At 42.6% G+C, this 57,671-nt stretch carries 43 protein-coding genes and 1 pseudogene (1 of these 44 running past the window's edge); 31 read left to right on the forward strand and 13 right to left on the reverse strand.

The annotated features are described in order from the left end of the window. Window positions 1-139: 139 nt before the first annotated feature. On the reverse strand, window positions 140-559 hold the full coding sequence (locus ACFODW_RS04800) for a helix-turn-helix domain-containing protein (RefSeq protein ID WP_390303781.1): 420 nt from the start codon (window positions 557-559) through the stop codon (window positions 140-142). Between the two features lie 627 nt (window positions 560-1,186). Here ACFODW_RS04800 and ACFODW_RS04805 point away from each other — a divergent pair. From ACFODW_RS04805 to ACFODW_RS04850, 10 genes and pseudogenes are all read left to right on the forward strand, one after another. Further along, window positions 1,187-1,474: a restriction endonuclease gene (locus ACFODW_RS04805; protein WP_390303783.1), complete on the forward strand. Its 288-nt coding sequence runs from the start codon at window positions 1,187-1,189 to the stop codon at window positions 1,472-1,474. A gap of 504 nt (window positions 1,475-1,978) precedes the next feature. After that, window positions 1,979-3,532, forward strand: a complete 1,554-nt coding sequence (gene istA, locus ACFODW_RS04810; RefSeq protein WP_390303786.1) for an IS21 family transposase — start codon at window positions 1,979-1,981, stop codon at window positions 3,530-3,532. Window position 3,533: 1 nt separating this feature from the next. Beyond that, window positions 3,534-4,300, forward strand: a pseudogene (gene istB / locus ACFODW_RS04815) (IS21-like element helper ATPase IstB). A 1,132-nt stretch (window positions 4,301-5,432) separates the two neighbouring features. Continuing rightward, on the forward strand, window positions 5,433-5,606 hold the full coding sequence (locus ACFODW_RS04820) for a carbon storage regulator (RefSeq protein ID WP_390303789.1): 174 nt from the start codon (window positions 5,433-5,435) through the stop codon (window positions 5,604-5,606). A 69-nt stretch (window positions 5,607-5,675) separates the two neighbouring features. After that, entirely contained in the window at window positions 5,676-7,256 is a 1,581-nt protein-coding gene (locus ACFODW_RS04825) for a flagellin N-terminal helical domain-containing protein (protein ID WP_390303793.1), read from the forward strand. A gap of 86 nt (window positions 7,257-7,342) precedes the next feature. After that, the gene (locus tag ACFODW_RS04830; protein ID WP_390303796.1) at window positions 7,343-9,172 is read left to right on the forward strand and encodes a flagellinolysin; all 1,830 of its coding nucleotides are present in this window, start codon (window positions 7,343-7,345) and stop codon (window positions 9,170-9,172) included. A gap of 131 nt (window positions 9,173-9,303) precedes the next feature. Beyond that, complete coding sequence (locus ACFODW_RS04835; protein ID WP_390303799.1) at window positions 9,304-9,543, forward strand: hypothetical protein; 240 nt, start codon at window positions 9,304-9,306, stop codon at window positions 9,541-9,543. A gap of 19 nt (window positions 9,544-9,562) precedes the next feature. Further along, on the forward strand, window positions 9,563-9,763 hold the full coding sequence (locus ACFODW_RS04840; RefSeq protein WP_390303802.1) for a YjfB family protein: 201 nt from the start codon (window positions 9,563-9,565) through the stop codon (window positions 9,761-9,763). A 571-nt stretch (window positions 9,764-10,334) separates the two neighbouring features. Continuing rightward, window positions 10,335-13,262, forward strand: a complete 2,928-nt coding sequence (locus tag ACFODW_RS04845; protein ID WP_390303805.1) for an S-layer homology domain-containing protein — start codon at window positions 10,335-10,337, stop codon at window positions 13,260-13,262. 76 nt (window positions 13,263-13,338) lie between these two features. Next, the gene (locus ACFODW_RS04850; RefSeq protein WP_390303808.1) at window positions 13,339-14,055 is read left to right on the forward strand and encodes a hypothetical protein; all 717 of its coding nucleotides are present in this window, start codon (window positions 13,339-13,341) and stop codon (window positions 14,053-14,055) included. 233 nt (window positions 14,056-14,288) lie between these two features. Here the strand turns inward: ACFODW_RS04850 and ACFODW_RS04855 are convergent, their stop codons facing one another. The 3 genes from ACFODW_RS04855 to ACFODW_RS04865 are packed head-to-tail and all read right to left on the reverse strand — an operon-like array spanning window position 14,289 to window position 17,138. Then, a complete protein-coding gene (locus ACFODW_RS04855) occupies window positions 14,289-15,806 on the reverse strand; it encodes a glucosyltransferase domain-containing protein (RefSeq protein ID WP_390303810.1) in 1,518 nt (505 codons plus the stop codon). A 5-nt stretch (window positions 15,807-15,811) separates the two neighbouring features. Next, window positions 15,812-16,741 carry a glycosyltransferase family 2 protein gene (locus tag ACFODW_RS04860; RefSeq protein ID WP_390303813.1) on the reverse strand — a complete coding sequence of 310 codons (930 nt, stop codon included), beginning with the start codon at window positions 16,739-16,741 and terminating at the stop codon, window positions 15,812-15,814. Window positions 16,742-16,757: 16 nt separating this feature from the next. Further along, on the reverse strand, window positions 16,758-17,138 hold the full coding sequence (locus ACFODW_RS04865) for a GtrA family protein (protein ID WP_390303816.1): 381 nt from the start codon (window positions 17,136-17,138) through the stop codon (window positions 16,758-16,760). A 969-nt stretch (window positions 17,139-18,107) separates the two neighbouring features. Here ACFODW_RS04865 and ACFODW_RS04870 point away from each other — a divergent pair. The 5 genes from ACFODW_RS04870 (at window position 18,108) to ACFODW_RS04890 (ending at window position 21,423) form a co-directional block, all read left to right on the forward strand. Then, the gene (locus tag ACFODW_RS04870) at window positions 18,108-18,608 is read left to right on the forward strand and encodes a hypothetical protein (protein WP_390303819.1); all 501 of its coding nucleotides are present in this window, start codon (window positions 18,108-18,110) and stop codon (window positions 18,606-18,608) included. Window positions 18,609-18,828: 220 nt separating this feature from the next. Continuing rightward, a complete protein-coding gene (locus tag ACFODW_RS04875; RefSeq protein ID WP_390303822.1) occupies window positions 18,829-19,668 on the forward strand; it encodes a nuclease-related domain-containing protein in 840 nt (279 codons plus the stop codon). After that, entirely contained in the window at window positions 19,669-19,950 is a 282-nt protein-coding gene (locus ACFODW_RS04880) for a hypothetical protein (RefSeq protein ID WP_390303826.1), read from the forward strand. A 276-nt stretch (window positions 19,951-20,226) separates the two neighbouring features. Further along, complete coding sequence (locus ACFODW_RS04885) at window positions 20,227-20,856, forward strand: response regulator transcription factor (protein WP_390303829.1); 630 nt, start codon at window positions 20,227-20,229, stop codon at window positions 20,854-20,856. Between the two features lie 270 nt (window positions 20,857-21,126). Continuing rightward, window positions 21,127-21,423 carry a hypothetical protein gene (locus ACFODW_RS04890; protein WP_390303832.1) on the forward strand — a complete coding sequence of 99 codons (297 nt, stop codon included), beginning with the start codon at window positions 21,127-21,129 and terminating at the stop codon, window positions 21,421-21,423. Window positions 21,424-21,515: 92 nt separating this feature from the next. Here ACFODW_RS04890 and ACFODW_RS04895 read toward each other — a convergent pair whose 3' ends face one another. From ACFODW_RS04895 to ACFODW_RS04920, 6 genes are all read right to left on the reverse strand, one after another. Next, entirely contained in the window at window positions 21,516-21,722 is a 207-nt protein-coding gene (locus ACFODW_RS04895; RefSeq protein ID WP_390303835.1) for a hypothetical protein, read from the reverse strand. A 418-nt stretch (window positions 21,723-22,140) separates the two neighbouring features. Beyond that, window positions 22,141-22,914: a CheR family methyltransferase gene (locus ACFODW_RS04900; RefSeq protein WP_390303838.1), complete on the reverse strand. Its 774-nt coding sequence runs from the start codon at window positions 22,912-22,914 to the stop codon at window positions 22,141-22,143. Window positions 22,915-23,003: 89 nt separating this feature from the next. Beyond that, window positions 23,004-24,698 (reverse strand): methyl-accepting chemotaxis protein, encoded by a 1,695-nt coding sequence (locus tag ACFODW_RS04905; RefSeq protein WP_390303841.1) that lies wholly within the window; start codon window positions 24,696-24,698, stop codon window positions 23,004-23,006. Window positions 24,699-24,723: 25 nt separating this feature from the next. Next, a complete protein-coding gene (locus ACFODW_RS04910; protein WP_390303844.1) occupies window positions 24,724-25,080 on the reverse strand; it encodes a response regulator in 357 nt (118 codons plus the stop codon). Continuing rightward, entirely contained in the window at window positions 25,080-25,562 is a 483-nt protein-coding gene (locus tag ACFODW_RS04915; RefSeq protein WP_390303847.1) for a chemotaxis protein CheW, read from the reverse strand. The genes ACFODW_RS04910 and ACFODW_RS04915 overlap by 1 nt, the downstream gene beginning before the upstream one ends. A gap of 28 nt (window positions 25,563-25,590) precedes the next feature. Further along, window positions 25,591-27,693, reverse strand: coding sequence for a chemotaxis protein CheW (locus ACFODW_RS04920; RefSeq protein WP_390303850.1), 2,103 nt, complete (start codon window positions 27,691-27,693; stop codon window positions 25,591-25,593). A 778-nt stretch (window positions 27,694-28,471) separates the two neighbouring features. Between ACFODW_RS04920 and ACFODW_RS04925 the strand changes: the two genes are divergently transcribed. From ACFODW_RS04925 to ACFODW_RS04935, 3 genes are all read left to right on the forward strand, one after another. Continuing rightward, a complete protein-coding gene (locus tag ACFODW_RS04925; protein ID WP_390303853.1) occupies window positions 28,472-31,777 on the forward strand; it encodes a S8 family serine peptidase in 3,306 nt (1,101 codons plus the stop codon). A gap of 129 nt (window positions 31,778-31,906) precedes the next feature. Further along, window positions 31,907-33,571 carry a helix-hairpin-helix domain-containing protein gene (locus ACFODW_RS04930; protein WP_390303856.1) on the forward strand — a complete coding sequence of 555 codons (1,665 nt, stop codon included), beginning with the start codon at window positions 31,907-31,909 and terminating at the stop codon, window positions 33,569-33,571. An 11-nt stretch (window positions 33,572-33,582) separates the two neighbouring features. Then, window positions 33,583-33,810: a DUF3006 domain-containing protein gene (locus tag ACFODW_RS04935; RefSeq protein ID WP_390303859.1), complete on the forward strand. Its 228-nt coding sequence runs from the start codon at window positions 33,583-33,585 to the stop codon at window positions 33,808-33,810. 62 nt (window positions 33,811-33,872) lie between these two features. Here ACFODW_RS04935 and ACFODW_RS04940 read toward each other — a convergent pair whose 3' ends face one another. Next, window positions 33,873-34,901, reverse strand: coding sequence for an acyltransferase family protein (locus tag ACFODW_RS04940; RefSeq protein ID WP_390303862.1), 1,029 nt, complete (start codon window positions 34,899-34,901; stop codon window positions 33,873-33,875). A 158-nt stretch (window positions 34,902-35,059) separates the two neighbouring features. Beyond that, window positions 35,060-36,118, reverse strand: coding sequence for a CAP domain-containing protein (locus ACFODW_RS04945; protein ID WP_390303865.1), 1,059 nt, complete (start codon window positions 36,116-36,118; stop codon window positions 35,060-35,062). Between the two features lie 588 nt (window positions 36,119-36,706). On the opposite strand from ACFODW_RS04945, the gene ACFODW_RS04950 reads away from it, so the two are divergent. The 5 genes from ACFODW_RS04950 (at window position 36,707) to ACFODW_RS04970 (ending at window position 44,730) form a co-directional block, all read left to right on the forward strand. After that, the gene (locus ACFODW_RS04950) at window positions 36,707-38,095 is read left to right on the forward strand and encodes an S-layer homology domain-containing protein (RefSeq protein ID WP_390303868.1); all 1,389 of its coding nucleotides are present in this window, start codon (window positions 36,707-36,709) and stop codon (window positions 38,093-38,095) included. 26 nt (window positions 38,096-38,121) lie between these two features. Further along, entirely contained in the window at window positions 38,122-40,269 is a 2,148-nt protein-coding gene (locus tag ACFODW_RS04955) for a S8 family peptidase (RefSeq protein WP_390303871.1), read from the forward strand. 59 nt (window positions 40,270-40,328) lie between these two features. Then, on the forward strand, window positions 40,329-42,110 hold the full coding sequence (locus tag ACFODW_RS04960; protein WP_390303874.1) for an SH3 domain-containing protein: 1,782 nt from the start codon (window positions 40,329-40,331) through the stop codon (window positions 42,108-42,110). 95 nt (window positions 42,111-42,205) lie between these two features. Continuing rightward, window positions 42,206-43,282 (forward strand): acyltransferase, encoded by a 1,077-nt coding sequence (locus ACFODW_RS04965; RefSeq protein WP_390303877.1) that lies wholly within the window; start codon window positions 42,206-42,208, stop codon window positions 43,280-43,282. Between the two features lie 95 nt (window positions 43,283-43,377). Beyond that, the gene (locus ACFODW_RS04970) at window positions 43,378-44,730 is read left to right on the forward strand and encodes an oligosaccharide repeat unit polymerase (RefSeq protein ID WP_390303880.1); all 1,353 of its coding nucleotides are present in this window, start codon (window positions 43,378-43,380) and stop codon (window positions 44,728-44,730) included. 476 nt (window positions 44,731-45,206) lie between these two features. Here ACFODW_RS04970 and ACFODW_RS04975 read toward each other — a convergent pair whose 3' ends face one another. Beyond that, the gene (locus ACFODW_RS04975) at window positions 45,207-47,249 is read right to left on the reverse strand and encodes an S-layer homology domain-containing protein (RefSeq protein WP_390303882.1); all 2,043 of its coding nucleotides are present in this window, start codon (window positions 47,247-47,249) and stop codon (window positions 45,207-45,209) included. A gap of 947 nt (window positions 47,250-48,196) precedes the next feature. On the opposite strand from ACFODW_RS04975, the gene ACFODW_RS04980 reads away from it, so the two are divergent. The 8 genes from ACFODW_RS04980 to ACFODW_RS05015 form a co-directional block, all read left to right on the forward strand. Beyond that, window positions 48,197-48,961 carry a YveK family protein gene (locus ACFODW_RS04980; protein ID WP_390303884.1) on the forward strand — a complete coding sequence of 255 codons (765 nt, stop codon included), beginning with the start codon at window positions 48,197-48,199 and terminating at the stop codon, window positions 48,959-48,961. Continuing rightward, window positions 48,939-49,634 carry a CpsD/CapB family tyrosine-protein kinase gene (locus ACFODW_RS04985; protein ID WP_390303886.1) on the forward strand — a complete coding sequence of 232 codons (696 nt, stop codon included), beginning with the start codon at window positions 48,939-48,941 and terminating at the stop codon, window positions 49,632-49,634. The genes ACFODW_RS04980 and ACFODW_RS04985 overlap by 23 nt, the downstream gene beginning before the upstream one ends. 229 nt (window positions 49,635-49,863) lie before the next feature. Beyond that, window positions 49,864-50,628, forward strand: coding sequence for a tyrosine-protein phosphatase (locus ACFODW_RS04990; RefSeq protein WP_390303888.1), 765 nt, complete (start codon window positions 49,864-49,866; stop codon window positions 50,626-50,628). Between the two features lie 95 nt (window positions 50,629-50,723). After that, the gene (locus ACFODW_RS04995) at window positions 50,724-52,028 is read left to right on the forward strand and encodes a hypothetical protein (protein WP_390303890.1); all 1,305 of its coding nucleotides are present in this window, start codon (window positions 50,724-50,726) and stop codon (window positions 52,026-52,028) included. Window positions 52,029-52,835: 807 nt separating this feature from the next. Beyond that, window positions 52,836-54,662 (forward strand): polysaccharide biosynthesis protein, encoded by a 1,827-nt coding sequence (locus ACFODW_RS05000; protein ID WP_390303892.1) that lies wholly within the window; start codon window positions 52,836-52,838, stop codon window positions 54,660-54,662. A 56-nt stretch (window positions 54,663-54,718) separates the two neighbouring features. After that, window positions 54,719-55,756: a Gfo/Idh/MocA family protein gene (locus ACFODW_RS05005; RefSeq protein ID WP_390303894.1), complete on the forward strand. Its 1,038-nt coding sequence runs from the start codon at window positions 54,719-54,721 to the stop codon at window positions 55,754-55,756. Continuing rightward, entirely contained in the window at window positions 55,743-57,083 is a 1,341-nt protein-coding gene (locus tag ACFODW_RS05010; RefSeq protein ID WP_390303896.1) for a nucleotide sugar dehydrogenase, read from the forward strand. The genes ACFODW_RS05005 and ACFODW_RS05010 overlap by 14 nt, the downstream gene beginning before the upstream one ends. Before the next feature lie 31 nt (window positions 57,084-57,114). Further along, window positions 57,115-57,671, forward strand: partial view of a lipopolysaccharide biosynthesis protein gene (locus tag ACFODW_RS05015; protein WP_390303898.1) — the beginning only. 775 nt of this gene lie beyond the right edge of the window; 557 of the gene's 1,332 nt are visible here — the first part of the coding sequence; its start codon is at window positions 57,115-57,117; its stop codon lies beyond the right edge, outside the window.

A 57,671-nucleotide genomic window follows, 5' to 3' on the forward strand; every position in this document is an offset into this window, starting at 1 on the left:
TAACCATAGTTACCATCGTGTTCTTCAAAAATGGATTGGATTTCTTCTTCCAGAGTCTGATCCGGATTTTCTGCCTTCATTCTTTTCACGTGATAGTGATAGGAGGATTCAGGAACACCCACTACCTTTAGGACATCCTTCAATCGGAATCTTTCCTCGAGTTCGAATGATAGCGCTGCTTGTGCTTTCCGAGATAGCCTTCCGGGTCCATCCGAAAAGCTCTCAACTTTTTTAGGTATTCCACCTCCAGACGGAGAAGTTCGTTCTCACGTTCCAGCTTCTGTTCCCGAGTCATCTCACTATGTTTACTTGTTTTATGTTTACTGTTCTTCCCCTGATCAGACATGGATGGCCGTCCTTTCGTTCGGTTTAGGGCTTCGACACCACCCTCCAAGAATGTCTTCTTCCAAGAAATGATCATTGGTGGGTTGGTCAATCCAAATTGAAGTGCCGTTTCAGCTATCNCTCCATACTTGCTTGCTAATAACCTGTACCCGAGTGGCCCATCAAGATACTCCCGCACAACTTGAAGCTTAAATGTGGAACTATACTTAGCCATAATAAAACACCCCAAAAGTTATATTTTTGACTCTAACTTTTGGGGTGCACTTCAGAGAGGAAACTCTTGAACGAGGCTTTTTTTGTGTTTCGATTTCGGTTGTAGGCTGGATATGGATAGAATTCAGTCATTCAACGCAAAAATGACTATCTAAACTTGGTACAAAGACACCCCCTCTAACTTTAGAGAGGGTGTCGCCTTCAAAAAGTCCATCCGTGACTAAAACGAGCTAGTAATTTATTAAAATTCGCAAAAGGTTATTGCTAGAATAGGGAAGATAAGTGAAGATTTGCAGAAGAATTGTGCATAAGGTCCTTATTAATGGAGACAAAAACTAAAAAGTAGCATTACAAATAAGCCTTTTAAAAGGGCTTGGTCGTGGATATATCATATTTGGCTGTTCCGACTAATTTAAGCAACTCTATCATAATTATGGTAAAGCCCATTCAGAAACAAGTATACAAATGTTTATTAGCTGAGGTCTTTTTTCTAACTTTTATAACCAATATTTGGGTGAAAATCCTAAACAACAGCTTACCAGTTATGTGACTAATCCTCCTGCATCCAATGAAGCTCTAATATACTAAGGGAACAAAAACTGGAAAAATCAGGTATTTTAGTGGTAAAATGTCAGGCAGAAGGTTTAAAAAGTATCACCAAGCGTTATTAAAGGCTAGAGGGCATTACGTACAACTAACACCAGCAAGCGGGGACTATGGTGCAGACCTTATATTAGCGACAAAGGGGAAGAGGATTGCTGTCCAAGCAAAAGGATATAAGAAAAATGTTGGGGTTAAGGCCATACAAGAAATTGCCTCAGCCAAAAGCCATTATAAATCGGATGAATGTTGGGTTATAACAAACAGCTTTTTCACGGAACAAGCTAAAAAATTAGCCAGTTCCAATAAAATTTAGGTTAGTTGATCGAAAGCTGCTAATGAATTGGATGCTGAAGCAAAACAAAGGAGCATAAACAAATTTCTGTAACAAAGTATAGACTGGCTATTTTTATATAACCTTTACTGTGGAGTCTTTCTGTTTAAAAAGCATATATAGAGAGGTGATAGAGGGATAAAATTGGCCCTCTGTCACCTTTTTAATAATAATAAATGCTAACTATTAGATAGATTATGTTTTAGTATTGTTGTCAACAAACTTGAGTAATTCGCTGGCTGACTAGGTCTCTCTCGGCTTTATATCTTATTTGTCTAATTCGTTCAGGTGAGAGAATCATCTTTTCTCCAATCATGGTAAGAGAGAAGCTTTTTGTATCTTTATTTAGACCATACGTGTTGTAACTGCTAGACTAAACTTAACAGTTCTCGCTTGATAGAATTGAACACTTTTTCTCCACTAACCCCCCGATCCATGTAAAATTAACAGGTATGTTAATGACTGTATGGAGGGAGTAAGGAGTAGATGAAGAAGTTGGAGAAAATCGCTTTAGCACATCAATTAAAGAGGGAAGGTTTTAATGTATCGGCCATTGCACGTAAATGTGGGGTATCCAGAAATACTGTATATGCTTACCTGGAGAAAGATTTTGATACAGCTATGGAATGGGTGGATATACTTAAGACCAGAAGAAAGAAGCTGGATGTTTATCAAGATGTCATACTAGATTGGTTGCGGGAGCACCCAGACCTCTCGGCCTCCCAAATATCTGATTGGCTCGAGGAAAGGTGTGATTTCTGGGAGGTTGGGGAGAGTACCGTGAGAAGTTATGTAAAGGAGCTGAGGGTACAATATCATATCCCCAAAATTCTGCGTAAACGACACTTTGAAGCAATCCAAGAGTTGCCGAAAGGTAAACAGATACAAGTTGATTTCGGAGAGTTGAAAGTGAAGGTTACTGATGGAAGAACCATGAAGGTTTATGTGATTGCCTTTGTCCTATCGCACTCCCGATATAAATATGCGGAGTGGCAGGAGAAGCCTTTTACAACAAGAGATGTCCTCAGATGCCATGAAAATGCATTTGAGTACTTTGGAGGGATCACAGAAGAGATTGTCTATGACCAGGATAAATTAATGACTGTCAGCGAGAATGGAGGGGATCTCATATTCACGGAGGAATTTCAGGCTTATAAACAAAACCGGGATTTTCGCGTATATCTATGCAGGAAAGCAGACCCGGAATCCAAAGGAAAGATAGAGAATGTCGCAAAGTTTATAAAATACAACTTTGGAAAGAATCGTGTATTCCATCAGATTGAAACATGGAATGAACAATGTCTGGCCTGGTTGGAAAGGAAGGGGAATTATCAAGTTCACAACACCATAAAAAAGAGACCAGTCGAAGTGTTTGCCCTGGAAAAGCCACACTTACGAAAAGTCTCCTTACCACTCTCTTTCGAGAGTAACCTTAATTACAGTATAACAAGAATGGTTCATAAGGACAATGTCATCAAATATAAATCCAATCGGTATTCCGTCCCATTAGGTACCTATCAGTCAAATGAAGACAACACGGTTTACATACAAGAGGAAGGAGAGAAGCTCTTCATTAAATCCTCCCCTGATGGAGTCCTCTTGGCTACCCATAAAATCTCTACTGGTAAAGGGAAACTTATTAAGAACACCCACCATTCCAGAGACAGGTCAAAAGGAATCGCTGCTTACATGGATACCATAAGAAAGTCCTTTCAGGACGAAAAAAAAATCCAGGCTTTCCTCGACGAACTATATGAACGTTATCCACGATACATACGGGATCAACTGCAGGTTCTTCAGAAAGCCATTACTCAATATGAGACATTCACGCAGCAGGCCCTGGATATCTGTTTACGAGAGAAGTTATGGAGTGCAAATGACTTTCATGACGTGGTGAAACATCTTTCCACGATGAAGGGTGTTGAGGAACAGACCCCGGAGGATGAACTTTCCGCAACCAGTGTTCCGAAGGAACTGTTAAAGCAAAAGGCCGCATTGCGGGACATGGATAGCTATATCAAAATCTTGGGAGGCATATGAGATGGGAGGATCGCTAGAGAATTTACAGGCTCAATTTCATCAATTAAGAATGTCCGAGACATCGCGGGAACTGCCCTCTTTTTTAAGGAAGGCAGAAGCAAACTCATGGACATATCAAAATTTCTCCATGAACTCCTCACGTACGAAGAAAAACGACGGGAGGAGAAGATGATTGAAAAGCACTTAAAATGGGCGAAGTTCCCGCATGAAAAAAGCCTCGAAGAGTTCGAACTGGGAGAGCAACCGTCCCTGAGTAACCGGCAGCTGAAACAGCTGCGGGAACTCTCCTGGCTGGATCAGGCATATAATTTAATATTTCTTGGCCCACCAGGGGTCGGAAAAACGCATTTGGCGATAGGCCTAGGGTTAGAAGCTATCCAGCAGGGTCAACGTGTCGCCTTCATTTCCATGGGAGAGCTGGTGCCTCTTTTGAAGACCGAAGAGTATATACGGAAAGCACAACTACGCCTCAAGCGTATTAGAGATGCAGACTTAGTCATTATAGATGACCTCATGTATATGGCGATGGCTCAACACGAGGCAAACCTGTTTTTCCAGTTAGTGAATCATTTGTATGAACGAAGTTCCATTATACTGACTTCTAACAAGGGACCAGAGGAATGGGGCGAATTAATGGGTGATCAGGGAATCACCACAGCAATTCTAGATCGACTCCTTCATCGAGCAGAAGTAATCCATTTAGACGGATCCAGCTACCGGATCAAGAATAGGCAATCTGTGTTTCAATCGAAAAGTGTTCAAAATTAATGAGCAAAAAGTGTTCAAAACTACTTGACGGTTACAATCGTCCAGTAGGTTTTAGAATACTTTCCCACAATATCCGTTTTAAATACACCATCAAGTAGGTTTGAGAGGTTTACACGCATGAACAGCCAATTCATTAAAATTTTGTTTCGTAATATTATTAATTGACAATTCGATAATAATGATAATCCATCTTTTTCTTTAATTTTTCTTGCATCTTGTGGTCAATACAGTCCTGATAGAGCGTGTCGTGGTACCTATATTGTAAGGTATGCCAGACCTTTTTAAGTCGTTTCATACAAAATACCTGCCTCTAAGTCTTATTATCTACTCCTTAATTACTATTATCATATAATTGGAATAATTTTACAATGGATTTCTGATGTAATTGCTGAAAAAATCCTAATGCCATCAAATCAAGCCAGAAATGCATAAATAAAAATGATGACTATAAGCAAATAGTTGGGAGGAAAAAGTACAGAGGCAGATAGGAAAGTAGGCATGAAGAATAAGACCTTTATAGAAACGATTTTAAAAGGGCATGAGGTGTACATTTAAAAATAAATGGTGTTTAAGAGACTTTATTATAAGTGCCTTAGCCAAAAGCTATTACAAATCGGATTAATGTTGGGTAGTTTTTTAACGGAGCAAGCTAAAAAATTAGCAAGTTTGAATAAAGTTATGTTGGTTGATCTCAAGCTGTTGAATAAAGAATTAGTTAGTAAAATGATATGGAGTTCTCAAATAAGTAATAATTGTGGGTACAGTCTAGGAGATGTATAACAACCATGAGTAATATAGCGATAAAGAACGGTATAAGAACGGATATATAAAAGGATTACAGGATACTCTAAAACATTCTGTATATCAGTAAATGCTAAGAATATCGATGTTAAGGGGGGAAAGGAATAATTGGCTTTTTAAAGATATGTTCCGTATTAGTTGTGTGGGTATTCTTGAAGGAAGTTTAGTGAACAAATAGAACATCCTTTTTCTAGAGTTTTAATTAATACCTATGGTTAGGACTCTAGGTAATATAGTATAAAAAATAACCATAGGAAAAAATATTTAAAAATAATGTTAACTATTTGGCCAGGACGACGATATATAAAGTACATCAAGGAGGATGATAAAAATGGCGCTTGTGTTGGGAAGAAAACCTGGAGAAAAAATAATTGTAGAACATCTGGGTGAGAGAATGGAAATTGAAGTAATCAAAACAGAGGATGGAATGTTAAGGCTTAGTATTGAAGCTAACCGTAACTTCCAAATTCTAAGGGAAGAACTTGATTCTGGTAGTGACTCATAAAGAGTTATTATATATTCAGTGGAGCATATGGATGTGTTCTGCTAAAAACAAAACACGGAGGTAATTAGAATGAGAATTAATCATAATATTGCAGCACTTAATACGCATCGTCAGTTGGGACAGGCACAGAATGCACAACAGAATTCAATGGAGAAATTGGCATCAGGTCTTCGCATTAACAGTGCAAAGGATGATGCAGCAGGTCTAGCAATCTCTGAAAAAATGCGTGGACAGATCCGAGGTCTGGAACAAGCACAAACAAACGCTCAAGATGGTATTTCAATGATTCAAACTGCTGAGGGTGCGTTAAATGAAACTCACAGCATTCTTCAAAGGATGCGGGAACTAGCAACTCAAGCATCTAACGATACTAATACAGAATCTGACCGTGGTGAAATCCAAAAGGAGATTAATCAATTAACAACTGAAATTAACCGTATTGGTAATACTACTGAGTTTAATACTCAGAGTCTTTTGAAAGGTAATGTTACTGGAGAAGTTGGTAGCGTAACTAGCACGCCATCTATCACTTCGGGTGGAACTCAAGGTAATGTGGAATTTACAATCTCAACAGCATTAACAGCAGGAGATACCGTTGATGTTGGTGGAGAAACAATTACTGTTTATGCAGACCAAAATGCATTAGATACCGCGGGTGATGCTTATGGAATATTAGCTACAGATACTGCTGATGACCAAGCAGCAGCTATCAGATCAATGTCCTTTACCGGTCTTACAGCAACAGGAACAGGTGCAACAGTAAACTTAACTCAAGACGTTGCTGGAACTGGTGATGTATCTTCAGCATCTCTAACTGATGATGGAGATGGTAATGGGGCAATAACAGAAGTATCTAAAAACACCGGTGTGGCTGGGACCCCATCAACAGGTACATTACAATTTGATATTACAAACGAGTTCGCTGCTGGAGATACTATCACTTTAGATGGAGAAACAGTTACTTTTTATGAAACAGATGCAGATTTGACAGCATCAGGTGATGCCCTAGGGATTAGCTTAGAATCTGCTTCAACAACAGATGCTCAAGCTCAAGCAATAAGTGGTTTGACATTTACTAACTTAACTGTAAATGATTCAGGTTCCACGCTCACATTTACACAAAAAGTTGATGGAACTGGTGATGTATCTGAGCCTGTCTTAGGAAATGTTAATGGAAATGATTTTGGTGCTAGTTTCCAAGTTGGTGCAAATGAGGGGCAAAGCATGTCTATCCAAATTGGAGATATGAGAGCTAATGCTCTTGGTCTAACTGGAGATGCTGGCTCAGGTAACTTTACATCAGATAATACTGTTACTGATGGAACGAACAATACAAATGTTGAAGCTGCCCTTGATGTATCTACACATGAAAAAGCTTCAGCTGCCATTACAGTAATAAATGATGCAATTGAAAAAGTTTCATCTCAACGTTCTAATCTAGGTGCATACCAAAACCGTTTAGACCATACAATTAACAACTTAGGTACATCTTCTGAAAACTTAACTGCTGCGGAATCTCGTATCCGTGACGTAGACATGGCGAAAGAAATGATGAATCAAACGAAAAACTCTATTCTTGCTCAAGCATCACAAGCAATGTTAGCTCAAGCTAACCAACAACCACAAGGAGTTTTACAGCTTCTACAATAATTTCTGAATATGAGACAGGTTTCTATTTGAGACCTTAGATTCTATAAATCTAAGGTCTTTTTTAGATTATAAACGGGGGAATGGGTATGAGAATTAATCATAACATCGCGGCACTAAACACCTATCGCCAATTAGGGGCAGCCAATAATGCTCAGCAAAGTTCTATGGAAAAATTGTCCTCTGGTTTACGTATCAATAATGCTTCAGATGATGCGGCAGGTCTAGCAATCTCTGAAAAAATGAGAGGGCAAATCCGTGGTTTAGAACAAGCACAAATAAACGCCCAGGATGGTATTTCACTAATTCAAACGGCAGAGGGTGCTTTGAATGAGACCCATTCCATTTTGCAACGGATGCGTGAACTTGCAACACAAGCATCCAATGACACGAATACTACTGAAGATCGTAAAGAAATTCAAAAAGAGATTAATCAATTAACGTCTGAAGTGAATCGTATTGGGAACACTACTGAGTTTAATACGAAGAAATTATTAAAAGGATCCAGTGATTCTGAAGCTATTAATAATATTATGGACGGTATTAAAAATAAAGGATGGTTAACCCAGGCTGAAGATCGTATTTTTGCTCAGTTTGGACTACAAGGGAATGGTGAAAATCTTACAATTAAGTTTGAAAGTGATTCACCTGGCGGGACTGCTGCTTATGTCACAGGTTCAACTGGTACGACTGATCAGACATTAACCATTGATCTCAATGACTTTTCTCCAAGCGCTGGTGACAGTGGTGATAATGGGAGTGGTGGAGCCAACTATAGTGATCGTGTCCTAGCCCATGAAATGGTACATGCTGTAATGAATTCAGAGTTTGGTGTTCAAGATACGATTGAAATGGCTAGCTGGTTTAAAGAGGGATCTGCTGAACTAATCCATGGTGGAGACGAAAGGTTAGAAAATTATATCTCCGACGGTGCAGGTAGTTTAGATCCAGCTAAGGTTGATGACATGGTTGCACGTGCTACTGAATTGCTAAGTGGTGCGGAGTGGAACGGAGATAGTAAAGACTATGCTGCAGGATATTTGATTATGAAATATGTTGACAGTGAAGCTATTACAAGTACTAAGGATATTATGACAGACATCAAGTCATTAGTTGGTTCTAATACAGGTGATACTGCAGTTGAACAAGCCATTGTAAACAATACTTCCTTTGCAGACTTTAATTCATTTGTAACTACCTTTTCTGGGCTTGACGCTTCGGCAGTCGGTGGGTTTATTAATTTTACTGATGGAGCGGAAGCAGATACAGGTGCAATAGGTGGCTCTGACAATGGTGGATCAGCTCTTACAGCGGAAAGTGTATTTGATAATACGACAGGTGTTACAGCAGGTCAAATTTCAAAGTATTTTACAGCTACAATTCAAGACCCAAGTGAAATTACTTCAACTCTTGCCTTACAAATCGGTGCCAATACTGGTCAAAGCTTTAGTATTGATTTGAAGGATATGCGAGCTGGTGCACTGACAATAAGTGGTAATGCAGGACAAGAAGTAACAGCAGAAGACGGAAAAACAAAAGCATATTATACAGAAATAGAAAATTCGATTTCTTCTAATGGTGTAACGAATGGAACAAATAATGAAGTGGTAGAGTATGCATTAGATGTGTCAACACATGAAAAAGCTACTGCCGCGATTGAGATTTTTGATGATGCAATTGCTAAAGTATCCAGCTTCCGTTCTGAACTAGGTGCTTCTAAAAATCGTTTAGAACATACAATTAATAACTTAGGTACTTCAGCTGAAAACTTAACAGCTGCGGAATCTCGTATAAGAGACGTCGATATGGCGAAAGAAATGATGAACCAAACTAAATCATCAATTCTTGCTCAAGCATCTCAAGCAATGCTTGTACAAGCTAACCAAATGCCACAAGGAGTTTTACAGCTTCTTCGTTAATTTTAGATAATTTAAAAGGACTCTAGTTTTCTAGGGTCTCTTTTGTTTAAAATAACGTTATTGAGAACTATGCAAATAGAGGTTTTGAATCAGACCATTGATAATTAAGCTGATTGATAGGAGGAAACAAGATGGATAAAGATCAACAAGAATTAAAAAAATTTCTTGAAGACCAGCTTCAATGGTGTAAGGACCAAGATCATATCTTAGAAGAAATAGACTCCAAGCTCCATGAAATGAAAAGGTTGGCTGAGTATGCGCTCACACACGAGCTTAGCTTGGTAGAAGTGGAAGAGTTGAATGCCCAATTAAATAATTTGAAAAGCGAAGTTCATTCCCTAGAAAAGCAAATACAATCTGTAGTTCACTAGAAAAAAGGATGTGTTTCAGATGGATATAGCATTAATGTCAATGGTACTTAGTCAAGGGCAAATCCAACAGCAAGCTTCCATGTCAGTAATGAAAATGGCAATGGGTGATGCAAAACAACAAGGTGAAGCTGTACAGCAGCTGATGAGCACAGCAAATCCAATAGCGACCCAACACGTTGCCCAACCACATTTAGGCGGGAACGTTGATTTGAAGGGGTAGAGAAATGAGGTGGAGTAACCAAATTAAGGTTACTCTTTTTTTGGGGACAAATGGGGAGAGTTAATTGTACCAAGAAAGAATCCTGTGCTCTTCAAAAAGCATACCTGAATTGAAATAGGTAAAAACAAACCAAAATATCGTTAAATCTTTTGTCGGAATTAGATTAGGAAATTTACAAAAGGCCTTCATTAAACCAAAAAGGGGATTGAGAAAGAAAGCAACACACAATAAGGCTTTTAAAAGGCTAAGGTGAAATTATTTTTAAGGGTCTAGGCAACTCACATATCCATAATAAGTTAGAGGAAAAAAGGAACTTTAACGAAGATCAATACATGCCCGTTCTTCCAGTTAGAATTTCTTCTCCTTAAATGCCGAGCTTCTCCTTTCCTTTAAGGAATTATTGGACCACTATCGAACCCCTCGATACACCAAATATCCCTCTCTACTTACCAAATTTGGCGTATTTTGCATATTTAATGTTTTGGAATTTCAGATAGCGGGTAGTCATATTGGTGGTGGGGCTATTACATAGCACCCGGATAATGAATAGAGCAAAGGGAGGATTTACTTCATGGCAAATAAAAAGAAAAACTACCGTAAAATAGCAGCATCTTCTATGGCAGCAACAGCAGCGGTGGCAGTAGCCGCACCTGCAGTATCCGCTGACCAGCATGACGTTACAGAACAGTTTACAGACATCCAACCTGGAGAGTCCCACTACGATGCAGTCCAATGGATTGCTGACCGTGGTATTGAGGGTTATGAGGATGGTTCTTTTGGTGTCTATAATGACGTAACCCGTCCCCATGCAGCCATCTTCTTGACAAGGGCTCTGGAACTGAATATGGTATCCGCTGACCAAGTTGGCGAATATTTCAATGATGTACAGCCAAATGACCTTTATGCCGATTTTATTGCAACTGTCGGTGCTAATGGAACGTTCAAAGGTTCTAATGGAAACTTCCTTCCGGGTCAAGGACTGACTCGTGAACAAATGGCATCTGTAATTGTAAATGCATATGGTTTCGAAAATACTGGTGCTAATGTAGAAATCAACCTGGACAATGTGAATGAAACACATAAAGAAAATGTTCAGATTCTCGCTAACCTGGGTATTACCAACCAATTTGATGATTTCCGTCCGAAAGAAACGGTGAAGCGTGGCCAGTTTGCATCTTTCCTGTATCAGGCTAATCAGGTGAAAGAACAACTTCCTGCTATAAGCAATGTGAATGCAGAAACTGTAGAAGGTGTAACTACGGTGACAGCTGATGTCAATAATGTAGAAGATGGCAGAGAAGCTACTGTTGCTATCTTTAACGACACAGCAGAAGAAGCAGTAGCATCACAGACTGTTCAGGTTACAGGTGGTTCCGTATCTGCTGATTTCGAAGGCCTTGAAACAGGTAATTACACAGCTTCTGTAAGTATCGGAGAGGAGGCTGCAACTGCTGACTTTACGGTAGACGTAAGTGCGGCAATCACTCAAGCTACAGAAGCAGTAGAAGCATATGAAGCATTCACTGTTGAAACAGTAGGAGATATTCAGGAAGCTGCACAGCTTGAACAAGCTGCTCGTGAATTGGTAGAGGCTTTGGAGGATCAAGAAGTACAAACAGAACTGCAAACCCGTTTGGATACGCAGGCATCAGCCAATACGCAGGTGGTGCAAGGGATTCTGGATGCAGTCAATACAGCTTCTGGACAGATTGATTTACTTAATGCTCTGCAAGGAGCCTTTGACAATGTAAATGCTGACCTGATCAGTGCCTATGACGAAGCACTCGATGGGACGCAGGCATCGGTAGAAGAAATCCAGAATATCATAAATGAAATCAATGTCATTGATGCCATCAATAATGCTGGCAATCAAGTAGAACTGCTTGAAGCCCTTCAAACCGGGGAAGAGCTTGGTGTTCTAGAAGGTGTCCGTGAAGCGTATATTGCTACCTACGAGGAAGGTATCAATGCCCTCGAGGAGGTAACTGTAGAGACTGTCCAAGGTGTCATTGATGCTGCAGATGATGCAGTTGTTCAAACTGCGGTAGACGCTGTTGTGGCTGCCGAGGCTGCGCCAACAAATGATACGCTTATTCAGGAAGCACAGGAAGCTATTAATGCCGTGCCAACAGATATTGTGGATGAAGAAGGAGCTAACGTAGTTGAAGGACTTCAAGAGCGTCTGGACAATGTTACGGTTGTCAATGAAGTGTTGGATGCTCAAGCTGTAAGCCAGGTACGTTTACTGGAAGCCTTGAATACCAATGGGTTTGAAAATCTGAATGAAGATCTAATTGCAGATTACAGTGAAGCCATTGCTACCGAAGCCCCAGACACGATTGCCGACATTCAAGAAACAATAAATATGGTGAATGCAGAGAATGCTGTTGAAGCACTGGTAGTAAATGGAGAGTTAGCTGAAGGTGTCAATCAAGAGGTTATCGACAGTGCCCAAGCACTACTCGATGCCACTGAGTATGACACGACTCAAGACCCTCTCGGTTTACAAGGAACTATTAATACCGCTCAGGGTCTGCTGGACGAACAGACTGCATTGGCAACAGCTACTGACGCTATTAACGCTCTGACAGATGAGAATGGAAATCTTGCAGCGGGTGTTGACCAGGCGACAATCGATGAGGCGCAAGAACTGCTGAATGCTACTAATTATGACACAGTAGCGGATGTCGATGGATTACAACAAGCCATTACCGATGCGCAGGCATCCCTGAATGCTCAAGCATTGGCAGCAGCTACTGACGCTATTAACGCGCTGACAGATGAAGCAGGAAATCTCGCAGCAGGGGTAGATCAGGCGACAATCAATGAGGCACAAGAACTGCTGAATGCTACTGATTATGACACAGCAGCGGATGTCGATGGATTACAACAAGCCATCAATGATGCGCAGACCGCCTTGAATCAGCAAGCACTGACCGCGGCAACAGATGCTATTAATGCTCTTACAGATGAGAATGGGAATCTGGTAGCAGGTGTAGACCAGGCGACAATCGATGAGGCCCAGGCACTGCTGGATGCTGCTGACTATGACACAGCAGCGGATGTCGATGGATTACAAGCGGATATCAATAGTGCACAAGATGCATTAGATACGCAAGCTATCCTTAACGCACAGACTGCTGCAGAACTTCAACCATTGCTAGTAGAGTTGGAAGTGGCAAGCTTCAACAACCTCAGCTATGCACAGCGCTTAGAGGTATCTGAGCAGTTCATGGGTACATTGGCTGCTGGTGAGTTTACTACCACAGCGGAGATAGAGACGGCACTGGAGACAGAAGTTACTGAATTCAATACCGAATTGGACGCTGTCAATACAGCAGCGGGTATTACTGCTATGGACGCCGCCCTTACTGCGATGGAAATCCCTGAATATGAAGCTCTTGATGCTTCTGCACAATTGATCGCAGCTGAAAATGTGCTGAATAATCGGCCAGTAGATGGTTATACAACCATTGCCCAAATTGTAGAAAACTTCTAATGCCAGAAATACTAGAGTAATAGGCCAGCCATTGGGTTGGCCTATTTACATACATAAGAAAAAAGGAGCTGATCGGATGGAAGAACTGATGAAAATGAAAGGAACGGTGGCGGCTGAGGACTTCGAGGCAGACAGCACACCCGTAGATGTCCATGTTTCAGCCACTCCCTATATCAGCACGGAACAGCGTTATTCAAATATTATAAATGAATGCAATAACATGCAGAAAGCTTCTTCTATTTCCAAAGAGGACATCGGGGAGATTGAAAGGCAATTGCACTTCCTCCCAAAGGGTTCCGAAATGTACGAAGTGTGTTTATTTCACTTGCGTACATTGAAAAAGAAATTTCCTAAGACGCCAGCCCAGATGGAAGAACAGCTGCAACCCGAAACGAAGTTGGTCCAGTTGAAACATAACCGCTTCATTGATGCTGGGAGATGTGGCCGGAAATGGGTGGCAGAACAGCTTCCCGGTGATACAGATGATTCTAACCTTGTTCGGCTTGCCGAGGTGAAGCTCGATTTGCTAGATGAGCTTTTAAATGATTTGAAGAAAGCAGAAAAGACCGAGGAGATTATCGAGTTGTACAACCAATTGGACATTCATGTTCCTCATAATCTGAAGGAAATGACTGCTGATAGATGGAGAGAGGATGACACCTCCAGCATCCGTACGCTGACACATGCAGTAAGCAGAGTGGAACGCTATATAGAAGAAATGAAGGAAAAGGGTATTACAGAGGAAACGATGGATAAGGAACTTTTGGACATGATAAGAGTAAGTAAGGGATGAGATCTGATTTTCCAGGCAGCTGAGATGTACCAACTTACTCTCGAAATGAGGTTTTTTGAAATTAGTAGATATTAATGGAAAGAAGAGAAAGTCATTCCGAGAGAAGCCTGCCTTCCTCGGAATGTTTACATATGAAGAGTCTTTTTCACAGCTACTACTCTCCACCAATTTTAGAGGAATAAAAAAGCCATCTTCTACTAATAGAATGATGGCTTCAATAATATAAACAATATTTACCTTAATTTGACAATCACCGTATCATCCACCACACGAACAGAACTCTCAGCAGGCCAAGCATCCATCTGCTCCAAGGTTCTGCTTCCTTGAAGCTCCTCTAGCTGCCCGTTGCTGGCCGCTTCTATGTTTTCCCCGATGAAGTGGTGGAGCATGACAGAGAATTGATAGGTCTGGCTTAGGAAGATATCCCCCATGGCGCCGGTCATCGAGGGAATACTCTGTGGTACGGTGTTGGACCCTAAATCCGTCTCCACGTTCGGATATCCGATCACTGCCAATGTATCAGCATTCTCATATCCTTCTGTCTGTTCGATTCTATCCAGGATTCTTAGAGTATAGCCATAGGATTTTTCGTATTTTAAGTTCATATTGAAATAGGCGATATTACTGATGATTGAGAAGTTGAAGATGATGAGTGCTGCCAGTATGACGGTGCCCCAGGAAAACCACTGGACAGACAGTAAAGGCTTATGCATCCGGTCGTACAGGATTATCGGTAAAATATAGATGATGGCCAGGGACATGACCATTAACATATGATAGGAAACGGCAGGTGAAACAAAGTACAGGAAGAATGAAAATACTGGCAGCAGAACGAAGCCGATTACTATGAGTCCGATTCTGGCTAGTGCTACTTTGTGTACGATGATGGAAATGATCAGTCCTGCCACAATAGCGACAATCAACAGCACATTTAGGATTTCGAACAAGTTGACAGGATAGTCGGTGAAAAAGCCACGAAAGAGAAATTCCTTGAAAGTATCTATAATTTCCCGTAGTTGTTCGCCCACATTTCCAAGGGACATGCCGACTTGGTCAAGGCCCTGGTAGTTCGTCATTCCTTCATATCGCTGATAGAGTTTGAAGGTAACAGCATAGAGCCCCATCCCGATGGTGGTCATAACCATGTATTTGGAAAGCAATAAGAACAACGGCTTATAAAGGGTGTTTTTAATCAACTCGGTAACCATCCATACCGTGACCAAGGTCAGTATCAGTGTCAGGTTGGCCTGATAGATTCCGACACTCACATATACGATGGTCGAGGCCGGCAGGAATCCATACTTATATTTACCTGTCATCCATACAGCCAATACGCCCAACAGGAACCCGGCCATGTAGGCATCAGCGGTAAACATATAAGAGAAGGTGGAAGCTACCGTCGGAAACGTAACAATTAGTCCGGCGGTCAATACAATGGATGTCTTTTTCGTCAGCTTGAAGAACTCTGTAAGGAAGACGGCGATTAACGCTAAATAAACCATTGATAATAATCCATTGATCCATGGCAGATCGAAGTACGATCCGACTCCGCTGACGGGACCTAAAAAGAAGCGCCCCGATGTATATTTCTTCTGCTCACTGTAGATATTGAGGATTCCATCATGATTGGGAAGAGCATTGGTGAATACAAACATATGTGTCAGGAATCCAATGATAACTGCACTTATAAAAGCGATTTTCCATTCTCTTTTTAGCATTCGATTGAAATTACTGAAAAAGTCCTCGGGCATGTCCATTACTCCTTGTCACTTTTCTCTTTGATCAAATAATGCGGACGGTGTTTGGTTTCGTAATAGATCCTTCCAATATATTCGCCGATGACTCCCAGGAACAGCAGTTGGATTCCGCCGAGCAGAATGATGGCTGAAATGGTGGTGAAGTAACCGGGTGTATCAATTCCATGCAGGAAGTAATTGACTAACGTAAACAGGATGTAGATGAAACCGAAGATAGTAATGAAAATACCGCTGTAGATGGCGATTCTCAACGGCTTATTGTTGAAGGATAATATTCCATCTATCGCGTAATTGAAAAGAGAGGTAAAGCTCCATTTTCCTACGCCATTGGCACGAGTCTGATTCTCATACTCCAATATTTTTTCATGGAAACCAATCCACGAAAAGATACCTTTGGAAAAGCGGTTGTATTCGGTCAGTTTCAGCACTGCATCCACTGCCTGGCGGCTCAATAAGCGGAAATCCCCGACACCGTCAATGATGGTAACCTCCACTAATCGGTTCGCCACTTTATAGAAGAAGTTGGTCAGCTTCCGCCGGGCATAATTTTCCCCGTTCCGATTACGCTTGGCAGTAACCTGGTCATACCCTTCTTCATAGTGGCTCCACATTTGTGGAATCAAAGTTGGAGGGTGCTGCAGGTCGGCATCCATCAGAATGACAGCATCCCCGGAAGCGTACTGTAGGCCCGCAAGAATGGCCGATTCCTTTCCGAAGTTTCGGCTGAAAGAAATATAATGGACATTTCTATGTGTCTCTGCTAAATCACGAAGCAGATCCAGTGTTTTATCTTTACTGCCGTCATCGGTAAAGACATATTCCACCTCCACATCCAGCTGTTGCACATACTTCTCCGTTTCCATATGAAATGCCTGTATATTTTGCTGTTCATTGTAACAAGGGATAACAATGCTCAGTACTTTTTTCATTAGATGTCCACCCTTATCAGGATTTTAAGATTTTCCGTGAAATAACAAAGGTAAATGGAATGGCGACCCCGGAAGCAAGGAGTGGTGCAATTCTATTATCCAGTTGCAAGAGATCTCTCAATATATATAGCGCGCTGGTAGAAACCGTTATATTCACCACATAGGTAAGAGGGAATTGAAAAAACTTCCTCCAGCTTGGCTTAGATTGATAAGTGAAATAGGTATTTAGATAATAGGAACCTACCATGCTGATCAGAAAGGCCATGATATGGCCGACGAGATAATTGATCAGCAGCACTTCCGTGAATAATAAATACCATATGTAATAATGAAATGTATTGAAAAAGCCGACTATAATAAATTTGATCGTTTCTTGTTTTAAGAGATTTATAATCATTGGTTTGCCTTTCGCTAAACCCGGGCTCAATTAGAGATTGGGTCATTTTTCCATAAACTTAAATATATCACTCACGGGTGGATATTTCAATATGTGGAAAAAGCGTTGGAAAAGTGAATACAACCTAACCCGAATGTTATAGAAGAATTTGAAATTTGAAGTATTGGAAATTTTTCACTGCAAAATATGGTAGATTTTACTCACATGCATAAGAGGTTTTAGTATATTTTACTGAAGGGGGGATTAATTTGATTATTAAAAATTCAAAAAGGTTCATCAAGCCATCTATAGTAAGGGGCATGGATTTTAGGAACGCTTAGAAAGAAACAACTACATCAGCCACCCCCTACTTTTCTGCGGAAGCTAAGAAAGAGCTGGATATGTCTTTCATGCCGAATTATCAAATTGGAATTAAGGGAAACAACCAGGATAACCACAGTGGTTGAAGTGAAAGTTTGTTTGCCTATGATAATAAGGTTAAACGAAAGATAGTGAAAAATGGGGTTAGGAGTTATCAAGGGATGAGACAAGGGAAAGAAAAATGGGTGAAATGTATTGAGCTGCGAAAGATATGAGCGCTACGCTTAAAGCCTCGTGTGGGACGCACAACCTTTCAAATCTATCGGCAACTAATTCATTAGGATAAAGGGGCAGGAGTCCTGACTGTGACTCCGATGATAGTATCTTTGCAAAATAAAAAGGAAGTAACCCTTGGTCATCTCAACTAAGGGGTTGACACGTAATATTTATAACCGTAGAAAGAAAGCGGAGGAGTTATTGAATAGATTGAAGAATAAGGATTAGACAGGGTAGCCTCCTATTTATTGGAGGCTACTATTATAATAGATAGAAGAAAACAGAGATTTTCCTCTTCATTTAGTATTTCTTACACTAAACTCAAGCAGTAAGAGAAGCTCCTGAAAGATGGTGCAATTAATATTAATAAAAGAAGGAAAGATGTGATGATTAATGGAAGTTACCAAAACGTATTTGATTCAAATTGAATGGGAGGGGCCTTTTAAATTAATAGACCTTCCCACTTTAATGCACGATGGAACCGATTATGGAATTTATCAGATCTATGGAAAGCACCCAATTTATGGTAGTGATGTATTATTGTATATTGGTAAAGCAGATTATCAAACACTTGGAAAAAGGATTTCTCAAGAGAATTGGCTAGACACCAATGACTCAAATAACACAAAAATATACGTTGGCAGATTACATGGCCCAGCTACTCCATCCTATGACATATGGTCCAATGAAATTGATTTAGCAGAACGTTTACTAATTTATGTTCATAAGCCTGCTTATAACTCAAAAAGTATATCTTCTCTTCCCGATAATGAACTCCAAAATATACATATACTGAATTGGGGCCACCATAGAGACCTTCTCCCAGAGGTTTCTGGATTAAGGTGGACTAGTAAGGTATATCACTTAGAATATGAGACGTACAGATGGGAATGAACCTTAATAAGTATCGGAATATGAGAATCTACGGGACTTAGCGGAGGGTATTTCTTTTCATAAGGAAGGCAGGAAGGCTTTATTCCAAGTGTCTAACTAATTAGCAGTAGATGGGATAATCTTATATTAATATGGATGGGGTTCTGGTAAAATTATCCTATATTAAGTTAACAGATCCATGGGGGAAGAAAAGGATCTGTTAGATAGTAAGGAGAAACGTATGTTATTATTTTTGAATCTCTTTAAAAATAGAGAGGCGCAAAAGACAGTGAGCAGGCCATCGACGAAAGGCCCGGCGACGCCCATTCAGCCAAAGAAAACGAATGAGGAAGTGGCGAAGAGGAAAGGAGAAATAGGGGAGTATAAAATTGATATTCAGCTGGATCAGATGCCAAAGAAATACCGTTTTCTAAGCGATCTGCTGATAGAAAATCGAAAGGCTCGCTCCGGCTATTCCCAAATAGACCATGTAGTCATAACGCCCTCTGGGGTGTTCGTAATTGAAACCAAAAACTATCAGGGGACTGTGTATGGTGGTAAAGGGAGAAAAACTTGGTCAGTTAATGGTAAGTTTAAAATGATGAATCCTTTTCTTCAGAATTATGGTCATATCCAAGCACTTAAATCATTGGTGGGTAAACAGTATCATAATCAGTTCATCTCGATGGTATCTTTCACTAAGCGCTCAACATTCAAGGCAGGGGTGGATTACCGTAAAATCACTTCCGACGAACTTATTGTCTACGACATAGAGCTTTCAGAGTTTGTCCGTCGGAAAGTAATGGCAGTAAAACTGCAAAAAAGAAGACCACCACTTAGCGAAAACGACATCTCAGAGATTTACCAGGTATTTTCAAAATCTAATATTACTGATCCTAAAATTAGGGAGGCGCATGTTCATTCCCTAAAAAACCAAAAATCTAAAAGTGCTTCGGAACAGCCGATGCAATGCGTAGTTTGTAAAAAAGTCGTTTCAGATAAAGTAAAGTCCTTTTGTTTAAAGAATAAGAAGTTCGAAGGTAAAATATATTGCTATGAGCACCAGAAAAGGAGTGGTTAAATGATACACAAAGAACCGATCGACTATATCCGTGTCCCTGCTCCTCAACATAGTGAAGATGCCTTCTATGAAGTAAGGTATGGGGATGTAGATTGGGAGGATACCGGAGAGGAAAACAATTACAAGAGAGCTGTCTATATAGTTATGGGGTATGGAGACAAAATGGCCTACAGGCGTGTTCCTCATATACTAACGTCATCCAACCCAGATGAAAATGGTTTGAGTGATCTGGAGAAGGTAATGACAGCGATAGAGAAAATCAGGAAAAGGAATAGCATTTGATTTATTTGTGAAAGTCAGAATAGAAATGAGGCAGAGCGAGTCGGAACCCGGCTTGTTCTGTCTCTTTTTTTCTATAGTAATTACCTCCCTTTAAGTATTTTATCGGAATACCAAAAAAAGGATAAAAAGTTTGCAAAAATATGTCGATATACATCATCATTAAAAAAGGATGAATAAATTATTATAAGAATCTTTAAGGAACTAGCTGGCTAAGTCAATAATGTCAGCTAATAAGTAAAGAAGCGAAAACACCGTTTTAGGAGGTGTGAAAGAATTATGAGTGATATAGCAATTATTAAAGGAAAAGAGCTGTATAAGAGTAAGTATCTCAGGGTATTACAGAATAATCTGAAACATACAGTAAAAGCAGTAAATGCTAATAATCCTGATTTAATTCGCAGTTTGAATCCTGGATTGATTATAGTAGATATCGAAGCAGATATTGATCTAACATTTATCAAAGAGGCGTTTAGAGATAAAAATAGTAAGGTAGCTGTGTCTTGTCCGGAAGTGTACGATGAACAATTAGTCAGGTTATTTAGAATGGATTTACAAGGATATCTGCTTAATAAAATGAAACCCATGGAGGCCGTGGATGCCATTGAATGGATATTAAACGGCATTATTTATGTTCATCCACATTTAGTAAAGCCCCTGTTCATGGATTTTATGGATATGAATCAGTCAACCATTGCTCGGCCAAAGCGCCTTCTGACAAAAAGGGAGTGGCAGATCGTGGAGCTGTTGGCAACCGGTGAACAGTCCAATCCAAAAATAGCGGACATACTTCAGTTGTCCGAGAAAACAGTAAAGAATCATCTGGCTTCCATTATGTGTAAATTGAATGTAGATAGCAGGACAGGCGTTGCCGTGACAGCAATAAGGAATAGGTGGGTTCGAATTTAGTGAAGGGGGGGCTCCAGCCTCCTAAAATAATATAACCATCTGTCCATAAGTTACCGAATTAATTCCTTTCTTGTAATCAAAATCATAGCTGAGTCACAGGGGCCCAGTTCCCCCCTAAGTGACAAAAGCCAAGTGAGCAGCAAGGTATAGGAATATACCAAAAAATAATTGGTAAAAAAAGGATATGATTGTAATTTTTTGAAGTATTTTCTGTCGCTATTTAGTATAATAGGATAGGTGAAAAGCACCAGTTCGAAAAGGAGTATACATATGCAATTCATTTTATCAGTTTTCGCTTTTATTACCGTATTCTATATGCTTTACAGAAAATACAGTGGTATATTTGGAGATTTGAGCCAAAATGCTAGAGTAGGAATATTCACCTTTGCGCTGGGAGTCATTTTAAGTTTTTTTGCTTTTTCCATGGGTGTCAGTGGCAATATCTACTCTTATCCCGAAGCTCCTTCCTTTTTATTCTCATTCCTGATATTGCTGAGCAACATGGCGTTCATGGGCACTGTTGCCTGCTTGGTGGTAGGTATATACCGACTGGTCGCTTCCAGGTAGGGAGCGTTTTTTTGAGAGAGAGGCCAAGAGGTGAGGGCAGGCTTCCTCAGCCCGAATCTTAAGACATACCCGCATGTTCCCGTTTTCTCCCACTAACTTCCCCTAAGCAAACGTTCAATCTCCGCCGTTTCCTCCTGTGGACTTTTTCTGGTGACCGGTTGTTTCATAGACAGGGTGCGTGCTTTATTTTTCCGCTCTCTAAACCACTCAGGCACAATCTCGTCCGGCTGTTGGCTGTAGTGGATCCTCCGCTCGTTCTGCCGGAAGATCTCTTCGAATGAAGGTTTTTCTTTTGTCATGGGAAAGCTCCTTTTGCAGGTGGGATTAAGGAGGTCTGGAGAGGGGATGGGGAGCGACTGGAGGACTGATGGTAAAAAGGTCCAATGCTTCTGCTATGGAGGAGCGTTTACAATTTGGAGTCCGTGTTGCCATTTCCATCTTGCTTATGTATTTCGTGGATACTCCGGCTTTTTAGTTTCAGTTCGTCCAACCTTTCGACCTCCTTCTCAAGATAATTATCCTCAATGGAAGGGAGGGTAGAAACGTCCTATAGGGCACCTTTTGTGATTAAATGTGTCTAAATTGTGACAAAAGGGAAGTGATGAATCGATAATGAAAAACAGCGTAGATGAGTTATCATCTGCGCTGATTTATTTAAAAGCTTTCTTAGGGGGAGGGAGATACATCAGTTTTCCAACAAAACTTTACTGGTCCCAGCTATTTTTTCTGATAAAAAAAGGACGAGATGGTTTCCAGTCCGTACTGGGACGGGTTAAAAATCTGTTCCGTCGACCCGATGAACAGGACGCCTCCCTTGGCCAGGGACTGGCTCAATTTATTCAACAATGTATGCTTTGCTTCTTCATTAAAGTAAATCATCACATTCCGGCAGACAATCAAATCGAAGTTTCTCTGGAATCTGTCCTTTAGTAGGTCGCTTTGCCTGAAGTTGATCAAACGTTTGATTGGGTCGTTGATCTGGTAGACGCCGGGCGATTTCTCCTGGAAGTGCTCTTGTATGGTTGCCTTCTCCAGCTTTTTCAGGGCGGATGCCGGATAAATTCCTTGTTTGGCCTGCTGGAGGATGGATTTATCAAGATCTGTGGCGGTAATGGAAAACGTGCCTGGATCCCGATGCTCGGACAGGAGGATGCCTAGAGAGTAGGGCTCTTCCCCGGACGAACAGGCGGCACTCCATACTTTAAGCTTGGCCCGGTCCTGAAGTGGCCCGGATACAATAAGCTTTTCCAGCACCTTCCACTGGGATTCATTTCGGAAGAACTCGGAAACATTGATGGTCATATGGCTCAAGAATTGTTCCAAAAGCTGATCATCTCTGTCGATGCCGGTATAGAAGCTCTTTAAATCCTGAAAGCCATGCCTCCCGCTCAGGGCCTCCAACCTCCGCTTCATTTGCTGTTCTTTATACAGGGAGAGGTTGATTCCTGTTTTCTTTCTGATTTTATCGATGAAGTAGGCGTAATCGCTCATGGCCGGTTCCTCCCGAATAATGATAGATGATAGAAAAGGGATGGGACAGCCGGCAAGGCCGGTCGTCCCATCCTATCATGTCCTTCCTTTTACAGTTTAAAGGAGCGGACGAGTCCATTTAATTCTTCGGCCAGCTGGGCCAAGTCTTCGGAGTTGGCAGAGACTTCTTCCATGGAGCTGCTTGTCTGCTGTGCAGCTGCCGAGGTCTGTTCAACGCCTGCAGCGGATTCTTCCGATACAGCAGCAATCTCCTCGATGGAACTGCTCATCTCCTGGCTGGTCGCGGACATGTCTGCCAGATTGCTGGTAACCGTCTGGATTCTGCTTACCATGTCACTGACCGCCTCATTGATTCTTCCAAAGGTTTCCCCGGTCGATTGGATTTGCCCAGTGCCTTTTTCCACTTCGGCATAACCGTTCTGCAGGGATTTCACTACACCGGAGGATTCAGTCTGGATGGTTCCGACAAAGCCGGTGATTTCTGTGACCGAATTGGCCACCTGTTCGGCAAGCTTCCGCACTTCATCAGCAACCACTGCGAAACCGCGTCCCTGTTCACCGGCACGGGCTGCCTCGATGGCCGCGTTCAGTGCTAACAGGTTGGTCTGTTCTGCAATGTCTTTGATGACCGTAACCAGTTTGGAAATTTCCTTGGATTGGGTATCAAGCCCCTGCACTTTTTCAACGGACTCTTTGACAATCTGATCAATCATGTTCATCTGTTGTACAGATTCTTGCATTAGCTTGCTACCGTCGCCGGTCATTTTAAGTACATCCTGGGAAGAATGGTGGATGGTTTCTCCATTGGCATTCGCTTCCTGGACCTTAGCTGAAAACGTTGCGGCATTCATTGACAGTGTGCTTGCATTGTTCGCCTGTGTTTCCGACCCGTTGGCGATTTCCTCCATGGTGGTGGCAATCTGTTCGGAACCGGTTCTCACTTCATTGGCCGATTGGGTCAATTCTTCACTTTGGCTGGAAACAGTTTCTGATACGGTGCTGATTCTCTGAAGCAGTTCCCGCATGCTGCTGTTCATTTCATTGGTCGCTGTGACCAGATGGCCTATTTCGTCCCGCGATTTTATCGTCAGCGGCTGATTGCTCAGGTCTCCGTCGGCAATCGACTTCATCCGCTCCATAACAATGCCGAGCGGGGTGGTGATGCTTCTGGAGGTGAAGATGGCAATCAATATTCCTAAGATCAGGACGGCAAGAGTGATGCTCATTCCGAACATCAGGGAACGTTCACCGCCTTCAATGACTTCCTGACCCATTTCGTTAATGATGTCTTCCCGTTCAGCGGCCATTTCCTGAAAGCCGTCGGACAATTCGATGGTGAGCGGCTGAACCTGGTTTTCCATGATTTGCATGGCTTCCTCGGTATTCCCGGCATCATATTCGGCAAATACCTCATCTGTCAAGGTGCCCCACTGGACCTTCCGCTCAATCAACCGCTCCACTTTTTCGGAATCACTTAGTTCAAGGACCTTATTTTCAAGGGCAATGCTCTCTTCCAGTGTATCGTTGAATGCCTGTCTATGCTGCTCGTCTCCGTATAGAAGGTAGCCCCGTAGCATGCTGGTCCGTTCTGCCATGTTGATGGCCAGCTGTTCATCTGTAATCAGCAGCTCGAGCTGATAATCCATGATCTCCCGCATTTCTTTGTTGGTGTTGCTCGTGGTGACAGCATGGAAGATCCCCAACAGGAGCACCAGAGCGGTGATGGACAGGAATCCGGCGAGCAATTTCGTTTTGATGCTTTTGAAGTTCCGTAGTTTATTCAAATTTTCCACCTCATGTATCTATTTTTTAAAGAACCTTTTGGATTGCTTCTTGAATTCGTTCAGGACTGAAGGGCTTGACGATGAAATCCTTGGCGCCGGCTTTGATGGCCTCGAGCACCATGGACTGCTGGCCCATCGCGGAACACATGATGATTTTCGCATCCGGATGGTGTTTTTTGATTTCCTTCACCGCATCGACGCCGTTCATTTCCGGCATGGTGATATCCATCGTAACGAGCTCCGGCATGAGTTCTGCATACTTCAGGACGGATTCTTCCCCATTGGCTGCTTCGCCGACGACCTCATGCCCCTGTTTCGTGAGTACATCCTTCAGCTGCATCCGCATGAAGGCTGCATCATCTGTAATCAATACCTTTGCCATTATCGTTCAACCTCCGTGTTCGTGCTGCCGGCTGCTTGTTTGGCCTCCGACATTTCTTCCAGATTCAGGACCTTTTCCAAGTCCAGTAAAATCAATAATTTTTCCTCGACTTTGGCGACTCCGTTGATATAGCTTCCGGACAAACTACCGACCGTTTCCGGCGGGGAATCGATCAGGGATTGCTCGAGATCGATGACATCTGTCGCGGAATCAACCAACAGCCCGACCTGGGTATCATTGATATGAACAATCAAAATTCTGGTACTTGCCGTATGTTCAGCTGTACCGATCTGCAGCCGGCCTTTCAAGTCGATGACCGGTGTAATTTCCCCGCGCAGGTTCATGACACCCTGAATGAATGGGGAGGTGTTAGGAACAGGTGTAATATGTGTCACTTTCTCAATGGAAAGCACCTGCTGGATATGAACACCGTAATGCTCGGTATTGAGCTGGAACACAATAAATTTCTTCAGTTCTTCCATATAGTAGGACCTCCTTTATAAGTGGCTGTTATTTAATCAGTGCATTTGGATCGATAATCAGGGAAATCCTTCCGTCTCCGAGAATGGTGGCGCCGGAGATGGCATAAGTGTCCTTGAAATACATACCCAGTGATTTAAGTACGACTTCCTTTTGTCCAAGGAAGGAATCAACGACAAGGCCGCTGACCTTATCTCCCTTACGGACAATGACGACGGATTTTCTTCGTTTATCTTCCTGTCTGTCTTTCAGGTTGAAGATCTCGTCCAGGTGGATGAGCGGGATCACCTTTCCGCGGAAATCGATGACCGGTTCTCCTTTGACATACATGGTATCCTGCTCCTTCAACAGCACCGTTTCCACAATAGAGGAGAGGGGAATCGCATACGTCTCTTCCTGGATTTTGACCAGTAACGTGGCGAGGATGGACAGGGTTAAAGGTAGCTGGATAGTGAACTTGCTGCCCTTTCCAAGCTCTGAGCGGGTGGAGATATGGCCGCCGAGGGATTCGATGGTCGTTCGGACTACATCGAGGCCGACCCCGCGCCCGGAAATATCCGATACATTCTCTGCGGTACTAAAGCCCGGTTCGAATAACAGGGCATATACCTCTTCATCTGCCATCATTTTCGCTTGGTCGTCGGTGATTAATCCTCTGTTCAAGGCTTTGTCCAACACTTTATCCCGGTCGATTCCTGCGCCGTCATCCTCCATTTCAATAACCACCTGGTTGCCGCGGTGGAAAGCACGGAGACTTAACTGGCCTTCTTCCGGCTTTCCTTTCTCCCGCCTCTCCTCAGGCAGCTCTACTCCATGATCGACGGAATTGCGGATCAAATGGACGAGCGGATCACCGATTTCATCAATGACTGTCCGGTCCAATTCGGTATCCGCACCGGAAATTTGCAAGTCGATCTTCTTGCCGAGTTCCTTGGCGAGTCCACGGATCATGCGGGGGAAGCGGTTGAATACCTGCTCGATGGGCACCATTCTCATGGTCAGCATGATGTCCTGCATGTCCTTGGACACCCGGGAAAGATGCTCAACGGTATCGATGAGCTCCATGTCGCCGGACCGCTTGGAAATCTCCTCGAGCCGCCCCCGGTCGATGACGACTTCTTCAAACAGATTGATCAGCTGGTCGATCCGTTCGATGTTGAGGCGGATGGTTTTGGAAGACTGCCGCTTCTGTTGGTGGGACTGCTCGTCCGTTTGCTCCTCCTCTGGTGTTTCGGCGGGAAGTTCCGATGGTTCTGGTTGCGGCTCTTCCGGTAATTTGGCGGAGGCGTCCTCCGCCACCGCAGACAGCTCTTCCGTGACTTCGTCGGGAACGTCTTCAACCACTGCGGGCTTCTCTTCAGGGGGTTCCCCGGAAGCTGCCGTAAGGGTCTGGGTTGGCAGGACCGTCCAATCAGCCCGGTGTATTTCTGAAATGTTCAATACACTGTTTTTAACTTCCTGTGGGTCTGCCTCGGTAAGGACGAGGGCCAAAAACGAAGACCCGAATTGTTCGTCCTCCAACTCTTCCACGGTGGGAATGGTTTTAATGAGCTCCCCCAGATTGCTGAGGGTTTCCACTACCATGAAGGCGCGCACGCCCTTCAACAGGACATCCTCCTGCAGCTCAACCTCCAGCTGGATCGCATGATAGCCCTGTTCCTGCGCTTGGGCAATGACGGCGGACTGGAATTCGTCCAATTCCATCACCGATGGTTCCGGTGCAACCGGGGCAGGTGGAGGTATGTCGGCGGGTTCGCCTGTTTCTAATCGCCGGAGTTCTTCGACCAGAGAGGAAACATCCTTCTTCCCGGTGCCGCCTTCACTGATGCTTTCGACCATTTCCTCCAAAGCTTCCAGGCAAGAAAAAGCTGTGTCGATCACCTCGGTCGTGACATCCAGTTTTTTGTTGCGGATGAGATCCAGCACATTTTCCATCTGATGGGTGAGGGAGGAGATATCATCGAACTCCATCGTAGCTGCCATCCCTTTCAGCGTATGGGCGGAACGGAAGATCTCTTCCACGATCGACAGGTCCTCCGGCTGCTTTTCCAAAAGCAGCAGGTTGTCATTGACTGCTTGCAAGTGGTCCCGGCTTTCATCCAGGAACATTTCTGTGTATTGGTTTGTATCCATATAAGCCTTCCTTTCCAATGGACGGCCAGTCCAGCAATAAATAATGATGGATTCTCCATGGTTAACGGAGGGGATAGGTTAGCCTGATTTGGCCGCATTTCCCTGCATCATTATTCGGAGTGGTGATCCGGTTGTGGAATCGTTTTTTCTCCTATGTAAGCCGCGGTCCCATAGGCGTCAAGGTTTCGCCCTTACGAGGTCACCATATTACAGGTAGTTCGATTCATAGACTTCTAATCTATTCATCGGACAAATTACTTAATTTGTGTAGAGGAAAACGAAAAACGGAATTATACGAATGCTGGGAAGGATGCGGGTAATAGAGGAAGGAATTTTTAGAAGACAAGGCGCGGTGGGCACAAAGAAAATTCTTATGGTATCTTGGCAAGAGGAATGGGTTTAGGAAATGAGCCTGTTCCGTTTTTTATGGAACCGCAAATTACAAACCGTTATACCTAGTCCCTTGAGTCCTATTATCCACCATATATTAATCTGTAACCTACACAGAAAGAAGAGCCTATCGATTGAAATTCAGCCTGATTATTTCGGGGGTAGTGTGCCCTTGTTTCACTCTAATCCATCTTGCTAAAAGTGAATCCTTCATTGCTCTTACGAGAAGGAAAACCCTATAAAACATCAGCCTGACAGGGAATCTCTATGGAAAACTAGTTTTTTCATCTAGCAAAATCTGCCGGATTCTGTCAGGTTATCTTTATGATTAACTAGCTGACTATGGTATAATTTTCCACAAATCATCTATGAAAAAGGAGAGGATGTTTTGGGTACCAGAGATTGGAAGAATGTTGGAGTGATTTTTGCCATTATTCTATTACTCTTTCAACCCGTTGCTGGCGTATATGCCACAGCAGAGGTAGATAACGGAATGGACAGGATCAAAGACCAGCAGCAAAAGGCGCCCGAAAGCCCGATTTCAGACACAGACAAAGAAAAAATGAAAGATGTGATGCGGGACGCGGAAAAAAAGATGCGGATCCTGCAATCAAGTGGGGAAAACGAGAAAGGAAGTCTTGAGAGCTTCCGTAAACACTATATAAAGAAAGAAGAAGGGGACAGGCAGCTCCAGAGCGCGAAATCTGTCGACCTGTCGGAGGTGAGTGACAGGGGAGTCATCCTCCATATGGAAGACGGCAGCAGACCGAACACGAGCAGCCATCCCATTGACTTGAAAGATGTACCGGAGCATCTAGAGCAGCAGAATATATATTTGGCGAGGGTTCAGGATGAGGCTGATTACAACCAGGTGCTAAAAGCCCTGAAGCAGGACGAGGGTGTTCTGACGGCTGAGCCTGATTACATCCTGGAAACTTCCTATACGCCGAGTGATCCATACTACAACCAGCAATGGCATCTCCCGGCCATCAATATGGAGCGGGCCTGGGATGTGGAACGGGGATCCGCGGATGTAACTGTGGCTGTGCTGGACTCGGGGGTGAATGCCGGACATCCTGATCTGCAGGGAAGGGTTCTTCCCGGATATGACTTTGTAAATGAGGACAGCGACCCTTCAGATGATCATGGACACGGCACAATGGTTGCCGGGGTCATAGCGGCCAATGTCAACCAAACAGGATCTGCAGGGATGGATATGCATGCGGATATCCTGCCTGTCAAGGTCGCCAATGACCTTGGCCATGTTTCATCCCTCGACTCAGTTGCCGGCATCTATTATGCTATCGAGCAGGGAGTCGATGTCATCAATATGAGCTATGGTGGCTACCAGTTCCATAAAGCTTCCCGCGATGCACTCTGGGAGGCGTACCAGCAGGGAATCTTGGTTATTGCCGCAGCCGGCAATGACGGGATCAGCGACCCATCCTACCCGGCTTCCTATGAGTTTGTCATCAGTGTAGCAGCAACCAATGAAGCGGGCAATCCGGCAAGCTTCTCTAATTTTGGCAACATGATTGATATCGCTGCGCCAGGGACCAACATCATCAGTCCAAACCATCTAAATACTTACAGCTCGGCGAATGGCACATCATTCTCTGCTCCGGTGGTCAGTGGAGTAGCGAGCCTGTTGAAAGCAAGGAATCCCGGCTGGGAGCCGTGGGAAATCGAATGGGCCTTGGAAAGTGAGGCAGTTCCAACCGGACAAGCGGAATGGGAGAACAGGAAAGGGTATGGAAGAGTGGATGCTTATGAATCTCTGACAGCAAGTCTTCCCTCCTTGAGCGGGGACGTTTCCAATGAGAGAAGTGGAGCACGCCAGCTGAACTCGGGCGAGGCGGTGACGGAACTTATGGATATGCCGCAGGATACCGACTGGTATTCTTTTGACATCGGTCAAACCGCTTCTGTCACCTTGGATCTAACCGTAGAGGCAAACCATCAAGATTTGGTGGGAGTGGTTTATAAGTATAATGGAGATACGGTGACAGATCAGCAGGTGATCGATGACGGGGCAATGGGAGACAGCGAGCAATTGACCTTCACCACAGACCCGGGAACCTATTATTTGGCAGTCTATGATTATAATAACCATTGGTCGGAGACCCCTTATAAGGTACAAGCCGACATTGACACTTCCATCAGTGAGGAAGATTATGATATCTGGGAAGTGGAGCCGAATGACCAAGTCGCAGATGCGACGACTTTGCCATATGAGATGATAGGGGCAGGGGCCTTCCAGACTGCAGACGATCTGGACATATATGAAGTGGAGCTTCCATACTGGGGAGATATCCTCCTGTCGGCTGCAGCCGACAGTAATGCCGTGAGGAATGATCCATCAGCCATTTTGCTGGATGAAGATGGAAATGTGATCCACGAATCACAGGTATATCAAGAAGTTGACAATGATTTGAAGATCAATTCGGTCAGCTATGACAACATAGAGCCGGGAACCTATTATATTGTAGCAGCCAATATGCAGAATTACGCAGTAGACAGGCCGTACTTGATTGATATCAGTTATATTGGCGAAGTATATGGAGAAGTTGCAATACCACAGGCTTCCCTGGAAAGCGGAACATACACAGGCGACATTGAGGTAGAGTTGACCGCCGAGGATGGAACGAATGTCATCTACACCCTGGATGGCACGGAGCCGGGCCCGCAAAACGGCCGGCAGTATACAGGACCGATAACTATGAAGGAAGACACTACCCTTAAAGCCGTCGCCGTTGTGGATGGGCGAATCAGTAAAACGGCAGAATTTAACTATATCATTGAACAGGTAAATCTAGCACCACCGACAGCCAATATCTCTTCAGGGGAAGAGTTCAATGAGCCATTTGAACTGGAACTTACCAGCAATCTGCCGGACGCCAATATCATTTACACGGTTGATGGCACGGAACCAACACCAAGCCATGGAGTGCTTTACGAGGGGCCTATTACTATTGAGGAAACTACGGAAGTAAAGGCTATTTCGGTCCTTGGCAGCATGGTCAGTGATGTAAGCAGCTTTATATACTATTATGTGCCCGCAGCAGAGGAGCCTGTAACGGAGGAACCGGAAGAGCCGTCGCCAAGTGAACCGGAGGAACCTGTAGCAGAGGAACCGGAAGAGCCGGCACCAAATGTACCAGCGGAACCTGTGATTACAAAATTCCCTGATGTCAATCGGTATGAGCAGGAGATCGGATATCTGGCTGGATTGGGGATTATCCGGGGCTATCGGGACGGCACTTTCCGTCCGGAACAAAATGTGAACCGGCTGCAGGCTGTACAGATGATTCTCCAGGAGATGGATATTGATGTGGAAAATTATGATGCACCGGATCCTGGATTCACGGATGTCCGTCCTGGCTCTTATGGATATGAGTATATAGCCGCCGCTGTCGAAATAGGCTTTATCAAAGGGAAGCAGAATAACACCTTCGATAAGGGAGGATCCTTGACCCGAGGACAAATGGCGGCCATCCTGACAAATGCCTATAATTTGGAGGCTCAGGGGACTGTAAACTTTACGGATGTCCACCAAGGGCATTGGGCATATGATGTGGTGAACGCCCTTGTCTCAAATGGAATTGCCAGAGGGTATACGGACAATACCTTCCGTCCGGGTACACCTGTCAGCAGGCAACATTTCTCTGTGTTCCTCTATAATTATTTACAATAATTACAAGAAACTGGAAGCTGCAGATGGGCAATAGCTAGTGATATGATAGAGAAGGGAAAAGGAAGAAGTTGGAGAAATCTTGCTCCAGCTTCTTTCTGCATATCTACCAATCTTAGAGGAGGAAACCGAATGTGGAAAAAATTCAGCGTTGCATTGACAGCGCTAACCCTGATGGCAGGCACCTTCCTGCCATCAAAAGCGGCAGCGGAAGAGCTTTTTATTGATGTTGACCGCAATGATTCCCATTACCCAGGGATCTTCACCCTGGTGGATATGGAAACGATCAGCGGGTACCCGACCGATGATGGCAGGAAGGAGTATCGTCCGAATGGGGATATAAGCCGGACCCATACCGCCGTACTGTTCAGTGAGGCATTGAAACTCGGGCAGCCTGCTGATTTGTCCGGAGCGTTGGCGAATTTCTCGGACATAGATGAAGGTCATCTATATGCAGAGCAAATTGCCAATACGTATGAAGCAGAAATCTTCAAAGGGAGTCAAGGCAGGTTCAATGAAGGACCCATCAACAGGGAGCAAATGGCCACCGTATTGGTGAATGCCTTCGACCTGACGGATAGCGGAGCATATACGCCGGTGTATCTTGACAATGTTTCTCCGTCCCACAAAGAAAATGTCAAAGTTCTCGCACAGCATGGCATCACCAATCAACTGGACGATTTCCGTCCGAAGGAAACCGTAACCCGTGGGCAGTTTGCGACCTTCTTGTTTGAAACGATGAAAGCTGCCGGGCATATTGCAGATAATGGTGAGACAGAGGCGCATTTCATCGATGTAGGACAGGGGGACAGTACCCTAGTCATTAGCCCGACCGGTCATACCATGCTGATTGACGGAGGCAAACGCTCTGCAGGTGATGAAGTAGTTGCCTACCTGCAGGAACAGGGCATTGACACAATCGACCTGCTGGTGGCTACCCACCCGGATGCCGACCATATCGGCGGCCTGATTGATGTATTGGAGCAGATCCAAGTAAATCAGGTGCTCGACAGTGGAACACCGCATACAACCCAGACATATATGGATTATCTTACTCTCATTGAGGAAAAAAACATACCATTCCAAGTGGCATGGACAGGGCAGACGATTCCATTTGATGAAAACTTGGATTTACAAGTGCTTAATTCCTCCGAAGACAGCAGTGATTCAAATGAATCATCTATCGTTCTCAAACTCAGCCATGGATCAGTGGATATGATGCTCACCGGGGATGCCGATGATGATGCAGAACAGAGAATGGTTGATAAGTTCGATGTGGAAGCAGAAATTCTGAAGGTCGGCCACCATGGTTCATACACGTCGACGTCCAGTTCGTTCCTATTAGAAGTAGATCCGGAAATCGGAGTGCTTTCCTATGGAGAGAACAGCTATGGACACCCGGATGCTGATGTAGTGAACCGTCTATGGGATTATGGGACAGACCTCTACTCCACCTGTGATTCCGACGATATTGTGGTAGACACCAACGGCAATTATTTCACGGTGAATGCAGAAGAGTATAATGGACAGGATGATTGTTCAGCTATCGGCAGCGGAGACGAGCTAGAGCCTCAACCTGAACCACAGCCTGAGCCAGGACCGGACTATCCAATCAACGTGAACACTGCAGGCTATGAGGAGCTCCAGCTGATTAACGGTGTCGGCCCGACGATTGCAGAAAATATCATTAACTACCGCGAAGCGAATGGGCCGTTCCAGTCCATTGAGGAACTGGAAAATGTCAGCTATATCGGCCCGGCCACTCTCGAAGAAATTCGCCCATATATTACGCTGTAGGATGTGATTCATTGGCAATATTTACCATAGACCGTATTGAAGGGAACAAAGCAGTCCTTCTCCTAAGGGACGATGAAAGACAAGAAAAAGATGTCCCACTTTCAAGGCTTCCAATGGGTGTAAAGCAGGGGGATATGGTACAGAAAACAGAAAATGGGTTCATCCTTTTAGAAGAAGAAACCAAGGCGGCTAGACAAAAAGCCCAGGATTTACTGGATAAATTGAAGAAGAGACATTGAATGAAGAAGCCCGTTCCGAATATTTGGAACGGGCTTTTAGTATGATAGATTTCGAGGAAGTCCTAGCTGGCTTTCAATTCTTTTGTTGCCGCCGGAAATTTTCTTTTTGTTTTGCCGACGATATATTCACCGAAGGGCAGCAGGGAAATCAATTTGATTAGAACGAGGGTAATAGTAAATGACAAGAAGAATAAACCAAGAATAGCCGTCGTAATGCCAGGAAAGATTTCGGTCATATATGGGTAGATCAATTGCTGTACCTGCCAATGGATTAAATAAATTCCCAGTGAATAATTGCTAATCAGATTGACAATCTTCAGATTTGGAAACAGTTGTCCCCAGGCTATCACTGCCAAACAAATGGAAATAACGAACGGAAGGAGGTCAGTTCTTCTGGAACTAAGGACGATATACCCAGATTCATAGGACGCCACGATAAGATAGGCACTAAAGAAAACAAAGACAAGGGTGAGCCATTTGTACTCCCGCAAGAATTCTTTTACTTGGTCATAATGTTTTCCGATCAGGAAAGCAGTCGTGAAATAGCCGAACCAGGCGGTAAACGGAAGACGCAATTCAGCGTGGTATTCCACAAAGAAGGATATACCGCTGTTCAATAAGGAAAGGTGAATCATCATGACAAGGATACTAATTGGCAGTAGTTTCTTAACTGACCATTGGAACCGGACAATCAGGTAATGGAGAACATAGAATTGAAAGATGATCAGAATAAAATATCCTTGGAAATTGCCAAGGAGGTTGTCCAATACATTTCCACCTATGTCGTAATCCCATCCTTGTTTGTAAGCCTGAACCAGTACATCGATGATAGCAAACACAATAAACGGGCCGAATATATATTTAGCCCGTTTGCGGAAAAAGCCGTCGGGTATGCGGTTATGATACTTATTCGCCAGAATGATTTCTGATAAGACGACAAAAGCCGGTGTGGCATATACGAGAAGCACCCGATACTGACTGATATCCTGGAATATATCGCTGCCAAGTATATATTTTATATGAGTGGTGCTATGCAGAAAAACGATAGTCAGGCAGGCAATTGCCCGCAGTAAATTCCATTCTTTTACCATTTTCATATCCTTCTTTTCTTAAGGTTAAATAAGTAGTAATCATACCATACGTGAAATAATTGAACAATTAGGCTTTATATGGTAATTATTACCGAAAGCTGATGATCAATTTTAAACTTCATAACAAAAGGCTGACGGGTTTTCCGTCAGCCTTTTGTTTATCGTTGTTTAGTAAACAATTGGACTTGATAACTTCCATAGTTGCCGCCGTGATAAACCCCGACACCGATATGGGTGTAGGCCGGATTCATGATGTTCTGCCGGTGGCCTGGACTGTTCATCCAGCGCTCCATCACCTCTTCAGCGATGGTTCTGCCTGCCGCAATATTCTCACCGGCGCTAGTGTACTCGATTCCTCCGGCTGTCAATAGATCAAATGGGGTGCCGAGAGTCGGCGAGACATGGTCGAAGTAGTCATTGTCCGCCATATCCTTGGCCTTGATCAATGCCAGGTTATCCATGTCTGTATCTGGTGTAAGCGGGGCCAGTCCTTCCTCAGTCCTCTTCTCATTCACCAGATCGGTGATTTCCATCATCATTGCCATGTCTCCATCAGGAGGAGTTGGCAGCCCGGGATAAGGAGGCTGGGGCTCTGCTGCCCGCTCGGTATTGATAGTTTTATACAGGAACGTTGCGAACTGGCCTCTGGTGAGATATTCTCCCGGGCGAAAATTATCCAACTGATTGGTGATACCATATTGGGCGAGGATGGCCACATTATACTGGTGGGACGGAGACACATTGCCAAGATAGATTGGTGCTTGGCTGCCATTATCCTCCAGTTCATAGGCGTTCACCAGAACGGTTGCCATCTGTTCCCGGGTGATGGGTCCTTCATTGAATATGCCATTGTTTCCTTGGAATATGTTTGCTTCATAGGTGCTGCCGATTTGTTCGGCATATGGGTGATATGTGTCGATGTCCTGAAAGTTTTGCAGCGATTTTTCCAGATTATCCGGCGGCGGAAGATTCAATGCTTCTGAAAGCATGACTGCTACATGGGTACGGCTGATTTTGGCATAAGGCTTAAATTCAAATTTACCGTCAGGTAGGGGGTACCCTTGGATGATACCGATTTCTGCCAGCTCCTCGATCCCTTCATGGTGGGAATTATCTTCTCCCACATCTACAAATGTGGCCGTAACATTTGCCAGCATCGGGGATGCGGATGTCAAAAAAGTAAATAATGCAATAAAAGCAATCATAAGTATACGCAAGTTGGCGCACTCCCTTTTTCAGTATTTTGGTTATGTCTCATCTTCTTTCCATACCCTCACCGGCCGCCGGGAAAACCTTTTCCTTCCAACAAAGGCAGAAGTGACCCGTTGGCGGGGTGAGAGCCAGTCGTGCCATGGCTGCTCGCACTAGGGCGACCCCAGCTTAGCTTCCTAAACAATGAAAAAGCCCCCATATCGATAAGGAGGCTTTTAGGCATATATGCCGTTGATCAACTGCCTGGCTCTGACAGTGATTCCGATTCATTGAGTACGTTTGACAATTTCCGGTAGTTGGTGGAACAGAGCTGAGGGAGACACCGTACTCATCTGCGATCTGCTTCTATGGACGCGGGATTAGCAAGTGACGCTTTTGCATAGGTTTGACAGATTGCTTGCGGGGCCCGAGTGGGAGACCGCCCGGCCCGAGTGATTGCAGAAATAGCCAGAGTAGGCCTTTTCGCCCTTGTTCATGATTCTCTATTAATCTCTTTATTGGATCTAACTGGTAGGCCCGATAATTTTAGGAAAAAACCTTATCAACCCATAGAAAAGCTAGTATAATATAGCTAGCTTACTAGGAGGGTTACAATGAAGAAAGTTTGGATGCTATTACTAATGGTACTGGTATGCGGAGGAGTGGCCCTTCCGGCGACAGCTGCCGAGGAAGACGGCAACCTGACGATACCGGAAGTGAAGAAGATGATCGCCGAAGAAGCGAGGGAACAAGGAATTCCCCCGGAAATACTGAAGGCGGTTGCTGCAGTGGAAAATGGTTATAGGCAATTTGAGGAGGACGGCAGCCCAGTCATTTCCCCTGACGGAGGGATTGGTGTCATGCAGGTGACTCCGGAAAATGTTGATATTCCATTGGACGAGGACAAGCTTCGGACAGACATCGAGTATAATATTGAGATTGGTGCTGCTGTCCTCAACAATAAATGGGAGCTTTCTTATCTTCCTGACATGAACGGAGGAGAACGGGAGGTTCTGGAGAATTGGTATTTTGCAGTAATGGCCTATAACGGTCTGTCCGCTGCAAACGATCCAGAGATCAATCCGGGAGAAACCTATCCGGAAAAGGTCTATGAACGGATCGAGAACTTTGCCTTGATCGGTTTGGAAGGATATTTCAAATTCCCTGAGTTCGCTATCCGTTATGAGGAAGGGAATGAAGTGATGTTTTTCCCCGAGGAAGCACATTATGAAACGGAAACCATTACTCCTTCCCAGCAGATGTACGTAACGGGAGATATTGTCTATACAGACGAGAGGGACGGCAGTCTTAATATGCGTGACAGCTCCCTGGGACTGGTGACGGATATCTGGCCGTACACTCCGTTAACTATAACGGGCGAAACACTTGAAACGGATAACCCGTTCAATGATTATGTGTATTACAAAGTAGAAGGAGTCGAAGTACAAGGTTATGTGGCTTCTGCCTATCTCAATCAAGGTACGGAAGACTTGATATATGAGGACCCCGTAGATGACCAGCGGGCGGCTGCATTGGCTTTTTCTTCACTGCATGATTATCTCCAGGGCTACCCGGATGGAAGGTTCGGTTCCCATGAACAGTTGACCCGGCACCATGCGGCCGTAATCCTAGACAATATCCTGTCCCTTGAGACACCTGCCGATTATGAGATTCAGGCAGATGACGTAACGACAGGAGGTATTTATTACGAGCAGCTCCGCCGTACAGAATACCACGGACTGCTTGGCGGCGGCGGGAAGCTGCGGCCTACGGAGAATTTTACCCGGTCACAGATGGCCCAAGTAATGGTAGAAGCTTTTCCGGAGCAGTATGAAGAGCCGGTCCCGCATACCTTTCAGGATCAGGAGGTCATTTGGAATCCGGAAGCGGTCAACACCATCTATACCAATGGAATTACGGTAGCAGATCCATTTCGGCCGAATCAGGACATAACTAGGTCTCAATTCGCCATCTTCATTTATAGAACCTTGGTGGATATGTAAGGGCATGATTTAAAAAATGGAAGTAGGTGAAGACCATAGAAAAGAAAATCTATTCAGCGGGTTGTGTCCTATTTCTAACATTGTCCTTGACCATACCCGCTATTGGGGAAGCAGAGAAAGCATCGGATGAAACGTTCTCGCTAAGAGATGATCTTCCAGGCCTGTCAGAGAAGCAGGGGCTTTCAGGGGAGGATTCTCCTCATTGGATACACGGTATGGAAGGGGAAACGGAAATTTATGACCGGAGAATCATTGTGAGAGAAAAAGACGGAAGTACGTTTTCTACGGAAGGGCTCGGGGTACTAGAAATCTATGACGCCCTGCCAGCAGATTTTCCTTATCAAATAGTGCGTGTGCCGGAGGCTGCTGATTTTCAGGAGAAATTGATGGAAATCAGGGAGGATGAACAAGTAGAAAACGCCGAGCCGGATTACATCAGGGAAACTTACTTCCAGCCAGAGGACGCGAAATATACTAGTCAATGGTATTTGGATCAACTCCACCTACCCGATGCCTGGGATATTACCAGGGGTTCGGAGGATGTGGTCATTGCTGTGCTGGACAGCGGGGTGAAGGCCGACCACCCCGATTTGGAAGGTAGAGTGCTTCCCGGATATGACTTTGTTAATGAGGACGAAAATCCAGATGATGATCATGGCCATGGAACGTTCGTAGCCGGAATCATTGGCGCAAACGCTAATCCAGACGGGATAGCCGGCCTGGACCATCATGCTAAAATCCTGCCGATAAAAATTGCCAACAGCCGTGGTGAATCTACTGTATCCAATACCGTGTCAGCCATCTATTACGCTATGGAGCAGGATGCAGATATCCTCAATATGAGCTATGGTTCCTACCAGTTAAGCCATATGGAGCAGGAAGCGATACGGGATGCTTATGAATCTGGCATCCTTCTCGTTGCCTCAGCCGGGAATGACAATACGTATGAACACTCCTATCCCGCTTCCTATCCGGGGGTCATAAGTGTAGGATCTACAGACCGTGAAGGTTACTTATCGACATTTTCGAATTATGGATACTTCCTGGACCTCACTGCACCGGGGGAGGAGATTTACAGCACCTTTTTAAATGGTTATTCGATTGATAATGGGACTTCCTTTTCAGCTCCATTGATCAGCGGCTTGGCAGCCCTCCTGAAGTCTGCCAGGCCGGAGTGGACGAATAACCAGATCCAATGGGCGCTGGAAAAAAGTGCCGCAAGTGAAACGCCGGGCGAATGGGATCCTTATAAAGGGTATGGCAGAGCAGATGCCTATGCAGCACTTACGACTGATTTGCCGGACAGGGAAGAGGCACCGGATCAAAGAAGCGCGGCACAGGAAGTACAGGCCGGAGAAGCGGTTGATGAGCGAATGGATGGGCCGATGGATACGGATTGGTTCCATATCAAAGTGGAGAAAGGCTCCCATGTCTCCATCCTGTTAAGCGATCCGCCGTCCTATCTCGACTTAGTGCTTGGCCTGTACGATAACGAAGGGCTTGTTGAAATGGCGGACAAACAGGAGATGGGGGAAGGGGAAGAAATCACCTTTACCGCTGATCAGACGAAAGACTATTACATTGGTATTCTTGATTACTATAATCATTGGTCAGAGGAAAAATACGAGCTGCTGATTGATGTGGAAAAAGAGATATTTTCTGATGTATCGCACTATGTGAAGGAAATCAATTATTTGGCGGAACATGGGATCATCCATGGCTTTCCAGATAAGACATTCAAACCTAAACAGGGTGTAACAAGGCTTCAGGCTGTACAGATGATCCTGCAAGAAAAAGGAGTGGATTTGGAGGCATCCAAGGCACCAGATCCGGGTTTTAAAGATATGCCTGCCGGAGTTTACGGCTATGAAGCTGTAGCTAAAGCGGCCGAACTCGGCATCATCCGCGGAAAGCAGGATGGGACGTTCAATCCCAGCGGGATCTTAACCCGTTGGCAGATGGCGGCGATATTGACCGCTGCCTATGAGCTGGAAGGAACCTATGAAGGAGCTTTCAGAGATGTCCCTGAGGGGCATTATGCCTATGGTGTGGTACAGGCCATTGCTGCTAACGGTATTGCACGGGGATATGAAGACGGGACGTTCAAGCCAACAAGGAACATAAGCAGGGAACACTTCTCGGTGTTTCTCTACAATTATCTTTCGGGAAGATAATTCCTTTTCCCGGTTTCTATCGGGTCAACCATAATTATCAGCAACTAGGAGGACAAAAAGTGAAAAAAGGTATCTTTGTTAACAGGATCACCGTATTTTTAGTACTTATCAGTGTTATCTTCGCCATTCCGCTTACCACTGCCGCCCAATATTCCGTCAGCTTCACAGACGTGAAGGAAGGAAACTCCCATTATACTGCTATTATGGAGCTGGCGGAAGCCGATATTATTTCCGGCTATACCAACGGCGAATTTGGAGTAAATGATAAACTGCAGCGAAGCCATGCTGCTGTACTGCTATTCAACGCGCTTGGCTTGGTTGCTCCGGTAAATGAGGAAGAAATCCTCGCGAAGCATTATGATGATATCAGTCCGAACTACCTTTATTCCGGCCAGATTGCAGCAGTGACTCCTGATATTTTCAAAGGAAGCAACCGCATGTTCAATGCGGAAAAACTGATTACGAGGGAGCAGATGGCAACAACACTCGTCAACGCTTTTAAACTGGAGGATGACGGGACAGATCCGGGAGTCAACCTATCCAACGTCGGAACCTCCCATAAACAGAATGTCAAAATACTGGCACAGCACGGGATTACCAACCAGCTGGATGATTTCCGCCCTAAAGAATCTGTGACACGGGGCCAGTTCGCATCGTTCCTCTATCAAACTATCAAAGAGGATGCATCTGTCATTACAGCCAATCAATATGATATCGATTTTGAAAGATTGATTGAAATCCAGTCCAGGGTAAACCCGAAAGTTGACGGGGCTGGAAGATTTGAAGCCAGTAAGGAGCTGGTTGCCTATTATGCCAACTCTCATAACTTCGAAGTGGATTCCCCGGAATTCATGCAGTTCTTGCTTCTTTCCGAGCCGGCTGGCCTGGATGCGGATGAATTGAATGAAAAGGTCCTGAAAGGGAAAGGGACATTGGAAGGAACCGGCGAAGCCTTCATTGAAGCGGCACAACGGTTCAATATCAATGAAGTCTACCTGATTGCCCATGCGCTGCATGAAACAGGAAACGGGACTTCTGCTTTAGCGTCCGGTATTACAGTGAACGGCAAGAAGACGTATAACATGTACGGAATCGGAGCATACGACGAATGTCCGCAGACCTGCGGCTCCCAGCGTGCCTATGATGAAGGCTGGTTTACACCGGAAGATGCAATCATCGGTGGGGCCCGCTTTATCGGGAATAACTATATCAATCAAGGGCAGGATACCCTTTACAAGATGCGTTGGAACCCTGATAATCCAGGGACTCACCAATATGCTACACATGTGAGCTGGGCAGTGAATCAGACGTATAGGATACAGAACATCTATAATCTCCTAGATACGTATGTGTTGGTATTTGATGTACCGGTATTCCAGAATCAGCCAGAATATTCACCGAAACCAACTGGAGAAGACCAGTATTCCATCGATTATTCGAAACAGGGATTGTTGTTCCGGACAACTACCACCCTTAATATGAGAAGTGCACCATCGACTGCCTATAGTATCATTACCACCCTGCCACAGGGAAAAACAGTGGAAGTCATTGGTGAAAACGGCGGCTGGTACAAGGTGAAAGCAGATAACCGACAAGGCTGGGTTTCTGGCGCCTATCTAACATCTGCCAATCTATTGGAAGTGGTTAACGTGGAAAACAGACTCTATGTCAGAGAAGAACCTACCAATAAAAGCAACAATGTCGGCTCCGTCTGGAATGGAGATACGGTGGTAGCCGAACTTGATGCCAATGGTGATTTTATTATTGAAAATAGTTACTACAAAGTCATCTTTGATGGCAAGGAAGCTTGGCTCCATGGTGATTACCTGAAAGAGATGTAAAGTGGAAAAAGCAGATGCGTAAATGTAGTGCCGCATCTGCTTTTTCTACTCTCCGATTCATCCTGAATGGGCGGCCTTGAAATGAGGGGAACAAAATGAAACGACAACATATTGATTCTATATTCTATCTGCGATTATTCGCCATGCTGATGGTAGTGCTTGTCCATGTGACAGGAACCTATCAGACAGTCCTTCCGGAAGGCAGTGATGCTTTCCAGAAATATCACTTCCTGAACCGGTTTATACGGATAGAAGCGGGGATTTTCCTCATGTTGACAGGACTTGTATTTTTCTACAACTTTTTCCGCAAAGACCTGTCACCTGCCGTGTTCCGTGATTATTATAAAAAAAGAGTTGTGTATATACTGGTCCCTTATTTGATCTGGGCACTTTTTTACGAATTCTATGCCTCATACACTATAGGAAGAGAATTGGATGTTATCGGCGTGGCTGAAAGAATTCTCCAAGGAAAGTCCTATTATCAGCTGCATTTCATTTTCCTAATTGTCCAATTCTATCTGGTTTTTCCGCTGCTGATCCTGCTGGCCAAAAAGTTCCGATGGTTCCGGCGGTATATGTGGCTAATCGGGATAGTTGTGCATCTACTGTACAACTATCTGAACACACGATTTAATTTGGTAGGATTCGGGCTGTTCCTCAATTCAATGACTCCGTACCTGTTGGGGGGATGGATTGGCATTTATTACGAGGAGCAGAAGGGAAAAATCCATAACAACTTTACTACGCTGATGTCAGGGATAGTATTCTTTGTATCTGGTACGTCGCTGGTGTATTTGAACTATCACTTATATACAGTCGGTACGTTCCATCTTGATTCCTTTTACTATACGGTAAATGAAGTTTTGTTCATTGTCACAGGGTGCTATTTCCTGTATCGCATGGCTGAGATCCTCCACATAAAGGCGGTGCCGGCAGTCAGGAAGACCGTAAAGCATGTAGCTGTCTATTCCTTCGGGTTCTATCTGATCCATCCGTTCGTGTTGAAGGAAGTCACCCGGTGGATACCTGTCCATAATAACTATTGGTTTCATGTCGAGATGGCCGCCCGTTATGCCCTGACGGTACTCCTATGCTATCTGATCATCTTGTCGTTTCACCGGTTTGTCCCGGGAGCCAGTCTTATTTTCGGTAAACTGCCAAAAAGGAAATAAATGTAGGAAGCCTCCACATTGTGGAGGCTTTTCTCTTGGAGCAAGGATTCTTGAAACTATGTGCTGCAATTGTCGCTTTCCTAAAGATAGGTTGAATGTTAAAATATACATATTCGACCTCGTTCGTACGTCTAGGTTCAGGGAAAGCGGGTTATGTAAGAATGAGAAATATAACTAGTATTTGGAAGGAATGTGATGTTTTCTCTCCTTACTTTTTTCTTCCACTAATTATAACTATTTACTTTGCCTCAAGCGTTTTTGATTTTTATCGATTCGAGTATTTTAATCTTCAGTATAATATTGCTCCTGTCATTGTGACTGGGGTGCTTAGTTACTATATCGGCGTGTATGTTGCAGACAGGTTCAACTGGAAGCTTCCTTCCTTCGGCCTTGGTTCCATGATGGGCGGCAAAACTAAATATTTCCTTTACATACTTGGCATTATCGGTTTTATTTCCTATTTGTGGATGATTGTAGATGGCCAAATCGGAATTGCCGATGAATCTATCAGGAGGAATCTGGATCCAAAATTAAAGTTTCTTAGTTCACTTCTTTGGTTTTCGGTATTAATAACCCTGTCTGATTGGTTCCTGAAGAGAAAGGCAGGAAGCAGAAAGCAAATTGTTTTTTATGCCGTCCTACTGTTCCTTTTGATGGTTCTTTTCCTAGTGTTGGGGTACAGGACCCCCATGCTCATCATTGCCTTTACCGGTTTAATCATTTATCACTATAAGGTAAAGCGACTGCCATTGAAGTGGTTGCTGGTCATTATGGCAGCACTTGCGCTTTTTTTCATTTTGTTCGGGCTGTACCGTTTTGTGACCGAAGACAGCTCCAATGAGTTTAACAGCAGGGAAGGTCCTGATACGGTACTGGAAGAGGAACAGATAGAAAGGGATCAATATTACCGGGAGAAAATGGAGGAATATCCTTATCTGATCCGTAGGCTGAACAGTGAAAGCGTGACAAGTCACATTGTGCTCAGCAAATTAATGGAATACACGGACCAGCATGGCTTCCTGTATGGAGATTTTCATCGGAGGATATTAGTTACAGTATTGCCGGGCGAGCAGACATCCCCCCGGATGTTGACGACTGAGATGGTCAACACTATAAGTATAGAAAAGGGGAAGTATATTACCCGGCCAGAACGCACAACAGTGCCGACCCTCTATGGTCAGCTCTATATCGAGTTCGGCTATCTTTCTGTCATCCTAGGCTTTTTCTTGTATGGGCTGGTTCTGATGATGCTTTATAATCAAATGAGGAGTGATAGGAAGGATGCATATTCGACGGTGGCATTCGCATTTATCACTACTATCTTCGCCTTATCCATCCACACCGGGCTGCTGGATCTTATCTTTATTTTGATGATCGGGTATACGCTGCTGTCTGCTTCATTGGAGAGAAGGTCAGAGACGCCGCATAACAGCCCCACTGCCTACTAGGCGGCAAAGAGGAATCGGTTGACTTGTAGTTCTCGCGTCTTGAAAAATACATTGCTGTAGTGTATTGGTTCAGAATCGGTTGAAAATGAAATCGAACCTACATTAACAGACCAAATCATATGCGATCTGGTCTGTTCTTTTTCTTTAGCTCTAAAATATAGGCTCTAAAATATATGTTGGGGTTTTAATAAACTTAAGCATAAAAAGCATACAGACTACTATATCCTTTACACTTGAATTGACCTGGAAACAAAAGAGGATAGGAGTGGCGTGCAATATTCTAACATGAAATTACCGAAGACCTTTGTTTGAATGGAGAATATGACCGGTTTGGTACAACATTTCTATATACAGGAGATAGTTTCAGATATAAATCGTTGATTTATATCTGAATTTCGGTATGGAAAGTGGCATGCACTTTTAAATGCCATTCCATGCATTTTTTTCGATTGCGAATACAATGAGATAGCAGTAGCTCAATAACCAAGAGCATTGGCTAAAATAACTGAAAACTGTGCCCTTGTTACATTATTATATGGTTTGAAACTGCCATCTTGATAGCCCGCTAATATCTGCTGGGAAGCTAAGTTGTTAATACTCTCTGTGTGCCACTGGCCATTCGTTACATCGTTAAAACTTACCCGTAAACTGCCTTTTTGTACGTTAAAAGCTTTATCTATTATGACTGCTATTTGCGCCCTTGTTATATAGTTATATCCTCTAAAAGTTCCGTCTTCATGTCCGCTGATTATCTCTTTTTCTTGAGCAATCGAAACCGAGTCGAAATAATAATCGCTTGATTGAACATCAGAAAAGTTTGCGCTTTTGTTTACCTTTTCATTTGGATACAATGCTTTTACAAGCATGATTGTCGCCTGTCCTCTTGTAATTTTGTCATACGGACCAAATTTCCCATTCGTATACCCATTAACAATGCCTTTTTCGCTTAAAAAATTAATTTGGTTTTCAGCCCATTGCGCATTTCCAAGGTCGCTAAATCCCGTTGTTTTCTTTATTTCGTAAGTACGTTCATCACCTGCTATAGGCATCGTAAAATTATTGCTATTCGGACCGATAACCACCTTCACGTTGTCATTTGAGGAAATGTGGATTCCTCGGGCAGAAACATAAGTGTTCAATGACGTATCCTTTTTAATAAGAGTATTTTCAGATATAGTTCCTTCATTATAATAAGATCTAACTGCAATTCCTGAAGGGATTGCATATATACTATCTTGTACATCCTGAATGGTATTCTTTGTAACCGAAAAACCCTTATTATTATGGTAGAGGTTAATTCCATTAGCAAAGCTGTTTATCAGTGTGTTTCCATCTATAATTAAGCCGCTTGTATAGGAGGCTTGGATGGCCCCAGATATATTGTTTCCCTGCTGGCCCGTATTGATTAAATAGTTGTCTTCTATAATACCACTGGAATAGGCGGTAGGAAGTCCGGAAATCACAATTCCGTAGCCCTTGCCGATTCCTTCAATTCGATTGCCCTTTGCTTGTGAATGTTGTGCTTCAAATTGTTCTACTCTTCCATCACCCGTAGCATTGACGAATGCTATCCCGACTACTGTATTGCGGATGGTATTGTTGTTAAACGTAATATTTTCTCCGCCATGCGTGTCTAATCCTTCCCATGGAACGTCTTCTATTACACTATTTGTCACCGAACTGTGTTTGCTTCGTGGATAGTCTTCCAAACTGCTTGTACTACCTTTCCTTGAAAAGAATACACCATAAGCATTATTGTTTTCCCCTGGATAAATGCCTTTTATATGGCTCTTGTCTATATGAAAGTTATTTACAGACAGTCCGCCGACTCCCGCATACCCAATATCTTGAAACCTTGTGTTTGTAACAGCAACATTTTCAGTAAATTGTGCCATGATGCCATAAAACCCAATGTCATGGATAAAGCTGTCCTCTATGATAATATTTTTTTTATAATCTGCTGCATTAGTTCCCTGAATGTTTATTCCGACTCCTTGCCTATTTACCTCTATATTTCCTGCTCCCTGTAATTCCAAGCCGTAGATTTTTACTCCATTACCGATATTTAATAACGTCCTATGCTCGGTATCATTGTAAATTTTAGAACCATAGGCGATAAGAGTGGTATTATCATGTACTTTTAAGCCATTTACTTTAAATTCACTGTCTTGGGGCAATACGACAATTTTCCCACTTCCCTGATCTAATGCATCTTGCAATCTGTTTGTTTCATCTGTACCATTTTTCGGGCTCTTGGAGACAGTTATAACCTCTAATTCACTCATATCTAATGCTGTAGGATCTAATCCGACCTTCACTTCAGCCAAGTTGTAAAGGCCATCGTCATCCGTATCCTCAAACCAGTCCTTACTCTGTGCTAGGTGTGTATCACTAGTTAATGTGCTTAGATTCCCGCTTTTGTTGTTATCTATTACTCCTGCACTAACTTCTGCTTTTGTTATCCAACATCCAAGAAATATAATAGCTGCCATAGGAATAATTACTTGTGAAAATTTCATTTATTGTTCTCCTTTACCAATTTTTAATAGTTTTATCAGTAGTAATTAGTTGTTAAGAAGCAAGACATTTGTACCATTAGAAAAATAAAAAAAGTCTCGTTTTCCGTTAAATGGCTCTAATATATCCTTTGGATGAGTACATAGCTTATTATGCCTTTAAAATAAAAAGGAAGATATCACCCAACATTCTTATTATTGATAAATAGGAATCCATTCCTATTAGGACTCAACCTGTTCGGGAATATTTTAAGTTCTCATTATGTATAGTTGGCTACAATTAAAAAATTGGGGAACACTCTTCTGTTCGTGTATACCATTCCAAAGGGGGAAAAATTGATTAGTCAGTTGTTTAGAGATGCATGTAAGATAAATTTGGATAAAAAGACACAGGAAATTAGAATCACTTATAAGGTGTGAAATATCGACTATACTAATTAATTAACATAATAATTGAATTGAGTAAATTCTACTATATTATCGGACTATATCACTAGAATTTAATACAATCCTTTCATTTAAATTTATTTTTAAGCGAGACTCTAAATAAGAACCGGAAAAAAGAGAGCCTCTATTAGTTGATTAAACCGTTATGTCAGCAACAGATTCTCAGTCCACTTTTTAACTAAAAAAACTAATTTAAGCGTAGTAGACAGTTAGTGATCTCTCTCTGGAATTTTCATTTATATTTTTTTCAAACCATTTTCAACCTAGTTGTAATGTAAAAAATAGTTAACAAACCTCGTTATTCCCTGTATCTCTAGGGATGAAGAGCTTCTCAAACCTACGACACTAAAAATTTTTAAGAAAATCGCTTGAAATATGTTACAATTCCATTTATATTGTCGAAGAGTATAAGAGTCTTAGAAAATGTGACATAAGAGACAGCATTAAATCTTTAAAAACGCTCCACCAAACATAGGGTGAAGCGAAACAATGGAGGTACAGAAATGGAAGAAACAATTTCGCTCAAAGAGATACTTCAAGTTATCAAGAAGCGCCTGTTACTCATTATGGTTTTAATGTTGGGAGCATCACTCGCAGCAGCCCTCATCAGTTATTTTGTACTGACACCCACTTATGAAAACAGCTCACAATTTATTGTGAACCAGAGCAATTCTGATCAAGCAGCACAATTCACGCAGACGGAACTTCGTACAAATGTTGAGCTTATTAATACATATAATGTAATAATTAAAAGTCCAAGAATCCTCGATACCGTAGTTGAAAAATTAAATCTAAATATGTCCAGTGGTCAATTATCTGAGAAAATTCAGGTTGCCAGTTCGGAAAATTCTCAGGTTGTCACGGTAACAGCAACAGACCCAGATCCTGCTCTTGCAACTGAAATTGCAAATACCACTGTAGAAGTATTCCAAAATGAAATTCCCGACATTATGAATGTCGATAATGTTTCCATTCTTTCAGAAGCACAATTGGCAGAGAATCCAGCACCAATAGCACCGAATCCTATTATGAACATTGCAATTGGGTTAATATTAGGTGCAATGATTGGTGTCGCATTAGCCTTCCTGCTTGAATACCTGGATAACACGATCAAAACTGAACAGGATATTGAGAAACAATTACAAATTCCTGTACTTGGCGTCATCTCGCATATTGATGACAAAGATATGCATGTGGAAAGTAAAGTCCATGCAAGTACATCTAGTACAGTAAGGAGTGAAGTAAATGGCACGCAAAAAACAATTTAAAACGAATAATAAAATGCGTCATTTGATCACTAAGTTAAGCCCACGCTCACCGATTTCGGAGCAATACCGCACAATCAGAACGAACCTTCAATTTGCATCGGTTGATGAAGAATTGCATACCATGCTTCTTACTTCAGCAGGTCCAACTGAAGGGAAATCATTGACAACTGCAAATCTTTCGGTGGTATACGCACAGCAGGGGAAACGAGTTCTCTTAATTGATGCCGATTTGCGCAAGCCGACCATCCACTATACGTTCCGGTTGGATAACTTAAAAGGGTTAAGTAATATCTTAGTAGGAGATGTATCCTTAAAAGAAGCGGTAGCAGCAAGTGATATAGAGAATCTGGATCTGATATCCAGTGGACCGATACCACCAAATCCTTCAGAATTACTCAGTTCCAAGCGAATGCAGCAAATGATTGCGGATGCACGCGAGTCCTATGATGTTATCATTTTCGATACACCACCGGTCCTTGCGGTCACAGATGCACAAATTATTTCTAACTTTGTCGATGGATCAATTCTGGTAGTCCGCAGTAAAAGTACAGAATTCGAAGCAGCACAGAAAGCCATCGAAGCATTGCAATCTGTTCAGGCAAAAATTTTAGGTACGGTGCTTAATGACCGTGGTAAAAAAGAAGCTAACTATTATTATTACTATGGTAACTAGTTTTAACTCTCTATCCGCTAAGAGGATAGAGAGTTATTTTGGTATATTTGCTAAAAACTTATTATATATATGACCTTCTGTATTAGGGTAAATAAGGGGTTCTCTTAGAGTCTTAGGCAAACGAGGAAATTATTGTAAGTTGGGTGTCGTAAGGCGTATAATTTTATATATATATTTACTTTAACCTTTCAATTAAATTCATATTATTTAACGAGAGGAAGTGCTTCGATTGATAGATATACATTCACACATATTACCTGGTGTAGATGATGGTGCAAAAACCGAAGAAGATTGCTTGGATATGGCTAGAGCTGCAGTAGCTCAAGGAGTAACAACTATTATTGCGACTCCTCATCATAAAAATGGCCAATATGAAAATGACAGACAATCGATTTTGAAACATGTTTCGATACTAAATGAAAAACTTAGAAAGGAAAATATTCCTTTGGATGTTCTGCCTGGCCAGGAAAGCCGTATCAATGGCGATATGCTTGAAGACATTGAACAGGAAAATCTTCTGCCCTTAAACAATTCCAAATATCTGTTTGTAGAATTTCCATCTGGACAGGTTCCAAGATATTCCGCACAAATGCTGTTTGATATTCAGGTGGCAGGCTTCACACCTATTATCGTACACCCTGAAAGAAACCGAGAGCTGTTTGAGAATCCCAGCAAGCTTTATGACTTTGTAAAAAAAGGCGCTTTGACCCAGATCACTGCCGCAAGTGTAATCGGAAATTTTGGCCAAAAAATTCAAAAATTCACCAATCAGTTAATCGAAGCAAATCTTACTCATTTTATTGCATCAGATGCACATAATACAACAACTCGAGGCTTCTGTATGGATGAAGCATTCCGGCATGTTGCAGACAAATATGGAAATGACTGTTATTATATGTTTACCGAAAATAGCCAGCTGCTGATTGATAATATGAATGTCAATCGATTAGAGCCTGTCGCAATCAAAAAGAAGAAGTTCCTTGGTCTGTTTTGAGATAGGTCTATACGTTAATTATGTATAGTCCTTTTTCTATAAGTGAAATAAAGGCAACTTAGAATATATAATTCATATGGAATAGGAGGTAGAGGATGAAACGTCTTTGGGGCTTGCTTATTTTTATACTGGTTTTGGTTAGTTGTGTAAATGAAGAGCATAGCAGCGTCGAACCAAAAAGTGGAAAACAAACCCAATTAAAGAGTAACCATGTCGATGTTTTATGGAATGCTACAGTGAAAGAGTATTTAAAGGACGATTTATGGCTGGAAAGGGATAGATATGATGCAGGGCATTATTTAATGGTCCCTTTGCATTTTGCATACCTGGAAGAGGATACAAAGTTAATTAAAGACTTTGAAAATCATTTTACAGATTTTATAAATGATGGAATAGAGACACTCAATATAAAAGAGGATAGTAACCGATTATCAACTTTACAATATTATTATCTACTAAGCAGGTATATCGTTTTGGCTGAATCGAGCAATCATCAAGTGATCAATGAAGAGAATGTGGATTATCTGGCCAACTTCTTATTGTCGGAAATCAAACAGTTATGGGAAATACCTGCTTGGCAATGGGGAAGAAATCCTTTTCAGGGAGGAATGAAGGAGCGGCTGTTGTGGAAATTGGATAGAACTGATACCAACCCAAGTTATTACCGGGCTATCATTGACGAAGAACTATATACCATGGCAATTGCAGCAGACTTACGTCAGTACTTTAACAACGAACCTGTTCTTGAAGAAATCTCCGAGTTAACATATAAGGTTTTTGAAAGGGAGAGTCGATTTGACCCTGAGGGAAGATGGCTGTTCCAGGTAGGTGTATGGACTGATCATCCGGACTATACTTACGCTGGTTACCTAGAAGAAGATCGTATTGGTAATAAAGAAAAAAAGGTAGAAGATATTGTTCAAGATTCATCCCACGCACATCGTTTCCCCCTATGGTTTAGGAGTTTTATTGATTCATACCCAAGTCAATCAGAAGAGAAGTTATTTTTCGAAAAAGCATTAGCTGGGTTAGAAAAGCAATTATTTGATAATGTTCTGTTACCGCCAGAAAAAGAAAAACCTTATTATAGGCTTACAAACTATATGAACGGCCATAACGGAATGTTTCGCTGGAAATACGACACCGCCAGTGGTAGTGGCTATGGGCCTTTTGAATTAACAGGGACATTTACGATAGGATGGTGGACATTTCTAGGTTCTGATAGAATCAATAGCGTTTATGCCAATTTAGCAGAGCAGTTTCCCTTGTCTGAAGAGACTATAAATTTATATGTTGGTCCAAACACAACGAGAGAACGTAATCCATATGTCACTGATCCAGATTCCTATTATAATGGATTTAAAAAGTTATTATCATTACTGGCTTCGAAAATTGAATAAACCTATAAAAAGACTTTGAATCACTCGCTGTGGAGATTCAAAGTCTTTTTCTGTAACCAGAACAAAATTAGAATTGGGAAAATCATTCTAAACAAATTTCCCCAGGAATCTTCAAGGATAGATTAGGAAGAAGACTATAAAGGTTCATTGCCAATCGTGGAATCTTTATAGTTTTTTTGCTAGAAAAGGCACCGAATATCATCAACATGTTCCTCAAATTGAAAAGAGTTTTATACTGTTTTTACCCTTCCGAATGGCCAACCTACACTATTACGTTTGTTAAAACTCCATTAAGGTCGTAAAAAAATGCGATTAATTTTACCTAGAAACTGTAACATTTTGTGTTATTTCTTAATCCTATTTGGCTAGTAACAATCTAAATGCCTAAAGATCATTGAATTTAAACTTTCATAAATTGGTGAATCAATAGTAATTAGGTCTTAGTCCTGGAATCTACCATATAACCCAAGAATAATGCCGATTTATGGCGGTTAATGTAATGATTCTAATTATTAAGTAGATTTTTGTAGAACTAGGCACTTAGTAGTGCGAATAAAAAAACTGAATACATTGGCCTGTATATTACATTGACTAAAAAGGATATATTTCCCATTTTATTGAAAAAAGGTTAAAGGACGACAAATATGTTTGTATACTTGGTTTTGCAACAGAGCATGTAACAACTAAATAGTTGAATAAAAAAGAATTTAGGTTGGGGGGAGGTAAAAGAATAAGTTTAATCATCTGGATCACACAACCCGAGTGGATTTTACAATCAATGAATCTAAGTCGAAAGGAGTTCATTAATTGGCCTACCGAAAAAGACTGACATCATTAGTCTTACTCGACTCATTAATCGTCAGTACGGCAATATTTATTGCATCATGGATTGTCTACCCCTACATGGATGTATTACATTGGGATGCCCTGATCATTAGCTCAATAGCCCTTTTGATCTTCCACCAACTATTTGCGTTTAAGTACAAGCTCTACCATAAAGTTTGGGCGTATGCAAGCGTAGGGGAATTGGTGGCAATTGTAAATGCTGTAACATTTTCCATAGTATCAGCCGGGATTGTCCAATTCCTTATCAATGATTTCATACTTTATACTAGGGCCCTTTTCGTAACATGGCTTTTACATATTATTTTAATCGGTGGTTCCCGCTTTATTTGGAGAGTGTACAGGGACCGATACATAAAAAACACAACAAATCAAAAGCGAACCCTGATTGTTGGAGCTGGATCTGCCGGAGCCATGATTGCACGTCAATTAATCAATGAATGCAACCGTGCGGAATTAAATCCTGTTGCCTTTGTGGATGACGATGCCGCAAAACAGAAAATGCAACTATACAACCTGCCTGTAGCAGGAGCAGTCAAAGACATTCCAAGAGTGGTTCAGCTGTTGAATATTGAGCATATCGTCATTGCGATTCCTTCTCTTGGTAATGGAGAGCTGCATAACATTATCGTGACCTGTAACAAAACAAATGCAAAAGTCCAAATGATACCGAAAATAGAGGATCTGATGACCGGTAAATTATCTGTCAGTCATCTTAAAAATGTAGAGGTGGAGGATCTGCTCGGACGTGAACCTGTCAAACTCGATATTAATAAGATATCGGAATATGTTACTGGCAAAACGGTAATGGTGACTGGTGCTGGAGGATCAATTGGTTCCGAAATCTGCCGTCAGATTATGTCATTTACACCGGGCAAAATCATCTTAGTGGGACATGGTGAGTTCAGTATTTATACAATCGATATCGAACTCAGACAAAAATTCGGTAACAGGGATATTGAAATAGTTCCAATCATTGCAGATGTGCAGGATCGTGGAAGAATATTTGACATAGTGGAAAAGCATCAACCGGAAATTATCTACCATGCAGCAGCACACAAGCATGTACCATTAATGGAAGATAACCCGCATGAAGCAGTGAAGAACAATATCATCGGTACGAAAAATGTCGCTGAAGCAGCAGATGCATACAGAGTTAATAAATTTGTCATGGTATCAACTGATAAGGCGGTAAACCCAACGAATGTAATGGGGGCAACAAAACGTGTTGCCGAAATGGTTGTTCAGGAACTAGCACAGCGAAGCAGAACTACAGACTTTGTTGCCGTACGATTTGGAAATGTACTTGGAAGCCGTGGCAGTGTTATTCCATTGTTCAAAAAGCAGATTGAACAGGGAGGCCCGGTTACAGTAACACATCCGGATATGACGCGTTATTTTATGACCATTCCCGAAGCATCCCGGCTTGTTATTCAGGCTGGTACCTTGGCTAGGGGTGGAGAGATATTTGTTCTCGATATGGGAGAACCGGTTAAAATTGTCAATCTGGCCCGTAATCTTATTAAGCTATCAGGCTATACAGAAGACGAAATCCCAATTGAGTTCTCGGGTATTAGACCTGGCGAGAAGATGTATGAGGAACTTCTTGGTGAAGATGAAGTTTACCCCGATCAGGTTTATGAAAAGATTTATGTAGGAAAGAAAATTGAAGTTGAAGCGGGATTGATTCTTAATTTAATTGATCAATTTGAAGGGTACAGTCCCGAGTGTTTGAAAGAAGAGCTGATGAAAATTGTTTATAAGGAAAAAACCTTATTGGCTGCGAAATAACCGTCGAGTTTTAACAATTATACAAATAAATCTATAAAAAAGGAAGATGTTGAGAAGTGAACTTTGCGATAGTAGGTTGTGGCTTTATAGCCAAAAAACATGCAAAAGCAATTAAAGAAGCTGAAGGAGCTCAATTAGTAGCTGTCTGCGACAAATTTCCCGATGCTATGAAACTTTATGTAGAAGAATATGGAGCGACTCCTTATCGGGAACTTACTGAAATGCTGGAGGGAGAAAATGTTGATGTGGTATGTATTTGCACACCAAGTGGACTCCATGCACCTATTGCAGTTCAGGTAGCTGAAGCAAAGAAACATATTGTGTTGGAAAAACCAATTGCGATGACCTTGGAGGAAACTGATCGCATTATTGAAGCCTGTGAAAAAAATAATGTTAAATTAACCGTCGTCCATCCGAACCGTTTTCGGCCTGTTGTTAAGGAGCTTCGTAAAATCATGGACCAGAACTTACTGGGGAAAATTAGCCACGCAAATGCGACGGTGAACTGGAATCGTAATCAGGAATACTATGATCAGTCACCCTGGCGTGGGACGAAGGAACATGATGGTGGGGTGTTGATGAATCAGGCGATACATAACCTTGATTTATTATTGTGGTTTATGGGCAAGCCAGAGGAAGTATTTAGTATGGAGGCTACACGGCTTCGGCAAATAGAAGCAGAAGATGTTTCTACAGGAATTATCAGGTTTGAGTCGGGAGCCCTTGGAACCGTCGAAGCTTCTACAACTGTTTACCCGGAAAACTATGAAGAATCAATTACCATTTTTGGAGAACATGGAACCGTAAAAATTAGTGGCAAGAATGCTCTGTTTTTCGAGCATCTTGTTATAGAAGGTAAATCGGATACAGAATTGGAGGAACTGAAGAAGAAGGTTAAGAACGACCCATGGGGAACACCTGGACACCAGTGGATTATTGAAGACATGGCAGAGGCAATTGAGGAAAACCGAACACCTTCCATAACCGGCGAAGACGGAAGAAGGGCCCTGGAACTTGTATTGACTTTCTATGAGTCTGCGAGACAAAATCAACCAATCCAATTAGTAAAGGAGAAAGCATATGTTAACAGTTAAAGAAACTAGCAGTGCACTTTCTGAAGAATTGATTGAAAAGCTGAACACCAAAACAGCGGTGATTGGGGTGGTAGGTTTGGGTTATGTTGGACTACCACTTGCAGTCGAAAAAGCGAAAGCTGGATACAATGTAATCGGGTTTGATGTCCAGCAGAGTAAAGTTGAGGAAGTAAACCAGGGTATTAACTATATTGGTGACATAGTAGATGAGGAATTAAAGGGTATTGTAGAAAATAATAAATTAAAGGCAACGACTGATTATTCATTTATCAAAGATGTGGATGCAGTAGCCATTTGTGTACCGACACCGCTTGACATTTATAAACAGCCAAATACCAAATATGTGGAAAGCTCTGCAGCTGATATTTCCACCTATTTGCATGAAGGAATGCTTATTGTTCTAGAAAGTACAACCTATCCAGGCACTACAGAGGAATTACTGAAGCCTATACTGGAGAAAAGCGGACTGACCTGCGGCGAGGAATTTTTCCTAGCCTATTCACCGGAACGTGTTGATCCGGGAAACAAGCAATTTAAAACGAAAAATACGCCAAAGGTAGTCGGAGGAGTGACTGAAAACTGTACGAAAGTCGCGGCAACCATGTATAGAAATGTACTGGAAGGCGACATCCACGAAGTCTCCAGTCCTTCTGTAGCAGAAATGGAAAAAATTCTAGAAAATACATTCCGAAATATCAATATTGGTTTGGCAAATGAAATGGCTGTTTTATGCAACAAAATGGGCATAGATGTATGGGAAGTAATTGATGCAGCTGCAACGAAGCCATATGGGTTCATGCCATTTTATCCCGGACCTGGACTGGGTGGACACTGTATCCCAATCGATCCATGGTATTTGACCTGGAAAGCACGTGAATATAATTACCATACAAAATTGATTGAAACTGCCGGCGAAATCAATAATGAAATGCCTGATTATGTAGTCTCGCGGATTACGGAAATTTTAAACAAAGACGGGAAGTCACTGAGGAATTCGCACGTTCTAGTACTAGGAGTTGCTTATAAAAAGGATATCGATGATTACAGAGAGTCTCCTGTGCTCCCAATATTGGAAAAAATGGAGGAAAAGGGTGCCATTTGTACGGTCGTTGATCCATATGTGAGGGAATTTAAATATAAAAATGGGGTAGACAAGCCTATAAAACATGCATCCGCCGAAATGCTCGAGGATGCAGATTTGGTACTGCTCGCCACAAACCATAGTGACTTTGATTATGAGGAAATACTCGAAAAGTCAAAAATGGTATTTGACACAAGGAACTCTTATGTAAACAAAGTAACTAACAGTAATTATCGCAAACTTTAATTAGACTTTTGATTAATGGTGGAGATGGAATTTGGAGATTATAAAAAGATATAAAAATAAGCTTCAGCAAAACAGATTTATTAAAAACGTTCTAATCCTGGTCGGAGGGACTGTATTTGCTCAAGGTTTGGTTGTTCTGTCTTCACCGATTCTGACGAGATTATATACTCCCGAGGCATTTGGAATACTGGCAACATTTATTTCCATAGTTTCCATCCTGAATTCAGTAGTTTCATTGAAATATGAACTGGCGCTTCCATTGACCCGTACTCATAAAGAAACAATGAATCTTTTTAGTTTTAATGTGATGCTTCTGACCCTGATCTCATTGGGCTATTTACTGATATTTTTAACCTTTGGAGATTATATTTTTTCAAAATTAGGCTTGGACAGTTATCTGAATCTACTTATATGGTTAATTCCATTAACTGTATTGTTCCTTGGTTTTACAACTAATATCACGCATTTATTTATAAAAATCGACCGATTCAAGTCGATCACAGCGGTAAATGTTAACAGTATAGTTGCAAAAGTGATTCTGCAATTAGGGTTTGGTGTCCTAATCCCTTATAACTTTGGGCTGATTAT

This window comes from Virgibacillus sediminis (genome assembly GCF_042643265.1).
GTDB classification, from domain to species: Bacteria; Bacillota; Bacilli; order Bacillales; family Amphibacillaceae; genus Virgibacillus_O; species Virgibacillus_O sediminis.

Coding starts and splice junctions, on each gene's coding strand:
- ACFODW_RS04805 (WP_390303783.1), top strand. CDS start 1,187: ATGTCAGGCAGAAGGTTTAAAAAGTATCACCAAGCGTTATTAAAGGCT.
- istA (WP_390303786.1), top strand. CDS start 1,979: ATGAAGAAGTTGGAGAAAATCGCTTTAGCACATCAATTAAAGAGGGAA.
- ACFODW_RS04820 (WP_390303789.1), top strand. CDS start 5,433: ATGGCGCTTGTGTTGGGAAGAAAACCTGGAGAAAAAATAATTGTAGAA.
- ACFODW_RS04825 (WP_390303793.1), top strand. CDS start 5,676: ATGAGAATTAATCATAATATTGCAGCACTTAATACGCATCGTCAGTTG.
- ACFODW_RS04830 (WP_390303796.1), top strand. CDS start 7,343: ATGAGAATTAATCATAACATCGCGGCACTAAACACCTATCGCCAATTA.
- ACFODW_RS04835 (WP_390303799.1), top strand. CDS start 9,304: ATGGATAAAGATCAACAAGAATTAAAAAAATTTCTTGAAGACCAGCTT.
- ACFODW_RS04840 (WP_390303802.1), top strand. CDS start 9,563: ATGGATATAGCATTAATGTCAATGGTACTTAGTCAAGGGCAAATCCAA.
- ACFODW_RS04845 (WP_390303805.1), top strand. CDS start 10,335: ATGGCAAATAAAAAGAAAAACTACCGTAAAATAGCAGCATCTTCTATG.
- ACFODW_RS04850 (WP_390303808.1), top strand. CDS start 13,339: ATGGAAGAACTGATGAAAATGAAAGGAACGGTGGCGGCTGAGGACTTC.
- ACFODW_RS04855 (WP_390303810.1), bottom strand. CDS start 15,806: ATGCCCGAGGACTTTTTCAGTAATTTCAATCGAATGCTAAAAAGAGAA.
- ACFODW_RS04860 (WP_390303813.1), bottom strand. CDS start 16,741: ATGAAAAAAGTACTGAGCATTGTTATCCCTTGTTACAATGAACAGCAA.
- ACFODW_RS04865 (WP_390303816.1), bottom strand. CDS start 17,138: ATGATTATAAATCTCTTAAAACAAGAAACGATCAAATTTATTATAGTC.
- ACFODW_RS04870 (WP_390303819.1), top strand. CDS start 18,108: ATGGAAGTTACCAAAACGTATTTGATTCAAATTGAATGGGAGGGGCCT.
- ACFODW_RS04875 (WP_390303822.1), top strand. CDS start 18,829: ATGTTATTATTTTTGAATCTCTTTAAAAATAGAGAGGCGCAAAAGACA.
- ACFODW_RS04880 (WP_390303826.1), top strand. CDS start 19,669: ATGATACACAAAGAACCGATCGACTATATCCGTGTCCCTGCTCCTCAA.
- ACFODW_RS04885 (WP_390303829.1), top strand. CDS start 20,227: ATGAGTGATATAGCAATTATTAAAGGAAAAGAGCTGTATAAGAGTAAG.
- ACFODW_RS04890 (WP_390303832.1), top strand. CDS start 21,127: ATGCAATTCATTTTATCAGTTTTCGCTTTTATTACCGTATTCTATATG.
- ACFODW_RS04895 (WP_390303835.1), bottom strand. CDS start 21,722: ATGACAAAAGAAAAACCTTCATTCGAAGAGATCTTCCGGCAGAACGAG.
- ACFODW_RS04900 (WP_390303838.1), bottom strand. CDS start 22,914: ATGAGCGATTACGCCTACTTCATCGATAAAATCAGAAAGAAAACAGGA.
- ACFODW_RS04910 (WP_390303844.1), bottom strand. CDS start 25,080: ATGGCAAAGGTATTGATTACAGATGATGCAGCCTTCATGCGGATGCAG.
- ACFODW_RS04915 (WP_390303847.1), bottom strand. CDS start 25,562: ATGGAAGAACTGAAGAAATTTATTGTGTTCCAGCTCAATACCGAGCAT.
- ACFODW_RS04920 (WP_390303850.1), bottom strand. CDS start 27,693: ATGGATACAAACCAATACACAGAAATGTTCCTGGATGAAAGCCGGGAC.
- ACFODW_RS04930 (WP_390303856.1), top strand. CDS start 31,907: ATGTGGAAAAAATTCAGCGTTGCATTGACAGCGCTAACCCTGATGGCA.
- ACFODW_RS04940 (WP_390303862.1), bottom strand. CDS start 34,901: ATGGTAAAAGAATGGAATTTACTGCGGGCAATTGCCTGCCTGACTATC.
- ACFODW_RS04950 (WP_390303868.1), top strand. CDS start 36,707: ATGAAGAAAGTTTGGATGCTATTACTAATGGTACTGGTATGCGGAGGA.
- ACFODW_RS04965 (WP_390303877.1), top strand. CDS start 42,206: ATGAAACGACAACATATTGATTCTATATTCTATCTGCGATTATTCGCC.
- ACFODW_RS04970 (WP_390303880.1), top strand. CDS start 43,378: ATGTTAAAATATACATATTCGACCTCGTTCGTACGTCTAGGTTCAGGG.
- ACFODW_RS04975 (WP_390303882.1), bottom strand. CDS start 47,249: ATGAAATTTTCACAAGTAATTATTCCTATGGCAGCTATTATATTTCTT.
- ACFODW_RS04980 (WP_390303884.1), top strand. CDS start 48,197: ATGGAAGAAACAATTTCGCTCAAAGAGATACTTCAAGTTATCAAGAAG.
- ACFODW_RS04985 (WP_390303886.1), top strand. CDS start 48,939: ATGGCACGCAAAAAACAATTTAAAACGAATAATAAAATGCGTCATTTG.
- ACFODW_RS04995 (WP_390303890.1), top strand. CDS start 50,724: ATGAAACGTCTTTGGGGCTTGCTTATTTTTATACTGGTTTTGGTTAGT.
- ACFODW_RS05010 (WP_390303896.1), top strand. CDS start 55,743: ATGTTAACAGTTAAAGAAACTAGCAGTGCACTTTCTGAAGAATTGATT.